The organism is Gilliamella sp. B3801, from assembly GCF_026536645.1.
In the GTDB taxonomy this organism is placed as follows: domain Bacteria; phylum Pseudomonadota; class Gammaproteobacteria; order Enterobacterales; family Orbaceae; genus Gilliamella; species Gilliamella apicola_I.
This window is the reverse complement of record NZ_JAFNNR010000006.1, coordinates 1-57,671: the sequence shown is the minus strand read 5'-3', so window position 1 is coordinate 57,671 and position 57,671 is coordinate 1. Positions and strand designations below refer to the sequence as shown.

Below are 57,671 nucleotides of genomic sequence, written 5' to 3'. Positions count from 1 at the left end.
AGTCAAAGTCGGCGATAAAGTTAAAACCGGTGTCGATATTATGGTATTTGATACCGAGAATGGCGCAGAATCTGCGCCAGTTCAAGCACAATCAACTCCGAAAGTCGATGTTGCCCCACAAGCGGCAGCAGTGAGCCAAACGGTAGATGTTAATGTGCCCGATATTGGCGGTGACGAAGTCGAAGTGACCGAAATTTTAGTGAAAGTCGGTGATACTATATCGGTAGATGATTCACTTATTACTGTTGAAGGCGATAAAGCCTCAATGGAAATACCTGCCTCTATCGCAGGTGTGGTTAAAACGATAACAGTTAAAGTTGGCGATAAAGTGAAGACAGGTTCCAAAATTATGGAATTTGAAACGGCATCCAGCAGTGCGCCAGCTAACGCTGCAACTGCAACGCCAGCGCCGACAGCACCAGAAAAATCAGCTTCAGTTGCTGCACCGGTGAGTAATGTTTCTACTCCTGCTGCAACGGCTTCTACAACGGCAAGTAATGATTTTGTTGAAAATGATGCATATGCACATGCAACACCTTCTGTTCGTCGTTTAGCGCGTGAATTTGGCGTGAATCTGGCTAAAGTATCACCAACAGGGCCTAAAAACCGAATCCTACGTGAAGATATTCAAGCTTACGTTAAAAATGCGGTGAAACAAGTTGAGAGTGGTACAGCAGGCGGAGCATTACCGGGATTATTACCATGGCCGAAAGTTGATTTTAGCAAATTTGGTGAAACTGAAACTTTACCATTAACTAAAATCCAAAAAGTGTCAGGTGCAAATTTACATCGTAACTGGGTCATGATTCCTCATGTTACTGAATTTGACGAAACCGATATTACGGATTTAGAAGCATTCCGTAAACAACAAAATGCCGAAGCAGAGAAGAAAAAACTTGATCTTAAGATCACGCCATTAGTGTTTATTATGAAAGCGGTGGCAAGTGCATTAACTGCTTATCCACGTTTTAATAGTTCATTATCGGAAGATGCGCAAACCTTGATTATCAAAAAATACATCAATATTGGTGTCGCAGTTGATACGCCAAACGGTTTAGTCGTACCGGTATTTAAAGATGTCAATAAAAAAGGCATCGTTGAGTTATCTCGTGAACTTGCCGAAATCTCGAAAAAAGCTCGTGAAGGTAAATTAACCGGTGCGGATATGCAGGGCGGATGTTTTACAATTTCAAGTTTAGGTGGTATTGGTACAACTTCATTTACCCCAATTGTGAATGCACCTGAAGTCGGTATTTTAGGGGTGTCACGCTCAAGTATGAAACCTGTATGGAATGGTAAAGAGTTTACGCCACGTTTAATGTTACCTTTATCTCTGTCATTTGATCATCGTGTGATTGATGGTGCAGACGGTGCACGCTTCTTAAGCCATATTGTTAACGTCTTATCTGACTTACGTCGATTAGTGATGTAGTTTAGGAGAATAAATTATGAGTCAAGAAGTTAAAACACAAGTGGTGGTTTTAGGTGCTGGTCCAGCAGGTTATTCTGCTGCGTTCCGTGCCGCCGATCTTGGATTAGACGTAACGTTAGTTGAACGCTATTCTACATTGGGTGGCGTATGCTTAAATGTGGGATGTATTCCTTCTAAAGCACTTTTGCATGTAGCTAAAGTCATGGACGAAGCCAAATCACTGACAGAACATGGAATTCATTTTGGTACACCTAAACTTGAACTGGATAAAGTTCGAGGTTGGAAAGAGAAGGTCATTAATCAGTTAACTAATGGATTAGCAGGTATGGCTAAAATGCGTAAAGTCAATGTTATTCAGGGCGAAGCGCAATTTACCGGTAGTCATACTATGGATGTGACTTCAGCAAAAGGTATTACTAAAATTACGTTTGATAATGCTATTATTGCAGCTGGGTCTCGACCAATTAAATTACCTTTTATTCCGCATGATGATCCTCGTATTTGGGATTCCACAGATGCGCTTGCTTTGACAACCATTCCTAAAAAATTATTATTAATGGGTGGGGGAATTATTGGGCTTGAAATGGGCACGGTTTATCATGCCTTAGGTTCAGAAGTCGATGTGGTTGAAATGTTTGATCAGGTCATTCCTGCTGCTGATAAAGATGTGATCAAAGTCTTTACTAAGCAAATTCAGGATAAATTCACCTTACGTCTTGAAACAAAAGTAACGACGGTTGAAGCAAAACATGATGCGATTTACGTCACTATGGAGAAAAAAGACGGAACCACTGAAACACACACTTATGATGCCGTATTAGTGGCAATTGGACGTTCGCCAAATGGAAAACTAATTAGTGCTGAAAAAGCCGGCGTGAACGTTACTGATCGTGGTTTTATTGAAGTCGATAAACAAATGCGCACCAATGTTCCACATATCTATGCTATAGGTGATATTGTTGGTCAACCAATGCTTGCGCACAAGGGCGTTCACGAAGGACATGTGGCTGCTGAAGTGATTGCGGGCAAAAAACACTATTTTGATCCAAAAACGATTCCTTCTATTGCTTATACTGAGCCAGAGGTTGCTTGGGTTGGTTTAACCGAAAAAGAAGCGAAAGAAAAGGGTATCGATTATGAAGTGTCTATCTTCCCATGGGCAGCATCTGGGCGAGCTATCGCATCGGATTGTTCACAAGGGATGACTAAGCTGATCTTCAATAAAGCAGATAATCGCCTTTTAGGTGGCGCAGTCGTTGGTGCTAATGGCGGTGAATTGCTTGGAGAGATTACCCTTGCGGTTGAAATGGGGTGTGATGCCGAAGATATAGCCTTAACTATTCATGCGCATCCAACACTTCATGAATCAATTGGACTTGCTGCTGAAATTTATGAAGGAACGGTAACTGATTTACCGAATCCGAAAGCAGTAAAAAAATAGTTTATATTCAGTCATTCTATCTATCTTAAAATTTATGCCGTCAATGATTGACGGCTTTTTTTTAATCACTCACTTTTGCAAAACATCCTTTCCCACTATAACTATAATATTTGGCATGATACGCAATAAACACCGATTCCCCTTTATTTAAAGTGAGTACTTCATGTTTTGTTGTTAATGTAATAGCACCATCTACACAAAATAGGATTTGAGGGCTGTTGACTTTTTCTTTTCTTAATTGAAGATCACTTTGAATGATTTCAAATTTAAAATCATTAACGGGAACAGGAAAATCAATTTTATTATGATTAATTAACGGATTAATTAGCAGTTCACTAGCATCAGTACTGCTAAAGTTCGTATTCGCTATTAATGCGTCAATATCAATAAACTTATGGGTTAAACCTGCTCTTAAAACATTATCTGAATTTGCCATCACTTCAAAACCGGTTCCCGATAAATAACAATGCGGTGTTTGGGCATGTAAAAACATCGCTTGAGATGGCTTGAGTTCAATCACATTTAAAATTAAAGGCATAAACAAACCAATATCGTTAGGATAATCTTTTACCAGTGTATGAATGGTTAAAAAAGGCTCTTGATTGAAACTTCTAGTACAGGCTAATAATTGATGAATAGCTTGTAATTTTTGGTCTGGTGAAAGATTCAACAAGAATTGAATAAAGTGTTTCAGTTGTTTTGGATAAGGATTATTTTGTAATTGTACTAATTCATGGTTAAAGATAGGGATAGTTAATTGCGAAAAAAATGATAATATTTGCTCAATCGGTCGAAACGAATTCATGGCTTTAAATGGCGTGAGTGCATACAATAATTCTGGTTTATGATTGGGATCTTTAAAATTTCGGTTTGGTGAATGAAGATCGATACCTAATTTATTTTCTTTTTCAAAACCTTTTTTTGCATCAGCTTTAGTCGGATGAACCTGAATTGAAAGGGGTTTATTTGCTGCGAGTACTTTGAATAAATAAGGAAGAGTACCGAAAAGTTGATAAGTATTTTTACCCAAAATCTGCAATGGGTTTTGATTGATAAGCGCATTAAGATTTATCTTTTCGCCATTTAAACCGATAATCTTTGAACAACCCAGAGGATGTATACCCATCCATATTTCAGCCATCGGCTTTTGGCTTGGGTTTTTAATACCAAATAAAGTCGTAATACTATCGATACTTCCCCAATCATAATCTTTAATACAATTTTCAAGTTTCCATATCGTTTGCTTCATATTATCAACCTGTAAAAGAGTGAATGTGATGCGAATATTGATATTTAAGCTTATTCCTTCTTAATAAACGTTATTTAACAGTAAAATCTGTGCCTTAAACCGATCATTTAACATATTTTTAGTTATCTTTTCCTGTATTCATAAAAAGCGTTGAATAAAGTAAAGACCTTTTAACAAAGTAATCAATCAACTGAATTATAGTAACGACTAAGCAAATTTTTGAAAAGATTAAAAAGTGATTTTTGTGAAATGAATAACACTTTTTGAATGTCTGTGTTTAAAATAAAATTCTGAGATATTTCACAGCATTATTAATAGTTGCAAGGATGAAAAAGTAGGGAAACTGTATTTTAAAGGCGATTAAGTATATAATGCCCCGCAAATTCATTTATTCACGATTAAAAATAGACTTTTATATGAAACCCTCAATTATCAGTAAGTTAGAAACTTTGCAAGAGCGCTACGAAGAGGTTCAAGCGTTATTGTCTGATGCCTCGGTGATTGCCGATCAAAATCGATTCCGTACTCTTTCTAAAGAATATGCGCAATTAACGGGTGTGGTGAAATGTTTTACAAGTTGGAAGCAGACTCAAGAAGATATTGAAACTGCTAAAATGATGCTTGCCGATCCTGAAATGAGTGAAATGGCTCAAGAAGAGTTAAATGAAGCGTTAAACCGTATCGAAGAGCAAGAAAAGCAGTTACAAGTTTTATTATTACCTAAAGATCCCAATGATGATTATAACTGCTTTGTTGAAGTTCGAGCTGGAACAGGTGGAGATGAAGCAGCAATATTCGCTGGCGATCTTGCAAGAATGTATACAAGATATGCAGAATCCCGTCATTGGCGAGTTGAAATTATGAGTGCCAATGAGGGTGAGCATGGTGGCTATAAAGAAGTCATTATGTTAGTCAGTGGCGACGGCGTTTATGGTAACTTAAAATTTGAATCGGGTGGTCATCGTGTGCAGCGTGTACCTGAAACAGAATCGCAAGGTCGTATTCATACATCTGCATGTACGGTAGCGGTGTTACCTGAAATTCCAGAAGCAGAAATGCCTGAAATTAATCCCGCTGACTTAAAAATTGACACTTATCGTTCGTCTGGGGCAGGGGGTCAGCACGTTAATACAACCGATTCAGCTATTCGTATTACGCATATTCCAACAGGAATTGTGGTTGAATGTCAGGATGAACGTTCTCAACATAAAAATAAAGCTAAAGCGATGTCGGTGTTAGCTGCACGAATCCAAGACGCTGAAACCCGAAAACGCCAACAAGAAGAGGCGTCGACCAGACGTAACCTTTTAGGTACAGGTGATCGTTCAGATCGTATTCGAACCTATAACTATCCACAAGGACGAGTAACAGATCATCGTATCAATTTGACGATTTATCGCTTAGATGAAGTTATGGAAGGCAAGTTAGAAATGTTGATTGATCCAATTGTACAAGAATATCAGGCAGACCAGCTTGCTGCATTATCGGAACAAGATGAATGACTTATTTAGAGTGGCTTAAATATGCATCTCAAACTTTAAGTGAAAGTGAAAGTCCCAAGCGTGATGCGGAAATACTATTAAGTTTTGTGACGCACAAAACACGAACATTTTTAATGGCGTTTAGTGAAACTTCATTATCAGACGATGAGTTAACGCGCCTCAATGCATATTTAGCTCGTCGGCAAGCGGGTGAACCGATTGCTTACATTACCGGTGAAAAAGAGTTTTGGTCTTTAAAATTTAATGTGTCGGACTGTACCTTGATTCCAAGACCAGATACCGAAAAATTAGTTGAGCTGGGATTAGAATACCTACCTAAAATTCCCTGTGAAGTTTTAGATCTTGGAACAGGTACAGGAGCCATAGCCATTGCTATGGCAACAGAGCGCCGAGACTGTCTTTTTACTGCTGTTGAAAAAAATCGAGATGCGCTAATATTAGCTCAACAAAATGCGACACAAATCGGTGTAAATAATGTTTATTTTTTACAAGGTGATTGGTATAAACCACTCAAAACCCGTAAATTTTCGATGATAACATCCAACCCGCCTTATATTGAGCCAACAGATATTCATCTATCTCAAGGTGATGTTCGTTATGAGCCAAGAACAGCACTTGTGTCAGACGACGATGGACTTGCGGATATAAAGTTAATTGTCAAAGGGGCTACCAAACATCTGAATCAATATGGTTGGTTACTGATCGAGCATGGTTGGAAGCAAGGCTCTGCAGTACAAACGATTTTCAAACAACATGGATTTCAATTAGTTGAAACCTTCACAGACTATAGTGGCAATGATCGAGTGACGCTTGGTCGTTGGTTCAAACCTTAACTAGGAAACAATTTATGATGAAGCAAAAACAAGTAAAAGTCAGGGATATTACGGTCGCAAATGATCTTCCATTTGTGTTATTTGGTGGTATGAATGTGCTTGAATCACGTGATTTGGCAATGAAAATTTGTGAGCACTTTGTGACGGTCACGGATAAACTCAACATCCCTTATATTTTCAAAGCTTCGTTTGATAAAGCGAATCGTTCTTCTGTTCATTCCTATCGTGGCCCTGGTTTGGAAGAAGGTATGAAAATTTTTCAAGAATTAAAACAACAATTTGACGTAAAAATCATTACTGATGTTCATACCGAACAACAGTGTCAACCCGTTGCCGATGTTGTTGACGTTATTCAATTACCGGCTTTTTTAGCCAGACAAACCGATCTCGTTGTGGCAATGGCGAAGACAGGTGCCGTCATTAACGTTAAAAAACCACAATTTGTTAGTCCCGGACAAATGGGCAATATAGTTGAAAAATTTGAGGAAGCAGGCAATGATCAAATCATTCTTTGTGATCGTGGTAGCTGCTTTGGTTATGATAATTTAGTGGTTGATATGCTTGGCTTTAATATCATGAAAAAAGCCAGCCATGGTTCACCGGTAATTTTTGATGTCACTCATGCCTTACAATGTCGTGATCCTATGGGAGCAGCATCTGGTGGACGTCGTGGACAAGTGACCGAACTTGCTCGTGCAGGCATGGCAGTGGGTATAGCAGGGCTATTTTTAGAATCACATCCTGATCCAAGCCATGCAAAATGTGATGGACCTTCAGCACTTCCATTAGCTAAACTTGAGCCATTTTTAAAACAGATGAAAGCTATTGATGAGCTAGTAAAAAGTTTTGATGAAATTAATACTGAAAATTAAAATTGATTGATGTGATTAAATCCCTATTAATAAATTAAATTTTATCAATAGGGTTTAATCTCAGTATTGGTAATAAGAATTTTTTGATTTTTCTTTTTTCCCCTCCCTATATTTTCATTTCTGACAAGCAAATTTATTTAAACATAGGATTTATAAATCTGAATGCGTTAAGCGATCGTATGGGTTAATTCAAAACTCTATTAATCTTTTCTTATTTTTTAATATAAAAAAAGTTGTGATATTTATCGAAAAATTAGAAAAAAAAAGGGGTGTTTTGGTGATTCGGATCACGATTTAACAACATTTAATTTGATAACCAAAATATGTTTATGCATTATAAAAACACCTTATTCACAGGAGTTTTAGATTAATTTAGTAAATTTAACCAATTGTTTGTACAGAAGATTGACATTAATTTTGTCGTATTTTATTGATTTTAGGTAGAAAATGATTTTTTGATCCATAAAGATAAGTTGTTAACGGACTAATCTGATCGTTGATTTAAAAAAGTCATTTCAAGGAAGCAGATATGAATTTTTATAACCCCCTATTAACCACTCGTTCACTCAGTCGTATCACTAAGCTCATTTTGTCTTGCTCCATTTTAATCAGTGCGTTGCCTGCACAAGCAGAATATACCCATCCCTTTGTTGAGGATGCTTCATTAACCGGTAATGTCTTTTTTTGGAATCGTGATCGGGAAAGAAAGAATGTCACTCAACATAAATATGAGAAAAACCTAAGGCATACTTCTTTCAATACCAATCTGGATTTTAAAACAGGTTATATAGCCGATATGTTTGCTTTAGAATTGGGCGGCTATGGTGCTTGGGAAGTCAGTAATGGTGGTAATGGTCATCCTAATGAAATCGGTTTTAGTGGTGCCAATAATCGTTGGGACGAAAATTGGAAAAAAGATATTAGTGGTCTTAGTTTCTATAAAGCCCAAATGAACTTCAAACTTGATGAACTATTTTGGCTCAAAGCGGGGTATATTCAACCGTCAGGACAAACGTTGCTTGCTCCACACTGGAGTTTATTACCAGGCACTTATCGAGGCGTTGAATTTGGTACAAAGCTTGATTTTGATTCTGCGGGGGTGTTATCTATGTCCTATATGTGGGCAGATAAATATAAAGCACCTTGGTATAAACGACTTTATGAATTTAGACAATGGCAAAAAGGAAGAAAGATCGATTACTTACATTCTGCTGGTTTAAAGTATGATTTTAAAAATAATGTCGTGCTAGAAGGCGCATTTGGTCAATCCCATAACTATATGAATCAGTTTTTTGGTAAAGCGTCTTATCAATTAGATATTTTGGATAACCCGTTAACAATGAGTTATCAATTTTATGGTGCGAAAGATCAGTCTCATAAGGGGGCTAAAGTATATGATGGTTTAGCATGGTTACAAGCTGCGACGTTAGGTTATCAAATGGGGCCAGTAGGGTTACGTCTTGAAGGTGTAGCAGTTAAAGCAGAAGGTGAACAAGGATTCTTTTTACAACGAATGACGCCTGATTATGCTTCCTCAAATGGTCGTTTAGATGTCTGGTGGAATTCACGTTCAGATTTTAATGCCAATGGTGAAAAAGCATTATTTGCAGAAGTTACCTATGATTTAAGTCATCTATCACACTATTTATCTGGTTGGAGAACTGGCGCTTCGTATGCTTATGGCTGGGATGCTAAACCAAGTACTAATAAAGATTTTGACCAAAAAAGACGGTTGATTGAATCAGCTTATAACTTCGATTTAGGTTATACCGTACCACAAGGTTTTGCTAAAAACACCTCTTTCCAGTTACATTATACCAAATATAATAACCACTCAAAAATACCAAGTTGGAGTGAAGGTTATGGCAATATTTTCCAAGATGAACGAGATATCAAATTTATTGTTACCGTTCCATTCACTATATTTAATGCAAAACAAAAATAGGTAATAAAATAATGAAAAAGCTTAAAACTGCAATACTTGCAACCTCGATAGCCTCTTTATTAAGTGTAGGCGTTACACAATCAGCTTATGCAAATCAAAAGACAGTTGATTTAATGAGTGCTCAACTTAATGTTAAATATACTGTTAATGATAATCAGGCAAATGATCATGGTATCAATTGTGCTACTTTAGGTGCGGATTGGGCTGCATGTAATAAAGTGACTATTTCGTTAACAAATAAAGGTTCAGCAATTAATGATAAAGATTGGGCAATTTATTTTAGTAGTATTCGTATGATTTTGTCCGTTGACAATGATCAGTTTAAAATTACACACCTAACAGGTGATCTTCATAAAATTGAGCCGACGGATAAATTTGTTGGTTTTCCTGCTAAAGGCACTATCGAAATTCCTATGATTGGTGAATATTGGATCTTGAGCGAAAGTGATATTATGCCTCGTTGGTATGTGACATCGACCAATGCAACCCCTAAAATTATAGCAAATACCAATACAGATTCTGATAATTTATCGGCATTTGTGTCGCCAATTAATCAACACTGGAAAAGAACGGCTGATGATCATAATATTTTAATGACACCCGTCAATCGTTTTCAATATAATGCCGATATTGAAAACTTATCGGCAGAAGCATTACGTGGGCAAATCTTGCCAACACCAAGTAAAATATCCATTGGAAATGAAGATATAACGCTCGATTCGCAAGGGGTAAATTTAGTTTTAAATGGATTAAATCAAGACAGTTTAACTGTTATACAGACTGAATTTAAAGCATTAAATATCCCGATTACTCAACAAGGCTTTAAAATACAAGCAACAATCGAACCTCAACAATTTTCCCAAAAGCAAGCAGGGGCTTATCAGTTAGTAATCAACAAAGACAAAGCAACCATAACAGCTTATGATGAGACTGGAATTTTTTATGCGATCCAATCCATTTTATCGACAATTTATGTCGATCATTCTCATACCATTCCAACACTTAATGTCATTGACTCGCCTCGATTTGAATATCGTGGTGTCATGCTTGATATTGGCCGTAATTTTAAATCTAAACAGGCCATTTTGCGTTTATTAGATCAAATGGCAAAATATAAAATGAATAAATTTCATTTTCATTTAAGTGATGATGAAGGTTGGCGAATTGAGATCCCAGGATTACCAGAACTCACCGAAATTGGTAGTAAACGTTGCCATGATCTTACTGAACAAACTTGTTTACTTCCTCAATTAGGATCTGGCCCTGATAGTAATACATCTGGCTCGGGATATTTAAGTCGTCAAGACTATATTGAAATTATTAAATACGCTAAAGCACGGTTTATTGAGGTCATCCCAGAGATTGATATGCCTGCTCATGCTAGAGCGGCGATTGTCTCTATGGAAGCACGTTATAACCGTTTAATGAAAGAAGGTAAAGAACAGCAAGCGAACGAATTCCGTTTAGTTGACCCAACGGATACTTCTAACACGACAACTGTTCAATTTTATAATCGATTAAGTTATTTAAACCCTTGTCTTGACTCGTCTAAACGGTTTGTAAATAAGATTATTGATGAAATAGCTAGCATGCACATCGAGGCAGGCCAACCTTTGACAACTTGGCATTTTGGTGGTGATGAAGCTAAAAATATCCATTTAGGATCTGGCTACCAAGATTTACAGCTTAAAGAAAAAGTTGCTTTTAAAGGTATTATCGATCAAAGCAATGAAGACCATCCATGGGCTAAATCACAAGCATGCCAAGCTTTTATATCTAAGGGTATTGTCAAACAAATTGAACATCTACCAAGTTATTTTGCTGAGCAGGTTAGTACTATCATTAAGGAACATGGTATTGACCATATGCAGGCTTGGCAAGACGGAATGAAACATGCCGACAGTGCTAAATCTTTTGCTGTTGATAAAGTCACGGTGAACTTTTGGGATACTCTTTATTGGGGGGGGGCTGACTCAGTCAATGAATGGGCAAATAAAGGCTATCAAGTCATTATTTCGAATCCGGATTATGTCTATTTAGATATGCCATACGAAGTCAATCCTAAAGAAAGCGGTTATTATTGGGCTACACGTTACAATGATGAACGTAAAATATTTACTTTTGCGCCTGATAACTTACCTCAAAATGCTGAAACGTCGTTAGACCGCGACGGCAATCCATTCACCGCTAAAGGTACACTTAATTGGTCGGGCGCTTACGGATTATCTGCGCAAATTTGGACAGAAGATATTCGTAGCGATAATAAAATGGAATATATGGCATTTCCTCGTTTGCTAGCGGTGGCAGAAAGAGCGTGGCACCAAGCCGATTGGGAACTTAGTTATCAAAAAGATCGTGAATTCATACAAGGGAAAACACAGTATGTGGATCAACAAAAATTACGGCAAGATTGGGTACGTTTTGCTAACTTAGTTGGTCAGCGAGAATTAGCGAAATTGGATTTAATGGGAATAGATTATCGATTACCTATCCCAGGGGCTAAAATTGAGAACAATCAGCTCAATGCTAATATTGTTTTTCCGGGATTAATTATAGAATATTCGATGGATAATGGTAAAAATTGGCATCGCTATACTGATCCCGTGACAATTAAAAAAGGTGATGTTGTATCAGTACGTAGTCTTTCAGCTGATCGAAAAAGAATAAGCCGTATTGAGCAAGTTAACGAGTAATCGAAACAGTTTACCATTTTTATCCAATCACCATTGGATAAGAATGGTAAATAATTAGTTCAATGTTTCTAGGCTATTAATGTAACGTTTCATTGTCAAAGACGCTATCATCTAAAATATCGTCACTTCCGTCTTCAAAATAAGTGCCCCAACCGTCATAATTCACATTAAATTGGTGCGCCAACGTCATAATTTGGGCAATTTGTGCATTGATTAAATCAGCACTGAGGGGGCTTTCAGCGATGATATCAAAACCAATAATAACGTTACCAGAATCATCGACATCTTCATCAGGATCTGTTGCTTCATAACCTAATTTATAGGCTTCTACTGCAACTTTTTCAAGTTTATCAAAGTTTTCTGAAGAAATATGATGTTCTATCAAATACAGCGCATGGGGATCACTCCCATCTTCTAAAAGTTCATCAATAATTGATTGAGTATCTTGTTGGGCAAGCAGAATTTGATCTTTCATAATATACCTTTTAGTGGTCACGCAAATTGTGTGGTATATTACACGTTTAAAAATAATTTTCGAGAAAAAAGTGATCGTAGATTTGCATTCTCATACTATAGCCTCTGATGGTGTTCTATCACCAAGCGAGCTGGTTAAACGTGCTGTCGATAACCAAATTGACATATTAGCGATAACGGATCACGATACCATAAAAGGAATTCCTGAAGCGCAAAAGTTGATCTTAACTGAAAATCTTCCGGTTAAACTGGTGAGTGGAGTTGAAATATCAACCGCTTGGAAAAATAATGAAATTCATATTGTTGGATTGAATATTGATATTGAAAATCAACAATTATTAACATTGCTTCAAGCTCAAGAACAAGGTCGGATTGATCGCGCAATGGCAATTAGCCATAAATTGGCTAAGTTACATATTGATAACGCTTATGAACAAGCAAAGACTTTTTCAAAGGGGGATATTGTGTCTCGTGCACACTTTGCTCGATTTCTTGTTGCTCAAGGTTTGGTCAAAGATGTGAAAACGGCATTTAAAAAATATCTGGGAAAAAGTGGATATGCTTATGTACCAGCAAAATGGTGTAGTATTGAAGAGGCAATAGCGGCGATTCATGTGGCAGGTGGACTTGCAGTATTAGCGCATCCGACTCGTTATGATTTAACTGGCACTAAATTAAAATTATTAATTAATGATTTCAAAACTTGGGGTGGTGATGCCATTGAAGTTTCGCAAAGCCGACAAACACAAGATGACTTACAGCGATTAGCTAAATTAGCCAACGAATTTGAACTGCTTGCTTCGCAAGGTTCGGATTTTCATGATCTGGTTAACTATTTAGATTTAGGAAAAACGCCTCCTTTGCCAGGCAGTGTCACACCGATTTGGCATAATTGGAAACTAAATTAATATGGACTAAAATTGCTTTAAGTTAACATGCTATCAACCTTCATGATAGCCAATCTGACATTGTAAAAAGTGTTTTAAATTTAATATTAATATAGAAGAACATTATGAGCCAAACTTTTTATATTCATCCGGACAATCCTCAAAATCGATTATTAGAACAAGTTGTTAAAATCTTAAAAGAGGGTGGCGTTATCGCTTTTCCTACTGATTCCGGTTATTCATTAGGTTGCTTGCTTGATAATAAAAATGGTGTTGAGCGTATTTGTAAAATACGACAGCTTGATAAATATCATAATTTTACGTTGATGTGTCGAGATTTATCGGAATTATCTTCCTATGCAATGGTCGATAATATTACGTTTCGACTGTTAAAAAATAATACGCCCGGTAAATACGTTTTTATTCTACCTGCAAGTAAAGAAGTACCACGTCGCTTGATGAATGACAAACGAAAAACCATAGGGTTGCGTATACCGGACAACAAAATTGATTTAGCGTTACTGGATCTATTAGGGCAACCATTGATGACCACAACGTTAATTTTACCAAATGAAGAGGAAGCGCAATCCGATCCGGATGAAATTGAGGATAGAATTGGACATCTACTTGATGCTGTTGTCCATGGTGGTTATATAGGTCAACAACCTACAACCGTTATTGATTTAACAAATGATTACCCTGATATTATTCGTCAAGGAAGTGGTGATATAAAACCTTTTGAATCGTGATCAAATATTTCAAGAGCTCACTATTAAAAGCATCTGGATTATTTAATCATGGTAGCTATTTATTATGTGTTTTTGAAATATTGAAGTTCAAATTATGGATAATCTAAAGATTTTGTTTGGTAAACACTATCCATTTTTAAGTTAGTCAAGCTGAGCACTATCGTATTAATTGTAATGCTAGTAAAGCAATATGAGTAAATCGTCGTTTTTCACAAAATGAACAAAGATATAGTTAATCTGATACCTGTGAAGGTAGCGAGGAAAATATGAAAAAAGTAAATGACAATACTGAAAAGTTGCAAAAAGTGTTAGCTAATTTAGGTAATGGCTCACGTCGTGAAATTGAGGCGATGATAGCCGCAGGAAAAATTAGCGTTGACGGAAAAATTGCAACATTAGGTGATAGGGTTGATGTAAATGCTAACCCTAAAATTCGAATTAATGGACACTTAGTTCAGCTAAGAAGTAAAGAAAAAACGGTTTGTCGTGTATTAGCCTATTACAAACCTGAAGGGGAAATCTGTTCGCGAAGCGATCCTCAAGGGCGAGCAACGGTTTTTGCTCGATTACCGCGTTTAAAAAATGCCCGTTGGATTAATATTGGACGATTGGATATTAATACTTCCGGTTTACTCCTTTTTACCACAGATGGTGAATTGGCTAATCGATTAATGCATCCTCGTCATGAAATAGAACGTGAATATGCGGTACGTGTATTTGGAAATGTGACTGATCAGCAAGTTAATCAATTACGCAAAGGGGTGCAACTTGAAGATGGCCCAGCTTCTTTTAAATCTGTAAAAGCGCAAGGTGGTGATGGTTTAAATCAGTGGTTTAATGTCGTCATAACTGAAGGGCGTAACCGTGAAGTGCGACGAATGTGGGAAGCGATTGATGTACAAGTAAGCCGTTTGCTGCGTATTCGTTATGGCAATATAACCTTGCCTAAAGGTTTATCACGAGGAACTTGGATGGAGTTAAGTATTGATTCGGTTAATTATCTACGTGATATTGTCGGATTAGCAAAAGAATCCAAATCATTCATTGACGCCAAAACGGATAAACGTAGTTTCAGACCAAAAAGAACTAAACTTAACAACTTGACAAAATCATCAAGACAAGCCACAGCCAAAAAACCAACACGAATCTAAAAACTAAATCACATCCTCAATAAAAAACATCAATTTATTGGGGATATGATGACATCTATCCAATTTTTCTTACATAGACAGTAAACCAAGTATCATTAACTACATTGATTAAGTTGATAAAGTTAATTTTAATTTATAAATTATTTGGTCACTCAATTGTGGTTTAGACCTTGTTATTGTTGTTGTAGATTTTTCAAATTTAGACTTAAATCACTTGAAATTAACAAATATAAATAAAGTAAAATGACTACGAAAAAATTAACCGTCAAATGTTCACAATGAAGGTGTATTAAGCATATTTCTCAAGCTATATACAACTACCTAAAAAATAAAACAATAAAAATCTTTTTCGTACATTCATAATTAAAAGCCGACATAACGTCGGCTTTTTTGTTTCAATTACTTAATGGCATTAGCAACAATTTGTTGTGCTTCTTCTTGAAGTAAAGCTAAATGCTGATTGCTGATAAAACTTTCCGCATAAATTTTATACGCATCTTCAGTGCCAGAAGGTCGGGCTGCAAACCAGCCATTTTCAGTGATAACTTTCAATCCACCAATTGGGGCATGATTAGCTGGCGCAGAGGTTAAACATTGGGTAATTTTTTCACCCGCAAGTTGATCGGTTGTCAGTTGGCTTGCATCAAGTTTGGCTAGTTTTTGTTTTTCAGCAAATGATGCGGGTGCCTGGATTCTGCCATAATAAGAAACGCCAAATTTATCCTCAAGTTGTTGATATTGTTCTTGAGGGTTTTTGCCTATTTTGGCAGTCATTTCTGCTGCCAGTAGACATAAAATAATCCCATCTTTATCGGTTGACCAAACTTTACCATTCGTTCGTAAAAATGATGCGCCTGCACTTTCTTCACCGGCAAAACCTAATTGACCATCATAAAGTCCTTGGGCATACCATTTAAAACCGACAGGGTATTCTAAAAATTTTCGGTTTAGACTGTTTGCAACGCGATCTATCATTGAACTTGTCACCACTGTTTTGCCAATGGCAACATCTTTATGCCACTCTGGACGGTGCTGAAATAAATAATTTACACAAGCTGAAAGATAAGCGTTTGGGTTCATTAATCCTTTTGGCGTAACGATCCCATGGCGATCAAAATCGGTGTCATTACCGAATGCTAGATCAAACTTGTCTTTTAAATTTAACAACCCATCCATTGCCCAGCGGCTGGAACAATCCATTCTGATCACTTCGTCGTGATCTAAATGCATAAAACTAAAGGTAGGATCAATTTTGTTATTTACAATATCAAGATTCAGACCATACTTTTCAGCAATTCGAGGCCAATAGGTAATACCTGCGCCACCTAATGGATCAACGCCTATTTTAAGCGATGAAGATTTAATCAATGCAAGATCAACAATGTTTTCCAGATCGTTAATATAATCAGTCTCATATTCTTTGGTATGAATAAATTGTGAATGAGTGGCTTTGTCTAATGAGACCCTTTTCACACCGTCTAATTGCTGTTTAAGGAGTTCATTTGCTCGATGTTCGATTTGTTTAGTGATGTCAGTATCAGCAGGGCCACCATTTGTTGGATTATATTTAATTCCACCATCTTCTGGGGGATTATGGGAAGGAGTAATGACAATACCATCAGCAAGCTGTGATTTTTTATCTTGATTATACGTTAAAATTGCATGTGAAATAACTGGAGTAGGGGTATATCCCCAATCATGTGCAATAACAACAGTCTGTTCGTTAGCAACGAACACTTCAAGCACTGATTTGAGCGCTAATTCAGATAAAGCATGCGTATCTTGACCAATAAAACAAGGACCAGTGATACCATGGGATTTACGGTATTCGGCAATAGCTTGAGCGATAGCGAGTATATGGGCTTCATTGAATGTGCCTTTATTTGAACTACCTCGATGTCCTGAAGTGCCGAAAATCACCAATTGGCTAATATTATCGGTATCGGGTTTAATTCGAAAATAGTTATCTTGTAAGGTTTCCACATTGATTAGATCAGAAGGTTTAGCTAATAATCCCGCTCGGCTATGGTTTGCCATTTTTCGCTCCTCTACATAATTTTTAATCATTTGATAATGGTTACAGCGCTTTTCTGATTAATATGTGACTACAGAAATTTTATTTCACTGATGTTGAAAACACATCTTTAATTTGGTTAATCGTATTTTCTGAAATCCCCATGTCGCTCATGATTGATTCAATGATATAAATTTTTCTTGCCGTATTGGTATTACTGATTACCCAATAAGGTGTGCCAATAATTTCACGAGGTTTAGTATTTTTACCCGAAATCTCTAAAGATTTTTTATCTTTGGCTAGATATTGGCGTTTACTACCATGAAGCGATGTCGCCGCAATGGCAAAAAGTGCTGGATTATAGTTATAAAGCGCAGCGAGTAATAATAAAAAACGACTGATAATCGATTTTTCATTCGTAAAGGTATCGCTGGTTAACAAATCATTGAACATCGAGTAATGACTTTCTAAATGAACTTTGGCGTTTGAGTTAACAGGATCCGCTTCTATTTTTAACAAACGTCGCAATATACTTGATGCATCTTCACCGATGTGTTTTGTTTGTCCTGCAATAAATTTATATAATTCGTCGTCAATTTCGATAGTTTTCATTATGTTAATTATGCCTATTAGATTATCTTACTGGACACCCTTGTACAGCAATATTGTCAATTTTATGTAAGTTTTGTGTTACGCTATTATTTAAACAATCATTATGAACCTCATCTTGCGGCTTAATGTTTGTTATTACGTCATTTTTTTGTTGTTGATATGAATTATGACAGGCCGATATCATAACTGATAATAATAATTGAAAAAATAACCGTTTCATATACTTATTGTATGTCATATAAACTATTAACTTGAGTATACTCCAACTTAAATGTAAATTGTATTATCTATTGATAAAATAATGAAAAAGATATTGTTGTTATTGTAAAAGAATATTATGCTTAATCTGACAAAAAAAGTATAACTTCAATAATATATATGGGGAATCAAATATGAAAAAAATTGTTTTAACAAGTATCATAGTTGCTATCCTTTCGGGATGTAGTAATAGTGATATCTATTCTGGCGATGTTTATACAACCGATCAAGCGAAACAAGTTCAACAAGTAAGTTATGGCACTGTTGTTTCAGTAAGACCAGTTAAAATTCAAACAAATGCATCTAATGGACGAAGTGAAAATGTGGTAGGTTCATTAGGTGGTGCTGTGATTGGTGGTGTACTTGGTAACACCATTGGTGATGGAGCCGGTAGAGCTTTAGCCGTTGCAACAGGTGCGATTGGTGGTGCGTTAATTGGTAACACAATCGAGGATAAAGCAAGCCAATCAAATGCGGTTGAATTAGAAATTAAGCAAGCAAATGGTGCAAATATTGTGATTGTGCAAAAAGGCACAACCAAAGAGTTTTATGTTGGTCAACAAGTTAGATTAGTGAGTAATGGAAGGCAGATAAGTGCTTCTCCTCGTTATACTACTTCAACACAATAGTTGTCATTAAAAGTTACTAACCCATTTATTATTAGTTTACATTCCAAGACTTTTGTTTATACCTTGTATAAATAAAAGTCTTTCTATCTATTTTATATGAAAGCGATTTCATACTCTACTTCATCTAAACTACTAAACGTTTTATCACTCGGTTGATAATGTTTTGCCTGCTATGACATCAAAAAAATTTGCGTCACTAAATATGAACATATAAACTCAATATTAATTTCACTAATAAAAAGGAATATTTTAGCAATGCGCATTTTACATACGATGATACGTGTAGGAGACTTACAACGTTCTATTGATTTTTATACTCAAGTTATGGGAATGAAAGTATTAAGAACAAGTGAAAATACAGAATACAAATATTCGTTAGCTTTCGTCGGTTATGATGATGAATCTGTCAGTTCCGTTATTGAGCTAACGTATAACTGGGGAACGCAAGAGTATGACCATGGTAATGCATTTGGTCATATTGCTATTGGTGTTGATGATGTAGCCAAAATGTGTGAAGACGTTAAACTTGCTGGTGGTAACGTAACCCGTGAAGCTGGTCCCGTGAAAGGTGGAACGACCATTATTGCCTTTGTTGAAGATCCCGACGGTTATAAGATAGAACTTATTCAGAATGATCAGGCTGATCAAGGACTAGGTAATTAACGCTAACGCTTTTATATATCGCCGATAACATCGGCGATATGTGTATTAAATAAGTATCAAATGATTAGTACTCAACTATATCAGCATGATTAATAATTATTGTGCGTTAAAAGTTTTGTGAAAAATGATTGATGAATGACTTCTTGTTTATCACGCTCTAAACTTGCTGCAATAATGATAGAATTAAGGGCGTTTAATGAAGTGTTAAAATCATCATTAATAATCACATAGTCATATTCATGATAATGTGAAATTTCAGCTTGTGCTTTTGCCATTCTTTTACGAATAACTTGTTCGGTATCTTGTCCTCGCTTAATAAGACGATGTTCAAGTTCTGCTAACGAGGGCGGTAAGATAAAAATACTTTTGGATTGTGGCATTTTTTCTCTAACTTGCTGTGCACCTTGCCAATCAATATCTAAAAATACGTTAACTCCTTGTAATAAGCTCTGCTCAATTTCTGCTTTCGAAGTACCATAATAGTGATCAAATACGTTTGCATATTCGACAAATGCCTGTTGACTAATCAATGACTCAAAATGGTCATGATCCACAAAATAATAATCTTCACCATGTTCTTCGCCTGGTCTTGGCGCTCGGGTGGTATGCGAAATTGAAACTTTTGCCGGATACTGATTTTTTTGCTCTAAATAAGCCCGAATCAAACTTGACTTTCCTGCTCCACTCGGAGCCGAAATAATAAAAAGTGTACCCGTATACTGGTTTGATATGTTATTTTTCATATAAAATCGATTTTGATTATCTTAAAAAACAATTTAAAGGATTATAACAAATTTACAGGCGGAGTGGTGCATAGTCGAACTATTTATCTTAATAATTACTATTAACCTGATCAAACTACATTACTGAGTGTAATTACGTTAATATGATCCTTGTTAAAATAAGTGAATATTTTGCCTAGACTGAAAACGCATAACAAACTGGTCAATCATTTCATTTAAAATAAATTTTAAGATTAATCATTTATTGTTTGACAGTACCGTGTTAATAATTATGATGAAGTTTTTATCAAGAGAATGCGTTATGTCACTCACATTTAAAGATGGTGTTTATGCTTGTATTCCAACGTTATTAGGCTACGTTGGTATAGGTATTGCTGCTGGCGTTGTAGGAAAATCGGCAAATTTAACGATTTTAGAAGTAACTCTACTTGCTGTGATTGTTTATGCTGGAGCGGCTCAATTTATCATAGCTGGGTTAATGTTAGTTGCTACACCCATTTCAGCCATTATTTTTACTGTTTTTCTGGTTAATTCCCGCCATTTTTTAATGAGCATGGCTACTGCGCCTTCTTTTCGCCGTTTTTCATTACTGGATAATATTGGTATTGGTAGTTTGCTCACAGATGAGAGTTTTGCAGTGGCCATGAATGCAATTGCCAATCATAAACCTGTCAACGCCGTATGGATGCATGGACTGAATGTCACCGCTTATATTGCTTGGATATTATCCTGCTTAATAGGTGCTTTAATCGGTGAGTGGTTACCCGATCCCACTATGTTTGGTCTGGATTATGCTTTAGTGGCTATGTTTATCGGTTTACTATATTTACAGTTGATAGGTGACAAAACAAAAAGTATGTATAACAAGATTCTTGTTATGCTCACTGTTTCAGTACTGCTGATCATCTTAATGCGATTTGTATCCCCTGAAATGGCAATATTAATTAGCACATTTGCTGGATGTTTTATGGGAATAGCGATGGAGCGTAAAGTATGACTACTTATAGTTTACTCATCATTATAGGATGTGGATTGGTAACATGGTTACCTCGAATTATTCCTTTTATACTTGTTAGAAAGTTACATTTGCCTGATATTGTGATTCGATTTTTATCGTATGTTCCACTTTGTATCTTAACGGCACTTTTTGTACAAAACCTATTTATTGCAAAACAAGGGCATTTTCCTGATTTTAAGATCGAATACTGTTTAGCTAGTCTTCCCACTATTTTAGTGGCTTTATTGACGAAAAATCTGATGTGCATTGTTGTGACAGGGATGTGCTTTATGGCGTTGATTCGATATTTTTTATAATACAAAATATTTTATACCTAAAAAAACAGGGCTTGTCGCCCTGTTTTTACGTTCTTTCTTGATCTTTAATTTTAGCCACTGATTCCAGCAATTTATCTGCTTCGACAGTTTGGCCAAGTTGTTTAAGGTAGTTAGCCATTGCTTTTTGATACGCAGTATTATTAAGTATTGCTTTTGGCTGTGATTTCCACCATTTAATTAATGCGAGCGGATCATTATCGGTTGATAACTGTTTGATTCGAGCAATATAAGCAGCTTGTTTAAACTGATCTAATTGAGAATCACTATATGTTTTTACTTTATACATAATAGGTAATAAATCAATAACAGCTTGATAATTACCCATTTCATAATAAAGTTGATCTGCAAGCCTTAATACTTCGGCATTACGTGGCTTTTCATTTAACAAACTTTCAATAATAGTATGAGCACTATCATATTCATGATTCTTAAGCTGTAAGCGAACTTGAACCAATTGGAAAGCAAATTTTTCGCTAGGTTGGCAAGTCGCAGCTGCTGCTTCGAGCATTTGGTTGGCTTGAATCAACTGATCATTATCAATATTCGCTTGTGCCGCTAATAAATAAGATAATGTTATATTGGTTGCCCCCTTAGCACTTTTCATGAAAAGTTTAGCAGCTTGTTGATAGTTACCTTCAAGTAATAAAAATTGTGCTTGTTCAATTAATTTTTTTGCTTTATGCGGCGATTTTAAACGAAGCCAATTACCGAAAGCTGTTTTAGAATTGAAGATTTTTTTAAATAATCGATCAATCAAATAAAGACAAAAAAGCGCCAACAATAATAAAATAACAAAAGAATTGAAGGACATGCTAATTTTATAATTGGCGATGATAAATACAGCTGAACCTTGATTGAATTGCAATAAAGGCCCTAAAAAGAATCCCCCAACTAATGCTAAGAAAATAACTACTATTTTAATCATTATTATTCTCCTATTTAGCCAACATAGAACGAACACGAGTTTGCATTAACTTCTCAAGTTCACTTAAGCTAGCTAATCTGTCAGGAACACTTTTATTACTAATTGTTTGATTTTGCAAATTATCAAGATCACTTAGGAAGGCTTTAACACTTGGCGAATTATTATCAAAATAGGCATTAACCCAAACAGCAACATCATTAAGCGAACGCTGATAAATCAACTCTTGATGTCGAGGTACAGCTTGTGCGGCTATTAACAGACGGAAACGAATATTTTCACGAAGATACAGTGATTGTTCTAAATTTAGTGGGGTACTTAAAATATGGCATCTAACGATCTGCTTTTCATCTTTTCCTGCTTGTGACAAACATGTCGCAAAGTTATTATCATTTTTATCCAATTTTTCAATGGTAATAAATTTTTGCATAAAAGAATCAATGTTTGCCCATAAATTATGCGACCAATCAGAAATTGACGAAGTGACCACATTGTCGGAACTTTTAGTTGGGTCAATTTTATTTTCTGAATCAGCATCTGAAGATGCGCTGTGAGAATCATCAACTGGCAAAGCATCATTATACTGCGTTAAGCCAAGATCAATATCATTATAATTCTCAACCAAAGGAAGATCGGTCAACGAATCCGAAAGACTAATTAAATTCAAAACAATACCGTCAGAATCGATAAAACTCAATTCAGAAAGCGAACTGATATCTTTATTAATGGCTTGTCTGGCAGGCAATAAACTGGGATCATTTGTTTGTGCTAAACTTTCATCTGCATTTCTTAACAACAAACGGGCAGTGGTATAATCTTGATCACTCCAGATTTTTCGAGCGGCTAAATGGACTAAATAGTTAGCTTGCGATATCAGCCAAACATTATTATCAGTGCTCGACATTGCTGATAATCGTTCGTTAAAGTTATGAAGATTTTGTTCATTTAACCTAATTGTGTCATTAATTTGATTGGTTAACTGTCGTTGTAACTTTTGTTGCTCATTTAACTGATTAGTAACACGCTCTTCAAGCGAAGAAAACTGCTGGTCTTGTTTGGTTACTGCATCATTAATATTACTTTCTAAATCCTTAACAATACTCTGCTTGGTAGTTTGTTTTAAATTGGCTATTTCCATTTCGAGCATTGAAATAGTGCTATTTTGTTTTTCAATTTGTTCATGGCCGTGATAAAAAACAAAGCCACCTAAGCCTAAAGTTAAAGCAATAGCTACAAGCGATAGTTTTGAAATGGGTGTTTTATTGACATTATTTTTGCTGGATGAAGAAGTCGATTTTTTTTCTGTTGTTAGACTTGAATTTGTCGTCATCGTATTTTTTTCTTCTTTCATAATATTGTTCACTTGTGTTAGTGCATCGGTTGTAAAAGGTTTACTAAATGAGGTGGTACTAATCGTTGAACTGGTTGCATTAGCTCCATAAAATCGAATCGGCATAAAAACCTCATTTAGATGATTTTATATAATTGATATTATTATGACATAGACTTATCATTGTTTTAAATAAAATTTGATTATTTGCGCTTTTGGCTAAAACAATATTTTGCCAGTTTAGGCGCTTAGCTTCCTCAAAAATTCTTAGACTGGTCACCACTAAACAAGCTTGTTTTTTATGTTCTGTTTGGCAATACAACTCAAGTTGATGTAAATGTTCTATACTGGTAATGATAACGAGCTGATGCTCAATGGAATTACTCAGTATGTCCAACGGATAGGATATAGCATGACGAGAATAACACTCTACCAGTTTGACTTGGGCTTGTTTGGCACTTAATGTATCGGCAATTAGCTGTCTTCCTGAATCACCGCGTAAAATTAAAACTCTTCGGTTTTTCACCATATCAGCATCAAAGAAGGCAAGTAATCCTTCACTATTTTCTTGTTTTGGAAAACTTACCGATTTATGGACTAATTGACGAATCAGTTCCGCCGTTTTATTTCCTATGGCAAAATACTGTAAATGTTTAGGAAAATTAAGATGCGGATTAAATGTGGTAATAACATTTGCGACTTGTGGCGACACTGCAATAACAATATCATTTGGTAACAACTGGTTTAAATTATATTGTAAATTCAGCAGATCCTTACCTGCTGAAATCCTAAATAAAGGAAGATGGGTAGCCTGTAAATTGGCTTGATTTAATAATTTAGTCAATGCTTCACCTTGCGGTGAAGGGCGGGTGACGAAAATCATTCGCTATTCAATTCCTCTAAAATTGCTTTAGCACCAAGCATTAACAATTTATTAGCGACATCTCGTCCTAACTGCTCTGCTTGAGTAATGCTACCGGACAAAGGGACTTTGATTATTGTAGAACCATCTGTTTTGCCAACTAAACCCTTTAAAAATAGCTTGTCATCCAAAATTTGGCTATAACAAGCAATAGGAACTTGGCAACCACCTTGCAATTGTTGATTCATTGCTCTTTCAGCTTGTATGCAAATTCGACTATGTTGGTCATCTAAAGGGGCCAGTAAAGCTAAAATTTGCTTATCATTAGCACGTGTTTCAATACCAATTGCCCCTTGACCGACAGCAGGTAAGATTACATCAGTATCAATATATTGTTTAATACGGTCTTGCAATGATAAACGTTTTAATCCTACAGCGGCTAAAATAATTGCATCATATTCTTGATTGTCTAATTTTGCTAAACGGGTACCAATGTTGCCTCGCAAATCTTTAATATGCAAATGTGGGTAAAGCGCACGTAATTGACATTGTCGTCGTAAACTTGAAGTACCAACCACTGCACCAGAAGGTAACTGTGATAAATTTTCGTAGCGATTTGAAATAAATGCATCTCGGACATCATCCCGTTTGCAGATTGTTGCAAGTGTGAGTCCATCGGGAAAATGCACGGGAATATCTTTTATAGAATGCACTGCAATATCAGCTTCATTATTTAAAATGGCTTCTTCCAATTGTTTAACAAATAATCCTTTGCCACCTATTTTTGATAATGGGCTATCAAGTAATATATCACCTTTTGTCACCATAGGGATAAGCTCTACAGACAAATCAGGGTGAATGGCTAATAGCTGCTGTTTAACATAGTTAGCTTGCCAAAGAGCTAAAGGGCTTTTCCTTGTTGCAATGCGGATTTTCAATGGATGTTCCTATAAATACTTTTAATGTTATTTTATTATTGATGTCTTAAAGGTGAATAAGAATAACCGTTTGTTATTTAATCACAAATTGACATCATTCAATCATGTATTGTGATTCAATATAATCTGAAACATTATTTAATGATGTTTCAGATTATTAACCAACAAAAGATAATCAAAGTTTATCAATAAACGTTGATGCGTAACCAATATAGTTGGCTGGTGTTAACTGTTTCAAACGTGATTTTTCATTTTCTGGTAAATCTAACGAATCAATAAACTGCTTCATTCCTTCGGCATCGACACGTTTTCCTCGCGTCAATTCTTTTAGTTTCTCGTAAGGCTTTTCAATACCATAACGTCGCATCACTGTTTGAATGGGTTCAGCTAAGACTTCCCAGTTACGATTGAGCTCATCCAACAAGTACTCTTGATTCACTTCAAGTTTGCTTAATCCTTTTAAGGTTGATTGATAAGCAATGATTGCATAACCAATACCTACACCAAGATTACGTAAAACGGTTGAATCTGTTAAATCACGTTGAAAACGGGAAATTGGCAATTTGCTACCTAAATGATTCATAATGGCATTAGCTATGCCAAGGTTGCCTTCAGAGTTTTCAAAATCGATTGGATTGACTTTGTGTGGCATGGTTGACGATCCGATTTCGCCAGCTACCGTTTTTTGTTTAAAGTGATTTAGTGAAATATAACCCCAAATATCACGATTAAAGTCGATCATAATGGTATTAAACCGAGCAACACAATCAAAAAACTCGGCAATATAATCATGCGGTTCGATTTGAGTTGTAAATGGATTCCATTGTAAACCCAAAGAACAGACAAACTCTTCACTAAATTGATGCCAGTCAATATGAGGATAAGCCACAATATGCGCATTATAGTTACCGGTAGCCCCATTGATTTTACCCAGTATTTCTACCGATTGTAGCTGTTTTAATTGACGCTGTAAGCGATAAGCAACATTAGCAAATTCTTTACCAATCGTTGATGGAGTAGCTGGTTGACCATGAGTTCTGGAAAGTAAAGGTAAATCACGATACGCTTTAGCCTGATCAGTAATTTTATCAATTACTTTTTTCCAATACGGGATTAAAACACTTTCTTTCGCCGTTTTTAACATTAAAGCATATGATAAATTATTGATATCTTCGGATGTACATGCAAAATGAATAAACTCATTGACGGCATGCAACTCTTCATTCGTTTTCACTTTTTCTTTAAGAAAATACTCAACCGCTTTAACATCGTGATTGGTTGTTTTTTCGATCGCTTTAATACGTTTAGCATCATCTTCGTTAAACTGTTCAACAATTTGATTAAGATGCGCCAAGGCTGATTGGCTGAGTGCAGGCACTTCAATAATTTCGGGGTGTGAAGCTAATTTTTGTAACCAACGAACTTCGACTTGTACACGGTATTTTAATAAACCATATTCGCTAAAAATAGTACGTAATTCTGTCGTTTTATCTCCATATCGACCATCAATAGGCGAAAGGGCGGTAAGTGCAGATAATTCCATCGGGATAACTCCGTTACGATGTTAAAATAGTAATAAAAAATTAAAGTGAATTTGCTTTTTCAATTTCTTGCAAAAGCGCCTGAGCCGTTTTTATTAAGCGTTTTCGTTGAAAAAATAGCTGTAAACGGCTTCCTCCTACTTGGTACCATAAAATAGCAGAACGAATACAACCCAACAACGACGTTCTCACCTTTGCTTGAACTAAAGAATTTTGTAAATACTCAATTTTACCCATCACTTTAATTTTAGTGGTTAATGGGCTAATAATATCGGAATAAATACCGGCTAACGAATAAGACAGATCATCTACATGTGAACTAATCGTTTCTTCATTCATGATAGGATACAATCCCGAAATACGCGTTAAACGCTGGTCAATATTATTTAATGCATCATTATTTTTTATTAATCTACTGGTAATACTTAATGTTCTTAACAGATAGCGAACAACATCCAGTTGTTCTTTTTGCCCTGATGAAAACAGATAAACTAATGTTTGTAAACCCGTTTTAATATTCTGAATACCACCATACACTTCTTCGGTAGTTTGTGGTGAGGTAATAAAAAGGCTATGTATAGTTTGCTCATAAAGTGTTGAGCTACAGACCCCAGTATTGGCTAACTGGGGAACTAAAACAGAACTTTGTATCACACCGGCAAGGGCAATAGTAGTATGGTAATACTTATTCGTCACTCGAACTCTCCTTACTTCGAATAATACGTTCCTCAATAATGCCGCCACCTAGACACACTTCGTCTTGATAAAACACAGCAGATTGTCCAGGAGTGACTGCCGCTACAGGGTTAGCAAAAATCACTTCGATTTTGTCTTCTGATATTGGATTGACCTGGCATTGAATATCTTGTTGACGATAACGCGTTTTCACCGTACAAGTAAAAGGTTTGGTCACAGCTTTTCTATCAACCCAATGTAGTTGTTGTGCAATCAGACCATCTGAAAATAGCGCAGGGTGATCATGACCTTGAGCAACAATAAGTTCATTATTTTTAATATCTTTATCCACAACATACCATGGGGTATCATCGGCTTGCTTTAATCCACCAATTCCCAGCCCTTTACGTTGTCCTAAAGTATGATACATAAGCCCCTGATGTTTACCGATAACCTGTCCGTCCACCGTACGAATTGCGCCAGCTTGAGCCGGTAAATATCGAGCTAAAAAGTCACTAAACTTTCGTTCGCCAATAAAGCAAATTCCTGTAGAGTCTTTTTTAGATGCAGTAGCTAATCCTAGCTGCTCAGCGATTTTACGAACTTGAGGTTTTTCAAGTTCCCCAACAGGGAACAGACTTTGTCTGACTTGGTCTTCGCTTAACGTATATAAAAAGTAACTTTGGTCTTTATTATTATCTACCCCTCGCAATAATTCGACTTTATCGCCAGTGGTACGTTTACGAACATAATGACCAGTTGCAATATAATCGGCACCAAGATCTTGCGCTGCATACTCTAAAAATGCTTTAAATTTGATTTCTTTATTACATAAAATATCGGGATTAGGGGTTCGCCCTGCTTTATATTCTGATAAAAAATGTTCAAATACGTTATCCCAATATTCGGCTGCAAAATTAATAGTATAAAGTTTAATATTGAGTTTATCACAAACAGCTTGAGCATCGGCTAAGTCAACAGCCGCTGAACAGTATTCATCTGTGTCGTCTTCTTCCCAGTTCTTCATAAATAAACCAACAACTTGATAACCTTGTTGCTGAAGTAAATATGCAGAAACAGAAGAATCAACGCCACCAGACATACCGACGACAACTTTTGGGGAAGTATTCATATTTGGCATAATAACTAACATTGTCTATAAAAAAATAATGGCTAATTTTAGCATAAATGACCCCAAAAGCATAAATTTATGCCAATAAGAATTCTGATTGAGAACATTTTTTTTACTGGAACATAGACGGATACTTAAACATTTTTACGTTTTTTTACTCAGTAATCTTTCTAAAATCTAAAGAAAAAAAACGAGTGCCTAAATTTCTTAATAAGTGGTTCTATCAACATTAATCAACAAAACCACATATTTTATATGCCATAAAAAAATACAATCAATACACAATATTGTTAATAAAGATCCTTTAACAGATAAACGACATGACCAATAATTTTAAAATCTTGAGGTTCATTTTTGTCTACAGTTATAGACGGATATTTTTGATTATCACAGAGCAAAGCAATGTTAGAACCCTGATTTTGGATGCGTTTAATACTTATCTGATCATCATATTGCACGGCATAAAGATATCCATCAATCGGTTTGCTATGTGCAGTATTTATAATCAAAATATCATGATTGGATATCGTCGGCTCCATGCTATCACCTTTAGCCCAAACCGCTCGCAAGTCATCATTATCAAAAAGTTGATGTTTAATCAATGTGATATCAAACGGTATTGCCTCGATTTGTAAAAGTGACTTATTATTACCGAATTCATTTAATTTATAAAAAGGGATATAGACAAAACCACGACGTTCAGTATCGGGAAGTAACCGACACTCACCTTTACCTGTTGCTAACCACTCAATAGGGATATCACATTTTTGTGCGATAATTGCTAATCTATTAAGAGAAGGGTAAGTTTTACCAGATAAATAGTCACGAATAACGGCTTCAGACATTCCCACTTTTTTGGCAAAGGCATTACCCGATAAACTCTCTAAAACTAAGGTAAGTCGATGCTTAAAATCGATAACACCTGTTTCCTTAAGGATTCGTGTTTTTTCTTGATCTTCAGTTGTTTTTATGTTGCTTTCTTTCATTTTTATAATCCATTTTGCGTTATTTTTTATTTTTCTTGTTTTAATTCGTTTTTTTATGTGTTATTCTTTTGCTTGGAATTTACACCATGCTAGTGTTGTATACCGATAATCTTTTGGATAGCAATAAAAATAAACTTATAGAGGATCTCATAATGAGCGAACAAGATCAAGACTGGACTCCATCAAGAGTAGTAGGCGAAATTAAAATTAGAGGTGGAAATTTAAGAGGTCTATCTCGTGCGAGTGGCTTGCAAGCTGATACTCTACGAAACGCACTTTATCGTCATTGTCCTAAGTATGAACATATTATTTCAGAATATTTAAAAGTTCCTGCTGAAAAAATTTGGCCTTCTCGATATAACTCAAAATCAAATAAAGTTAAATATAAATAAATTATTTAAGTTTCTATTGAAAGACGCCAATCTGGCGTCTTTTATCTTATTGTTAAGTTTTAAAAAAATTAATTCTTTGCTTTTTCCGCTGCTTTAATAATAGCTGCAAATGCATCTGCTTTTAATGATGCGCCACCCACTAATGCACCATCAATATCTGGTTGAGTAAATAACTCAGCGGCATTTTTATCATTGACCGAACCACCGTATTGAATAATGACTTGTTCAGCTACTTTTGCATCTTGTTTTGCAATATGGTCACGAATAAATTTATGAACAGCTTGAGCTTGTGCAGGCGTCGCTGATTTGCCTGTACCAATTGCCCATACAGGTTCATAAGCAATAACTGCGCCATTGAAAGCTTGGACACCTAATGCATTAATCACCGCATCAATCTGACGAGCACAAACAGTTTGAGTTTGACCCGCTTCGTTTTCGGCTTCGGTTTCACCAATACAAAGTACAGGAACTAAACCTGCTTCTTTAATGACTCCAAATTTTTTAGCGATAAATTCATCTGATTCTTTATGATAAGTACGACGTTCAGAATGACCAATAATAATATGCGTGACCCCAACTTCTTTTAGCATGTTGACAGATACTTCACCAGTATAAGCGCCAGATAAATTAATTCCGACATCTTGAGCGCCTAAAAGAATATTTGATCCACCTAATTGGTGTTTAACAAAATCTAAATAAACGACTGGTGGAGCGATCGCAACATCACATTCGACATCCGTAGATAGCTCATTTCTTAGTTCGGCAACTAAGTTTTTAGCCATTTCAATACTACCATTGAGTTTCCAGTTACCCATCACGAGAGGTTTACGCATAATTTTCTCCAACTTAAATTTTAAAAAGGTGTTGATTTTAGAATGAATTCGTTATAATAGTAGACATTATACACCAAGTAAATAAAGTCTGAGGAAAAATATGTCATTAGAAATATTGAATCAATTGGAAAATAAAATCCAACATACTGTGAATACTATCAGTACATTACAACAAGAGATTGCAACGTTAAAACAAGGAAATCAAGAATTAGAACAGTTGATTAATGACAGTTCAGACGAAATGAAAGCACTACGTGATGAAAACGAAAAATTAAAACAAGATCAACAAGTTTGGCAACAACGTATTCAAACTTTATTAAGTAAAATTGGTGAAATAGCACAGTAATATATTTAACTTACACAACGCGACTTAAGTCGCGTTTCTTTTATGCTTCATTAATCTCATTTTAAGATAAGTATAATGCGAGAAAAGTTAAAATCTTTATGGCTTGCTGAAACGATACGCTTGATTGAAAATGAATCAGGTCGATATGCCGATCAAGACATCAATCGAAAGGCAAGGGCTACACAATCATCATTATCCGATCGAATTATCCTACGAGCGGTGATGTTGTCTAAGCAAAATGGACTTTATACTGCACAAACGCTATTACTGCATGCGATAAAAATTTCTTTTGTTCTGCTCCTGTTACTTTCCGTTTTTTTAGGCGTGACATTAGCGTTTAGCGCACTCAATCAAAACCCTGTTAATTTATACTGGGCACTTTTCAGCTTATTAGGCGTTCACCTCATCACCTTTTTAATCTGGGTTTGTTCCTTTTTTTTCTTTTCCAATATGGGCGGAAGTATTCTTATCCATTGTTGGTTATGGTTAGCTAAAAAGCTATCTCAAAAAAAGACCATACAAGAACTGATTCCTGCTTTTGTACAACTGTTTGGGGGTAAAATCCGCTGGCTAATTGGGTTTGTCCTTAATCTTTTTTGGACAATCATATTAAGTTTTGCTCTTGTTGTACTGGTGGTTTTGTTTTCGACACAACATTACAGTTTTGAATGGAAATCAACCCTACTAAACCCCGATGCAATTATACAACTGACCCATTATCTAGGGTTGTTACCTTCAATATTTGGGTTTTCAATTCCGCAAGATGAGATTATTCGATACAGTGAACGCGCACTTAATGCTAGCGAAGTTCGATCTGCGTGGGCGATTTGGTTACTTGGCGTGTTTATTGTTTACGGATTAGCAGTACGTTTTATTTGCATGATCATTTGCGGTATTAACTGGATAGTCAGTTGCCGTAAAGTAAAATTGAATTTAAATTTACCTGAATATCAAATTTTGGCTAATGATTTACAACCGATTTCAATCCACGTTGTAGATGAAGATACGCATAAACAAGATCTTAATATTGATTTAACCAAACATTTTATAAACAATGGCGAAGGAATTTTTTTAGTTGCGGTAGATATTCCTGAAAGCTGGACACCGCCAGCATCTGTTACCTTTTTAGGTTTTGTAAATACGCGTGAACAGCGCAAACAAATTTTAGATTATCTTCAAATAAACCCAGCTAAAAAATTATTAATCGCTATTGATACCGACCGATCACCCGATCGAGGAGTATTAAATTTACTTAGTCAATTAACTGAAAAATCGCAACAAAACCGTATTTGGTTCATCAATCAAGGTCACCAACTTAACAACTGGCAATCTTTACCGTTTGAGTTTGCTCAACCGTCATGGTTAAAAGAGGAACTGTAAAATGTTAACAACATTAAAATTAGCCGTTGTTGGTCATGCTAATGTTGGTAAAACCTCATTATTACGGACATTAATTCGCAATAGTCATTTTGGTGAGGTTTCGAATAAACCTGGCACAACAAGGCATGTCGAATCTATAAAAATAAAACTAGGCAATCAAAAATCGATTATTTTTTATGATACACCTGGTTTAGAAGATAGCTTGGATCTATACGACTATATTAATCAACTTTTGCCTACCAATCATAAACTTGACGGCATTGATAAATTAACGATTTTTTTACAAAGCCCAGAAGCAGAAAACCAATTCAACCAAGAAGCAAAAGTTATAAAACAACTCCTAAATAGTGATGCAGCTATCTATGTTATTGATGTGAGAGAGCCTATACTACCTAAATTTCATGATGAATTAGCTATCTTAGCCAATAGTGATAAACCTATTTTAGCGGTGTTAAATTTTACTGCACAACAAAATCAGAATGAAAAAGAATGGAAAATGTTACTTTCACGAGTCGGGATACATGCTATCATAAGGTTCGACGCGATCGTGCCACCATTGGACGGTGAAGAAAGATTGTACAAAAGCCTTGCGCTTATGATTGAGCCAGCTAAAGCTATTTTAGATGAATGGCTAAATAAGATAACCGAATTACGAGACTCTCGCAACCAAAGCGCTAACTTAATTATAGCAGAAACACTGGTTGATGTGACTGCATTTTATCAAATGGCTAAAACAGATGATAAACAAGCCATAGTTGATATGCAAAATAAAGTAAGAAAGCGAGAACAAAAAGCAATTGATGAATTATTATCGCTTTATCAATTTGATGCTGAGCACGAAAGCGAACAAGGTTTACCCTTAATTAAAGGGCGCTACAAAGCGGATCTTTTTAATATTGATGCGTTAAAAAGCATGGGCGTTCATTTAACCAAAGGTTTTGTATCGGGAGCCACTATCGGTGCAAGCATCGACTTAGCAACTGGAGGATTGACCTTCGGATCTGCTGCGTTAATTGGTGGTGCTGTAGGTACGCTAATGCAAACGGCCAAACATTACGGATCTAGAATGCGCTACCAGCTATCTGGATACAGTAAATTAAGTGTTGACGATGCAATTATCTGTTTTCTTTCATTGCGATTAATTCGTCTTAAAGAAAATTTGAATAATCGTAGTCATGCAAATACCGACCCGATTCAATTGTCTAATTTGGATAATAGCGAATGGGAAAAGGGTGTATTACCCAAAAGTCTAAAAGTTGCAAGACGTTATTCACAATGGTCAAACTTAAACAAGGGAACCAAAAGATATGACAAAAAAAGGCAATCAACGATACGTGACGTTGCTAAGCAGTTGTTTTAGTCTAAGGAAACGTTGTTTTATTCTCACGTTAATTTTATCTATGTTTATGCTATTTGGCTGTAGCAGTAGTCGGGGACAAGTGACCTCAAATACGCTAAGATCAGAAACGGCTATGTTAGCTAAAATAGAATCCCATTACAAAAAATGGCAAGGTACGCCATACCGTTATGGTGGAACAACCCTAGCCGGGAGCGATTGTTCAGCTTTAGTCATGAACTTCTTTAAAAATAAACTAGCTAAACGATTGCCAAGAAGTGCAGCTGAACAAGCTAAACTAGGTTACAAAGTGACGAAACCCAAAGCGGGGGATTTAGTCTTTTTCAAAACCGGTGGACGGGGTAGTGGATTACATGTCGGCATCTATTACACGGATGGAAAATTTTTACATGCCTCGACGTCGAAAGGTGTCATCTATTCCAATTTAAACGAGTCTTATTGGAAACAGCGCTATTGGATGGCAAGACGAATAAATGATATTTAAAAACGACTAAAATGCTCACTCATCACATCATGACAAGTGAGCATGATACTATCAGCACAATCAGTAATTTCAACTTAAATCAAAGACTGACTTTTCAAATTTCGCATAACATTTGCAACATAAAGCATTTCACTTGGTGTCCCTAATGATATTCGACACCAATTTGTGGCAGGCTCAAAATCTCGACCTATTAAAATAAAATTTTGTTTCATGAGTTCTCGATATTTTTTTAAATCAATGGGACTTTTATGAAACAAAAAGTTCGTTTCAGATTTAAGATAATGTAAACCTAAATCTGACAAAGTCTTTTCCATAATCGTCCGTGACACATCAACTGCTTTTTTAGAATAAGTTAAAAACTGGACATCATCCATTGACGCTAAAGCCGCACAGACACCGCAATAATTTAACTTTTCGCCTGCAACATACTGAGCAATATGACGAATATTATCTGCTGAACTCACCACATAACCGACACGTAAACCAGCCATAGCATGAATTTTTGAAAACGTTTTCAGTAAAACGATATTATCAAACCCCTTCGATATTAAGTAATCAACCGACTTAAAAGCTGGATCATTGACGAATTCGGCATAGGCTTCATCGACAATAAATACCGTATTTTTGGGTTTACTTGTTAACCATGATTCTATTTCGCTGTTGGCAAAAACAGTCGAAGTAGGATTATTAGGGTTGACTAAATAAACGATTGAAGAGCCTTGATAATCCTCAACCGCTTTTTGTAAGCCTTTAATATCAATTTGCCAATCGGCTAAGCAGGGCACTTTGGTTACCTTTAATTTAAAGATTTTAGCAAAATGTTCGCCGTCACTATAAGTTAATTCTGGTATCACTAACTGTGTATCCGGTTTCACATAAGCTGCTAATGAACTTCGAATACCTTCAGATGATCCTGCCGTTAGCAAAATGTGATCATCGCTTACATGATGATATTGAGCCAATCGTCTATTTAACAGGGGCATTTCAGCTTTAGCATAACGGTTTGCTTTAGGAATCGCATCAATGGCTGCTTGTTTAGCTGCGCCTGACATACCAAGCGCATTTTCATTAAAGTTCAGTCTAACGGGATTGTTAAGGTTAGGTATCACAACGTTATCTTGTATGGGTAACGAATATGACACTGTTTTTTGTTGTTCTAGCGCATGTGCTTTAGCCAGTAATTGATTAACCGTCAAACCTGCAATTGCAGCGGAAGACAACGTTAATAGTTTTCTACGGTTGATATTCAAATTTGCGACCATTTTTCACCTCTCGATTAATGATTTCTTTACAGGCTAATTAAACAGTGCAAAAAACATACCAAATATAATGATAATCATTAAAAGCGTATTGATACCCTAATTAGGGTCAATAATGGTCAATTTTGAAGATGATAACGATTAACTTGGTTAAAAAAACGCACTTAACTGGTGCTAGTTTGCACTAAAGCGCATCACGAATAAAAAGCCATTGCGTATGCTGCATAACATACGCAATGGTCTTAATTAAGATGATATGATTCTAATCACAACAGCGATTGATTAGCTGTCTGCGGGCGTTTCGATATCAGAATACGTCGATAACATTTGCAAGAACTTAAATTTAGCGTTTACCATTTTGGTTGAACGTTCATGCAAGGTATTGGCAATCACCGGTTCTAACGTTTCTAAACGTCTAAAACGCTGCTCTTTCAGTAAAATACTAGATAATAATTCACTATTTGGTGATTTAGAATCAAGCACCAGACCAGGTTTACCTTCTGCCGTACGTCGTGGATCATAACGATATAGCGGCCAGAATCCTGATTTAACTAAATCTTTCATTTGTTCATGCGATTTTGCTAAATCATAACCATGCTCTTCGCAAGGGCTATAAGCAATCACTAAAGATGGGCCGTTATAGGCTTCGGCTTCTTGCAGGGCTTTTAACGTTTGATTTAGCTGTGCACCTAATGCAATTTGCGCAACATAAACATGCCCATACATCATCACACTCACGCCTAAATCTTTGCGTGCTTTATGTTTACCTAAATCGGCAAATTTAGACACGGCTCCCATTGGCGTTGCTTTAGATTGCTGACCACCAGTATTAGAATAGCATTGCGTATCTAATACCAAAATATTAACGTTATCGGTCAAACTCATTACATGATCCAGTCCACCAAAACCAATATCATATGCCCAACCGTCCCCACCAATTGCCCAAACTGACTTATCGATTAAATAATCCGCATCTTGAATTAACTCTTTTGCTTCAGGCGAGTCCAAATGAGCCAGTTGATCACGCAATAAAGCAACCTGCTTGCGTTTATCATCAATAGTAGAATCAAGGGACTGTAACGCAATGACAATTTCGGGCGAAATCTCACCCGCTACATGTTCAAGCAAACGTAACGCCCGTTTTTTATGTTGGTCATAAGTGATCCGATAACCTAAAGCAAACTCGGCATTATCTTCAAATAACGAATTTGCCCAAGCAGGGCCACGACCGTAACGATCGGTAGTATAAGGGGTTGAAGGTAAATTACCGCCATAAATTGAAGAACAACCGGTTGCATTAGCTATGGCAAGATGATCACCATAAAGTTGCGTTAACAATTTAATGTAAGGGGTTTCACCACAGCCGGCACAAGCGCCCGAATACTCAAACAATGGTGTTAATAACTGCGATGTGCGGACATCAATACGTTCAAGTGATTTAATATCACGATCAGGCAACTCATTAAAGAACGCAAAATTGGCGCGTTGCGTTTCTAAATTATCAATGCGTGATTGCATATTAATCGCTTTAATATCAAAATTATTACGATCCCGAGACGGACACACCTCAACACACAAATTACAACCCGTACAATCTTCCGGCGCAACTTGTAAAACGTAGCGTTGACCTCGCATATCGCGGGCTTTTACCTCGAGCGAACTCAATGAATCGGGTGCGTTTGCCAAATCGTCAGGTAATACCACTTTAGCTCGAATTGCCGCATGTGGACACGCAACCGCACAATGATTACATTGGGTACAAAGGTCGGGTTGCCAAATTGGAATCGCTTCGGCAATGTTTCGTTTTTCCCATTTTGTGGTGCCCGTTGGCCAAGTGCCGTCGGGTGGAAAGGCAGATACTGGCAAGTTATCGCCTAAACCGGCAAGCATTGATGCCGTCACTACTTTCACAAAGTCAGGCGCATTACTTGGTACTATAGAAGAGCGTGATGCGCTACTTTGATCGACACAACTTAACGGAATTTGCTCTAAAGAAGCAATCGCTAAATCAAGGGCTTTCCAGTTATTTTCGACTAATTCTTGACCTTTGCTACTGTAACTTTTGGCTATCACTTCTTTAAGCTGTGTGATACTAAAATCATTTTTAAATATTTCAGAAAGATGAAAGAAAGCCGCTTGCATAACGGTATTAATACGGGCTCCTAAATTACATTCTCGGGCAATTTTAGCGGCATTAATAATATAAAAGTGTGCTCTTTTCTGGATTAATTGTACTTGAACTTCTTTCGGTAAACGATGCCAAACTTCGTCTTTACTATAAGGTGTATTAAGTAAAAAGATCCCGTCATCTTTTAGTTTTTCAACAATCTGGTATTTATCGATAAATTGATCTTGATGACAGCCAATAAAATGTGCGCTAGTGATTAAATAAGGAGAATCAATAGGCTCCAAACTTACTCGTAAATGCGAAGTCGTTAAGCCACCAGCCTTTTTAGAGTCATAAACAAAATAGCCCTGCACATAAAAAGGTGAGCTATCACCAATAATTTTAATATTATTTTTAGTCGCCGAAACCGTACCGTCACTACCCAAACCATAAAATAATGCTTCAAGCGCAGATTTTTGTGGAATAGATTGTTCGGGTAATTTCAATGACAATCCAGTTACATCATCATAAATCCCAACGGTAAAGCGTGGTTTTGGTTTTTCTGCTAACAGCTCGTTAAAGATAGCCAAGACACAGCGAGGATCAAACTCTTTCGATGACAAACCATAACGTCCACCAACAATGGTTGGTAAACAATGGCGTTCACCTTGGCTAAAGCTTTCGGCAAAAGCAGTCATAACATCTAAGTACAAAGGTTCGGCTTGGGCACCGGGTTCTTTTGTTCTATCTAAAACCGCAATTTTTTTAACAGAATCCGGAATGACCGCTAACAAATGTTTTGCAGAAAAAGGGCGGAATAATCTAACAATCACCACACCGACTTTTTCATGATTATCAATCAGATAATCGATAACTTCTTTACAAGTACTCACGCCTGAGCCCATTATGACAATCACACGTTCGGCATCACTTGCCCCATAATATTCAAACGGTTGGTATTGTCTGCCTGTCTCTTTTTCAAATGCTTGCATCGCATCGACAACATGCTGATAAGTCTGATCATAATAAGAATTTACTGCTTCACGACATTGAAAATAGGTATCAGGATTAGCCGACGTGCCACGAATAACAGGATTATCGGGCGTCAAAGCACGGCTACGATAAGCTTTTATAGCATCATGCGGTAACAGGTCATGAATTTGTTCATCGCTTAAAGGATGAATTTTATTCACTTCATGGGACGTTCGAAAACCATCAAAAAAGTGGACAAAAGGCACACGACTATTTAATGTTGCCATTTGCGCAATTAACGCAAAATCTTGGGCTTCTTGGACTGAACTTGAACACAGCATAGCAAAGCCCGTTTGTCTGATTGACATTACATCAGAATGATCACCAAAAATTGACAGCGCATGGGTGGCAACCGTACGAGCAGCGACATGTAAAACAAAAGGCGTTAATTCACCGGCTATCTTATATAACGAAGGGATCATTAACAACAAGCCTTGCGATGATGTAAACGACGTCGCTAATGCGCCCGTCATTAAAGAACCATGCACAGTTGAAATAGCACCCGCTTCGGACTGCATTTCAACTACTTTTGGAATATCGCCAAAGACATTAGGCTTATTAAATTCAGCCCAAGTGCTTGCTTGCTCAGCCATGGTTGAGCTTGGCGTAATAGGATAAATTGCTATGACTTCATTGGCACGATAAGCAACGGATGACACCGCACTATTAGCATCAGATATGATCATTAAAAAACCTTGTGTTTTATAGTGTTACGACATTACTTCATTATTATAAATTTTGACTATTGTATCAGAAACTAAGATAGCTTTGAGTTATTTTTGAATTAAAATTTTTTTGACTTGAAATTAGTGTTCAATAATTGGATTAGGATTAACTAAATAAACCCAACCTTTTTTAAACATGACTGATGACTTTGTAGATATTAAAAAAGAATTGCATAGTTTCATTTATATAATATGTACTCAATAATGAACAAATGAAATGGTTTTGGCATTATTCATTGAATAGATTGTTACTATACAATTTATCTAAATTATATAGTAACAGATGTCTATTTTACTGAATAATGACTTGTTCATCCGATGTTGACTGTTTTATTTCACCCATTAACCACGCTTTTTCACCATGGTTATTGAGTAACGTTAAGGCGTCATTAACACAATGTTGGGGTAAGACAATAATTAAACCTACACCGCAGTTAAAAGTCCGGTACATTTCGTGCCGACTGACATGACCTGCTTTTTGTAGCCAATTAAATAGTGGTGGCCATTGCCAACTGCTTTCGTTAATGATTGCTTGCATATTGTCGGGTAGCACTCGTGGAATGTTTTCCCAGAATCCACCGCCTGTAATGTGCGCTATGGCATGTACATTGACATGTTCAATTAAATCAAGAATCGATTTGACGTAGATTTTGGTCGGTGCAAGCAGGTGATCAGCAAGAGGCATACCATTTAATTGTTCAGTTGCCGGATTTACCCCACTGACTTCAATAATTTTTCGAATTAATGAGTAGCCATTAGAGTGCGCCCCACTGGATGCTAACGCAATGATGGCATCACCGTCTTGTACTTGACTGCCGTCAATCATTTTTGATTTTTCAACGACACCCACACAGAATCCAGCTAGATCGTAATCATTATCCTGATACATGCCTGGCATTTCGGCCGTTTCGCCACCGACTAGTGCACAACCAGCTTGTTTACAACCTTGTGCTATTCCTGTCACTACCGTTGCTGCAATGTCAACATTGAGTTTTCCTGTTGCATAATAATCAAGAAAGAATAGGGGTTCAGCACCTTGAACAATAAGATCATTTACACACATGGCGACTAAATCAATGCCGATAGAGTCATGGCGTTGTAAGTCCATTGCTAACCGTAATTTAGTCCCGACACCATCTGTACCCGACACTAGAATCGGTTCGTGATATTTTTGTGGGATTGCGCATAGTGCGCCAAATCCACCTAATCCGCCCATGACTTCAGGACGTTTGGTTTCTTTGACAACTGATTTAATACGATTAACCAGTGCATTACCGGCATCGATATCGACACCGGCATCTTTATAGCTAAGAGGCGTTTTATTTGACACGAGAAGCAGTCCTTAAATAAAAAAACTGCTGATTATTTTAGCAAGTATGTAAATGATTAGCGATGAATTATTTGTAAAATAAATAAAAGGTTAAAATAGTTAATGGTTTTCAAACCAACTTTCTAAAATAATAATTGCCGAAGTAGCATCAATATGACCTTTTTCAAGTGCACGGTAACCACGTGACGCAAAGATGTGCGATTTAGCTTCGACCGTCGATAATCGTTCATCCTGTAAATGGACTTGATAACCAAACATGCCATGTAAACGGTTAGCAAATTTTCGTGCTCTGGCTGTCAGTGGTTGTTCGCTACCGTCCATGTTAAGGGGTAACCCAACCACTAAGTAATCAGGTTTCCACTCTTTAAGTACCTTTTCAATAGTTTGCCAATTAGGAATGCCGTCTCGTGCTTTGAACGAACAAAGTGGATTGGCTGTTTTGGTGATGTCTTGCCCAATCGCCGCTCCAATACTTGAGGTTCCAAAATCAAATGCAATAATGGTTGCCATTGTTTATGCATTTCCCATTTGATGTGATATGCGATTGATATCAATCCCTAGCGATTCGGCGGCTTTTTGCCAGCGTTCTTCAATGGCAACATTAAAAATAATATTGGGATCGGCTTCTGCCACTAACCAATCGTTGCGGGCAACTTCTGATTCAAGTTGCAGTGATTGCCAACTTGAATAACCCAATGCAAGAAAAAGATCTTTCGGTTGTTCAGGTGTCCCAATCGATTTTAATGCATCAAGTGATGTGGTTATCATCACGTCATCAGATATTTGAATGCTCGATGAAAAGCCCGATTGTGGGGTATGTAAAATAAATCCTTGTTCATCCGCTAAAGGGCCACCACAAAATACAGGGTATTCTAGTTCAGCACAGTTTTTTGGTGCCATAATTTCAAGACGAGTCAATACGGTGGCAACATTGAGTTCAACAAGAGGTTTGTTAATGATGATACCCATTGCTCCATCTCGATTATGTTCACAAATATATACCACCGATCGGCTAAACAAGGTTTCGGATACGTTTGGCATTGCAATGATAAAATAATTTTTTAGATTCATATGCTCACATTTTAGTTTTATTTAAATTGCACACTTGCCGATTTTTACGTTGTGTTCAACTAAGCAACGCATCAATAATTCGGGTTCATTGGTTTCTTCATTGATGGATTCAGAAACAATTTCAAAATTTTGTGAAAGATAAAAATTAATAGCTGTACTATTTTGTTTGTAGACATGAACAAGTAATTCGTTGTAACGCTGTTTCGCTTTATTAACCAGTGCTTTTCCTGTCCCTTGTCGGCGGAATTCTTCGTCAACAAATAAACCAGAAATATAGTTTTCGGTTAAGCCAATAAATCCTTTTACGCCATTAAGATCTTGCACGTAAATGGTTGACATTGGAATGAGCATTTTAACAAATTCATAATTTTGTTTGAAAAATTCAGGATCAATAAAATTATGGGCTTGTATATTTCCTTCAAGCCATAGTTGCATAATTTTATCGAGATCCGTTTTTTTATATTCTCTAATCATGTTTAGCTCTTTTTATTTAATCGTTTTTCAATGGCATCCATTAACATGCCTGTAATAGATATGTCTGGGTTTGCCGCTTCAATTTCACGTACACAAGTCGGGCTGGTGACGTTTATTTCAGTTAATTTATCACCAATAATATCTAAACCAACAAACAATAGTCCTTTTTCTTTTAAGGTTGGTGCTACGCTTTTAGCTATTTGCCAATCACTGTCACTGAGTGGTCTTACTTCGCCATATCCCCCAGCTGCCAGATTTCCACGAGTTTCCCCTTTTTGAGGGATTCTAGCAAGACAATAAGGCACTGGTTGACCGTCAACAACCAAAACACGTTTGTCGCCGTCTTTAATTGCAGGAATAAATGCTTGAGCCATGCAATATCGGGTATTCATTTCGGTTAGGGTTTCGATAATAACGGATATATTGGGATCATCTTGTTTTATTCTAAAAATTGACGATCCGCCCATGCCGTCAAGTGGTTTTAAGATGATATCTTGGTGTTCTTGATGAAATGCTCGTATTAATTGAGTTTGACGAGTCACAAGGGTTTCTGGCGTAAATTGGGCAAACCATGCTGTAAATAGTTTTTCGTTACAATCACGTAAGCTTTGTGGTTTATTTACCACAAGTACACCATTTGCTTCTGCTCGTTCTAAAATATAAGTTGAATAGATAAATTCAGTATCAAAAGGGGGATCTTTACGCATTAGTATGACATCAAGATCATTTAATGGTAGTGTTTGTTCTTCATTCATATCAAACCAATGATTGAGATCGTGATGAACGGTTAACTTTCGTGTTGTTGCATAAGGTTGACCATTACGTAAAAACAGATCGTTCATTTCCATGTAAAAAAGTTGATAACCCCGTTTTTGTGCTTCAAGCAACATTGCAAAACTGGTGTCTTTTTTTATCTTGATATGACTGATTGGATCCATAACAATACCAAGCTTAATCATGGTAACTCCTTTTGTATTGTTCAATAAAATATGAATTGTGACAGATAGTGTTTTTATCACTATGTAAAAGCTTTGGCAACTATCATACTCGTAACAGATTAAGATGCAATGTAAACATGATGAATTATGATTTTTTACAGTTAATTATCCTAAATCACCAAATTGAACTTGTAGTGCTGTTAAGGCTGTAAGCGCTGCTGTTTCGGTACGTAGTACTCGTGGCCCTAGTAAAATATCGGTAAATTGATACTGATGTGTCATGTTGATTTCGTCATCAGATAATCCCCCTTCAGGCCCGATTAGTAAACTGATATCCGTTTGTCCGGTAGGAAGGTGTTTTACTCCATGTGTTGCTTTAGGGTGTAAGTTTAATCGTAAACCGCTGTTTAAGTTGGCACACCAATTTTCTAGTTTCATGACGGGATGAATCACCGGAATGATATTACGACCACATTGTTCACAAGCTGAAATCACAATTTTTTGCCACTGATTCACTTTTTTGTCTAATCGTTCTGCATCGAGTTTTACTCCACAACGTTCAGAAAGTAGGGGCGTAATACTGGTTACCCCTAATTCGACAGATTTTTGTATGGTAAACTCCATTTTTTCACCGCGTGATATGACTTGTCCAAGATGAATTTTTAAAGGGGATTCACGGTTGTCTAATAGGGTGGTCGCCGTTTTGACGGTTACCGATTTTTTATTGATTTCATGTATTGTTGCTGGTGTGATGTGATTAGTACCATCAAAAAGGATAATATTTTCACCTGTTTTCATTCGTAAAACCCGAATAAGGTGATTAAATGCATTATCATCTAATGTCATGATGCTATTTTCAATAATCGAAACAGGTTGATATATACGGGTCATAAGTGCTATGGTTAATTTCATTACAATTTAAAATAAATTATAGCGTAATTTGTTGAGATTCGGTAATCTTCTGTTTAAAGTAGATAAACTTAATCTGTTTTTAGGGTGAAATATGCGCATAAATAATCATGATCGTGTTTTGATTGAAGGTTTAACTATTTTTACAACCATTGGGGTCTATAGTTGGGAAAAAAACATTAAGCAAAAGCTTATCTTGGATTTAGAGATGGCTTGGAATAATCAACCGGCAGGCAAAAATGACGATGTTTCGCTCTGTTTAGACTATTTTTTGGTTAGTCAGTCTGTTACTTTGTTTGTTGAAAGTCAGCAATTTGAATTAATTGAAACCGTTGCTGAACAGGTTGCTGAGCATGTTATGCAAAAATTTTCAGTTGGTCATATTAAAATTAAAGTCTCTAAACCCGATGCTATTGCTAATGCTAGTAATGTCGCTGTGTTAATTGAGCGATACGCAAATTAATAAGGGTCGTTTTAATGAGTTATGAACAGAAAAATATCGTTGATCAATCCCACCATAACGGTAAAAAATTTAAAAATCAGGAGCCGTTTAAGCTTACTTTAAGTGATACTTGTCGTTGGTATTTTAATCGGAATGTTTTGCCCCCACAAGCAGGTTATCTTGGTTTTAATCATCAATGGTGTCAATCGATTGATATGACTTTAGATGATGATAGAATTTGGTGGATAGGGCATTCAACCACGTTGATTCGTCTTAACGGTAAAATGATTTTAACCGATCCTGTTTTTTCTGATCGTGCTTCACCTTTTCAGTTTTTAGGCCCTAAACGCCGTACACCACCCGCACTGAGTATTGAAGAACTTCCTAACATTGATTTTATTGTGATTTCACATAATCATTATGATCATCTTGATTATCATAGCATTCGACATTTAGTAAGTCGTTTTGCAAATGTTGTTATTTTAGTGCCATTAGGTTTAAAAAATAAACTTCATAAGTGGGGGGCTAAGACGGTTATTGAGCTGGATTGGTGGGGATCGGCGGATATAGATAATCTTACTTTTACTGCAACACCTGCCAAACATTGGAGTAAACGTGGTTTATTTGATGTGAATAAGGTATTGTGGTGTGGTTGGGTGATTCAATCAAATGTGGCTAATGCTAATCAAACAAAAACACTCTATTTTATGGGCGATACCGCTTATTCATCAGTTTTAAAGCATATTGGTGAATATTTTACACATATTGATTTGGCACTTATTCCAATTGGTGCTTATGCGCCTCGTTGGTTTATGCAGTCACAACATATCGATCCTGAGCAAGCAGTACAACTTTATGATGAGTTACATTGCCATGCTGCAATGGCAATACATTGGGGAGCGTTTGAGTTAGCCGATGAACCTTTAGATGAACCGCCAACTTTATTATCTCAATACCGTGAAGCTCGAGCCTTTCATTTGTTAAAAATAGGTGGTAGTCTATCTATTCATCAAACAGATTCTAAAATAGAATAACAGTTATTAATCTATATAGCTTAAGTAATCATTTCTACATTAACATCGGAGAAAACCATGAAAACAGTACTGATTACATTGTCTTGTGTGATACTGAGTTTAAGCTTAATTGCTTGTGGTGGTAAGAATGATCACGGTAAACAATATCGTTGGTCAAAAGCGCACGGTGTGTTAGAAGGTTGTGATGGTGTGATGAGTAATTCACAACAATGCCAAAAAAATTCAAATAACCAGCAATATATGATTCAAATAGACAGGAATTAAAAATGAGTGCTTGGCTTATTTATGCCTTGTTGTCTGCCATTTCTGCGGCTTTCGTGGCAATTTTGGGCAAAATTGGTTTACAGCATCTTGATGCAAATACGGCAACCGCAATTCGAGCTATTGTTATGGCGATATTTTTGGTTGGCGTGGTGGCAGTTCAGGGTAAATTAAACTTAATTAATACGTTTTTTAATGATAAAAAAGCATTACTGATTATTGCATTAAGTGGTATTGCCGGTGCGTTGTCATGGCTGTTTTATTTTATGGCAATCAAAGACGGTAAAGTGTCGCAAGTTGCCCCTATTGATAAGCTAAGCGTGGTGTTTGCAGTGGTATTTGCCGCGGTTTTATTTGGTGAAAAAATTTCATTTTTATCAGGCGTAGGGGTTGTGATGATTGCCGCTGGAGCCATTTTAGTGGCACTATTTTAATAAGTCATTAAACAGCGTAACGGTGACATATTCTCCTTTACTGACGTTTCCGCGTTCTTGTTCTAATATTATAAAACAGTTAGCTTTATTGAGCGATTGGGTAATATGTGAACCTTGTTGACCCGTTGATTTAACTTCTAACTCGCCTTGGTCATTTGGTTCCACTCTACCACGTTGAAAATCTATGCGCCCAACACTTTTTTTAAGATCGGTTGCTGTTTTAACTTGAAAAGTTAAATCCGCTGATAGCGTTTGTTGTCCTGCAAGCGCTGAAATTAAAGGTTGAACGAGTTGATAAAATGTCACTACTGTTGAAACAGGATTACCGGGTAAACCACAAAATAGCGCTTTGCCAATTTGTCCAAAGGCAAATGGTTTACCGGGTTTCATCGCTATCTTCCAAAAATTAATTTGTCCTAACTCTTCTAAAGCCGTTTTGGTGTAGTCAGCATCGCCTACCGATACCCCACCACTGGTAATGATTAAATCAGCTTGGGTTGAGGCTGTCATTAAAGCTTGTTTAATTTGGTTAGGATCATCAAGAATAATACCTAGGTCGATCACTTGGCAATTCAGTTTTGTTAATAGCTGTTTTAATGTGAAACCATTACTGTCATAAATAGCACCATTGTCGGTTAAAGGTTGACCAATTGGCGTTAGTTCGTTGCCGGTTGAAAAGATAGCAACGTTTAATGTTTTATACACGCAAACTTGATGAATGCCAAGCGTTGCTAATGTCGATAAAGTAGGAATTGATAAGCGTTGACCTTTGGCAACTGTGATTGCATCTTTTTTGATATCTTCACCGATTCGGCGAATATTATCCCCAGCTTTAATATCTTTAAGAAAAGTAATGTGTTGACCTTTTACTTGTGTATGTTCTTGCATAACAACCGCATCAGCATCATTAGGAACAGGCGCACCTGTCATAATTCGTAAACAACTGCCAATTGCCCAGTTAAGATCACCGATATCATCACCTGCATAAACAGTCTTAGAAACCGGTAAGGTTCTTGATTTTTCAATATCTTCTAATCTGACAGCATAACCATCCATTGCCGAATTATCAAAATGAGGGACGTTAATGGGGGATATAATGGGTACAGCGGTAATTCGGTCGAGTGCATCATTTAATGATACTGTTTCGTGTTCAAGTGATTTTACGGTGGTGCAAGCTTGCAATATTTTTTGTTTTGCTTGGTCGAAAGTCAGTAACATAGTTTTTCCTTACCTAGTTGATGCATCCATTTTATCGATAGTGTTAATGTTTATTAACATGGTTATTTGCGTTTCAATGGATCGACTCGATATGTTTTGATTATTGTTTAATGATTTAGGCTTTGGTTATCGTGTTTTTTATCGTTAAACGTTAACGCCACCTTGTGGTGACGTTAATGTATTTCATCATACGTGTTACTATTAGACATTAAATAAAAAGTTCATAATGTCGCCGTCTTGGACGATGTAGTCTTTACCTTCAGAACGCATTTTACCTGCTTCTTTTGCCCCTTGTTCACCCCCGTATTTGATAAAGTCATCAAATGCGATAGTTTGCGCTCGGATAAAGCCTTTTTCAAAATCAGTGTGGATTTTTCCAGCCGCTTGCGGTGCGGTATCACCAACGGATATTGTCCATGCCCGTACTTCTTTCACACCTGCGGTAAAATAGGTTTGTAAATTAAGTAATTTATAACCTGCACGTATGACACGATTTAACCCCGGTTCAGTTAATCCTAGGTCTTGCATAAATTCATCTCGGTCGGCATCATCTAGTTCTGAAAGTTCCGCTTCAATGGCAGCACAGACAGGAACAACAACCGCTTTTTCTGCTTCTGCAATGGCTTTAACTTTATCTAAATAAGGATTATTTTCAAAACCGTCTTCGTTGACATTAGCAATATACATGGTTGGTTTTAAGGTTAAGAAGCTAAGATACTTTATTGCGTTTAGTTCTTCTTTGCTTAAATCCAATAGTAATAATTTTTTACCTTGTTCTAAGTGGGGTAGACATTTTTCTAAAATTTCAAGTTCAAACTTGGCATCCTTGTCACCGCCTTTTGCTCGTTTTTGTAGTCGAGTCATAGCACGTTCACAAGCTTCAAGGTCTGCTAACGCTAGCTCGGTGTTAATAATTTCAATATCTTCGGCAGGGTCAATTTTACCTGCTACGTGAATGATGTTTTCATTTTCAAAGCATCGTACGACATGACCAATTGCTTCGGTTTCACGGATATTGGCTAAAAACTGGTTTCCAAGCCCTTCACCTTTTGATGCACCTTTCACTAATCCAGCAATATCCACAAATTCCATTGTGGTTGGTAAAGTGCGTTGTGGTTTGACAATTTCAGCAAGCTGATCGAGACGAGGATCGGGCATTGGCACTACACCAGTGTTTGGCTCGATTGTACAAAACGGAAAGTTAGCCGCCTCAATGCCTGCTTTAGTTAGTGCGTTAAAAAGTGTTGACTTACCAACATTTGGTAGTCCGACGATCCCACATTTGAATCCCATACTGTTTGTTACCTTTTATCATTAAATTACTTAAAAATAGTGGCTAATTATATACTAAATCGCACTATTTGTGCCAATGTTCTTATCGATGTTTTACTGTCTAATCTTATTCGAGGTTAACGCTTTCTTACTATTTAGCTAGTAAGTTTGTTTTAGCTCAATAGCTATTAAATGTTAGTTGGTTGATGCTTTCATTATTCCAAACTCAATCCAATTTGATAAAGTTGGTTCTTTTTAAGTCCGTATATTTCGGCGGTGATTGCAGCCGCTTTTTTTAATGGAAGCTCGTTGGTTAATAACTTTAATGTGTGAATGACATTGGGATCGATATCCGTGTCAGTTTTAGTATGACCTTCAACAATTAAAACAAACTCCCCTTTTTGACGGGCAATATCTTCATTTAGCCAATTAATTAATTGAGTCATCGGATAGCTGACAATCGTTTCCCATGTTTTTGTTAGCTCTTTGGCTAATACGATTTGTTTGTCTGTGCCAAATGCAGTTTGCATATCATACAAGGTATCAAGTAAACGATGTGTTGATTCATAAAATATCATTGTTCGTGTTTCATTCACCAGTGTCATTAAGTAGTCCAGACGAGCTTTACTTTTAGCGGGTAAAAAACCTTCATAACTGAATTTATCTGACGGTAGTCCTGCAACCGATAAGGCTGCAATCGCTGCGCAAGCACCAGGAATAGGAACAACGTTAATCTCATTTTCACGGCAAGCTTTCACTAAATGATAGCCTGGATCATTTATTAAGGGGGTTCCTGCATCAGAAATTAATGCTATCGATACGCCAGACTTGAGCTTTTCGATTAATAGCTGAGATTTTTCTTGCTCGTTGTGATCGTGCAGTGCAAAAAGTTTGGCTTTGATTCCCAAATGTTGCAACAATAATCCACTGTGGCGAGTGTCTTCGGCAGCAACTATATCAACCTTTTTGAGGATCTCAATTGCGCGAAGCGTGATATCATTTAAGTTTCCAATTGGGGTGGCTACAATATATAAAGTCATTAGATTTGGTCACATTTTAATTTTGAAAAAAATACCACAAATATACTATACGAAAACCTATTTTATTGTATATACTCATTGCGTTCAAAACAATTTCAGTTTTTATCATTTTATACCCATTGTAAAAATGCATTTTGAATATTTAATCTTAGTTGATAAGCAAGTTTGCTTGTTGATTCACTAATGGTATAGTGGTGTTAAATTTCTTGTCAGAAAGGGCATCCATTTTTATACAGCTTATTGGATTTATGGCGTGAGTTTGTCTTTAATTAAGTACTCCTCATCATTCTTCGACCATGATCAAATTAGCATGAATATTTTAAAGATAATAGCTTTTTACGGTAAAAACGTTAAAATGTATAATCATGGGCAATTTCTACCAAAATAAGATTAACGAATGAAAGGTATTAAAGTGAAAAAAATTCTCACATTAAGTAGTTTAAGTTTGCTGATTGCTGCGTGTACTCAAACAAACCCTGCTACAATTGTAGATATTTCAGATTCTTCCGGGAGTTCAAATCCGTCTGTTTATAGCAGACCACCGACAAATATTTCGACGGGTAACCGAATATCGAACTCTACTTATCCTAAATCGTCATCAAGCTCAAGTTCAACTGTGCAATCTTCCAGCTCGTCTGGTCAAAGCGTTGCAACAACGAATGAACGTATTGTGTATAATCGTAATTATGATGATATTCCTAAAGGTGGCTATAAGGGGGATACTTATACTGTTAAACGTGGAGATACCTTATTTTATATTGCTTGGGTAACGGGTAATGATTATCGATCATTAGCCGCAAAAAATAATATTAAAGAACCTTTCGCCGTTAATGTAGGTCAAGTTTTGGATGTCAGTTTTGGAACAACGGTTGTTGAAACTAAAAATAATGTTACCCAAAAAGTTGTGACGATCAAAGATAATTCAAATGGTACTTCATCAAGCCGTTCATCTGATCAAGGCAGCACCATTCAATCTGTTCAAAGTAATACTATTACATCTGTTCCAAGTAGTTCTAATTCATCGGATCAAAGTCGTTCCAATTTAGGAGGCGCAACAGCCATGGTTGCTAATATTTCTTGGCAATGGCCAGCTAATGGTAAGATTATTGAAAAGTTTTCTAACGCAAGTAAAGGGATTGATATTTCAGGATCGTTAGGTGATAAAGTTGTCGCTGCGGCTGATGGTCGAGTGGTTTATTCTGGTAATGCGTTACCGGGATACGGTAATTTAATTATTGTTAAACATAATGATGATTATTTAACAGCTTATGCGCATAATCAGTCAATCTTAGTTAAGGAACAACAAACAGTTCGAGCCGGTGAGCAAATTGCAACAATGGGCTCAACAGGAACTTCATCAGTTAGACTACATTTTGAGATTCGTTATAAAGCGCAATCCGTTGATCCTGCAAAATATTTACCAAAATAATGTGTATAGTTTAAAAACGTTTATTGAAATACAACAGGAATACATGATTAAAATCATGTATTCCTGTTGATAACAAGATACATCAAATTTATTTTACGTAACAAAGGAGTTATATTCATGGCAGTAAAAAAATTAGTTCTTATTCGACATGGAGAAAGTGTTTGGAATCAAGAAAACCGTTTTTGTGGTTGGACTGATGTTGATTTATCTGATAAAGGTAATAAAGAAGCAGCAGAAGCAGGTCAATTACTTAAAAAAGAAGGTTTCGAATTTGATTATGCGTATACCTCAGTGTTAAAACGTGCTATTCATACATTATGGCATGTTTTAGATGAAGTGGATCAAGCATGGTTGCCTGTTGAAAAAAGTTGGAAATTAAATGAGCGTCACTATGGTGCACTTCAAGGTTTAAATAAAGCGGAAACTGCTGCAAAATATGGTGATGAGCAAGTAAAATTGTGGCGTCGTGGTTTTGCTATTACCCCACCTGCATTAGAAAAATCAGATGAGCGTTTTCCGGGACATGATTCACGTTACAGCAAATTGCCTGAATCAGAATTACCATTAACTGAAAGCTTAGCATTAACAATCAAACGTGTTCTGCCTTACTGGGAATCAACGATTGCACCACGTGTAGCAAGAGGCGAGCGTGTTATTATTGCTGCTCATGGTAACTCTTTACGTGCTTTAGTTAAACATTTAGATAATATCAGTGATGATGATATTATCGATCTTAACATCCCAACGGGTGTGCCTTTAGTATATGAATTTGATGATAATATGAAAGTGATCAAACATTACTATTTAGGTAATGCTGATGAAATTGCCGCCAAACAAGCAGCTGTTGCAAATCAAGGCAAAGCAAAATAGTTTTTATTTCATTATAATGATAAAAGGTAGGTTTGATAACTTACCTTTTTTATTTTCTAAATTATTCTGTATCTTTATTAATTTTATTTTGAGGCCTTATTTTGTCAAAAATTTATTATATTTATGCCGTCATGAATGCGGGTAAATCAACTGAATTATTACAAATCGACCATAATTATTTAAGTAATAATATGCAAACATTGCTACTTAAATCGTCTGTCGATACGCGTGATTCTGCCGTAGAAATTGTATCACGTTTAGGATTACGCAAAAAAGCGTTACAGCTTGATGATAATAGTGTTGATGAGATAATTGAATTAATTAAACAAAATGATTATGCCTGTATACTGATCGACGAAAGTCAGTTTTTATCCCGAAATACAATCTGGAAATTATCTGATGTTTGTGATGAGTATGGAGTACCAATGATGTTTTTTGGATTAAAAACAGATTATATGGGACATCTTTTTGAAGGCTCAAAAACATTACTTGAAATCGCAGATAATTTTAGAGAGCTTAAAACCGTTTGTTGGTGTGGAAAAAAAGCAACGATGAATTTGCTAGAAGGTAAAGATGGTAAGATTGTTAAGTTTGGTAACTCTATACATTTAGGTGATAGCGAGTTTCATTCTGTTTGCCGTAAACATTGGAAAGCAGGGCAGGTTAGACCCAATCGTTAATTGTGGTTAAATAAAATCATTTCATTATAACTCATAAGATTATTGATATTTTTTCTGTTTAAAAAGTGTGAATAATCTCTCATTTTTGATATTTTCTTTTTGTTGATTTATCTCGTTTTATGCCATATTGACTGAAGCGATTCAGTTTAGTTGTTTTAATAAATTATGAGGAATTAACATGAAAGTTAAAATCATTTCACTTGCAGTATTAGCATGTTTTACAACCATGACGGCTAATGCTAAAGAATTTGTGCTAATTGATACCGAGAAAGATGTAGCAAAAGGAAATTGGTCTATCTCCAATAAAGATTTAGGGATAAACGCCGAAAAATTTTTTATTGCAAATACTGTCCTTAAAGGTGGAAAACAAGAAGGAAGCGAGTTATTAACAATCAACAGTAATGATTTTACCATAAAATTAAGTCCGACTCGTGGACTGGGAATTATTTCAGTTGTTGGTGACGGTATTCGAATGGGGTGGGATTCACCAGTTGACGAAATTGTTCACCCGAAATTTATAAATCTTGAAAGCCGTGCAGGGCTGGGTTGGTTAGATGGTTTTAACGAAATGATGGTGCGTTGTGGTTTTGAATGGACAGGTCATGCAGTGCAAGCAGACGGAATGATGTATACATTGCATGGGCGAGCTCAAAACACTCCGGTTTCAAAATTAGTCGTCGAAGTTTTAGATAAAGCACCTTACACAATCACGGTTAAAGGTTTAATAAAAGAAAACACATTCAAAAAGAGCAATCTTGAAACGTGGGCATCAATAAGTTACGTACCAGGTAGTAAAGAGTTTACGGTACATGATGTTGTGACCAATAAAGGTGATTACACGAAAGATTTCCAAATCATTTATCATAGCAATTACGGTACGCCAATTTTGGAAGAGGGTGCTCAATTTGTTGCACCAGTCCGAGAAATCTCGCCATTTAACGATTATGCTAAAGATGGGTTAAAAACATGGCAAACTTATCTAGGGCCAACCAAAGGTTTTGACGAAATGGTATTTAACGTTTATCCGTATGCCGATGCTAATGGTAAAACGCAAGTTATGTTAACGAATAAAGCAGGGGATAAAGGCACGGGTATTGCTTTTAATACCAAAGAACTTCCTGTTCTTTCTTTGTGGAAAAATACCGATACACTTAAGCAAGGTTATGTTACTGGTTTAGAACCGGGAACCAGTTTTGCCTATCCTGTGACTATTGAACGTGAACAAAAACGGGTACGCCAGTTAGAGCCGGGACAAAGTACCGAATTTACCTTAACTTATAGTCTGTTATCCGGTAAAGATGCTGTCGCCAAATATGCTCAACAAATCCAAGCAATTCAAGGTAATCAAGAAACCAAAGTGGTTGAACAGCCAATGGCTAAGGAATAACTGAAACTATACTACGCCTAAGCCTATTAAATTAGGCGTAGTTAGCGCATTTTATCTTAATTCATCACATTTCATCCTGTAATGTTGTATTTGTGTCGCTGATATCCAAATCCTTAAACTTAATGTAATATCGTTTTATTAAAAAGATTAATTTTATTAAATAAATTTATTCTTTTTTGTTCTCAATTTTTATATAAGCTTTCCCTTACTTGAAAGCTAAATTCGATATAGGTATGATGTGTTGTGATAAATCTATCATAATCGATCTTTTTAACTTGACAGCTTTTTTGTTCAATGAGCTATCAATGATAAGTGATAAGATTTACTCATGCATAACATCTCAGTTTATCGAATGAAAAAATTGGAGTCATCTTATTTTGAACATATCAATGTCAACCGATGTTGTTTGTATTCAAAATACTATAGGAATTAACATGACAGCAAAGCGTATCATTATAGGAATCAGTGGTGCAACGGGGTTTGCTTATGGCATAAAAGCGTTAACGCTTTTAAAACCATTGGATATTGAAACTCATTTGGTAATCTCTAAAGCTGCCCACATGACCTGTTCTTACGAAGTTCCCAATATGAGCATCAAACAGATAGAGGCGCTTGCCGACAAGGTTTATTCTATTAATAATATCGGGGCAGCTATAGCAAGTGGTTCTTATAAAACAATGGGCATGTTAGTTGCACCGTGCTCAATGCGTAGTTTGTCTGCAATTGCTAACAGTTTATCGGATAATTTGCTAACTCGGGCTGCCGATGTAGTTTTAAAAGAACGTCGCCGTTTAGTTTTAATGGTACGTGAAGCACCTTTACATTTAGGACATATTAAAAATATGGAGGCTGTCACTTTAATGGGTGGGGTGATATTTCCACCTGTGCCGGCACTGTATCAACGTATTGATAGTATTGATGATATAATAACTCATAGTGTAGCCAGAGCGTTAGACCTGTTTGATATCGATATTGCTGCATTACCTCGTTGGGGGGAAGATATGCATTTAAATAACATACTATCTTAATCGAGTTTAACTTTCATTAAATATGCAGCCCAATAAAAAAATCCTTGAATTCATTAACAAACACCATGTGTTATCACTCAGTATGATTCTGCCTGATCATCAACTTTGGGCGTGTAATGCTTTTTATGTTTTTAATGAAGATTCCATGTGTCTTTATATCCTTTCTGACGTGAAAACAATTCATGGTAATGCGATGTTAACCCATTCACACGTGGCGGGTACAATAAGCATAGCACCAAAGACCGTTGCAAAAATCCAAGGTATTCAATTTCAAGCCATCGCATCGCGATTAGCGGATCACGATGCCACCCAAGCTTACTCACACTATTATCGAAAATTTCCTTTTGCCAGAATGATTAAAGCGCCAATTTGGTCACTTAAATTACAACGAATTAAAATGACCAATAATTTAATGGGATTTGCACATAAAACCCATTGGGATAGGGCAGAGGAATAAATAATGAGTGAGTTTTTTAGTAAAATCCGCTTAGTCCAATAGAGCTAATTAACATAACGATCTGTTATGCAATGATCCAAAATAGCGTCGGTACATAAGCGAATGGCAAGTATAAATATTGCACAAATTTCTTTACTAATATTGCTTAATAAATTGATAATATTATAAATTTTGTCAAACCCCATCAGAATCTCAATCGCTTAAAAAAACAGCAAAAAAGTTGGTAGAATTTTACACCCTTCTATTTTAATTAATAAATAATAGGTTATAATTAGAGTGTTCCCTGTATACACAGGGATAAACCGTTAAACCTGTATTTGTAGGTAATTCTTTTCTTGTGTTCCCTGTATACACAGGGATAAACCAGCCAGTAAAGATCTAAATCAAATACTAAATTATGTGTTCCCTGTATACACAGGGATAAACCTGCGACTGACTAACGCTTCTTTTTCTGAGCGTTTGTGTTCCCTGTATACACAGGGATAAACCGAATTATTAAACCTAACTAAAAATGTGATGCGTGTGTTCCCTGTATACACAGGGATAAACCGAACTACGATACATTTTATGTCGACTTTTCAGGGTGTTCCCTGTATACACAGGGATAAACCGGGTCAGCCACAACTTCGGTTAGTAGATTTTTAGTGTTCCCTGTATACACAGGGATAAACCGGTAGGGCTTCTTGGGAGCATGATCCCTAAACTGTGTTCCCTGTATACACAGGGATAAACCGTCGATTAGAGCCTGATCGCATTCGACTTTATGGTGTTCCCTGTATACACAGGGATAAACCGCCAAAACGAGAGTTGCCAGATAATTTTAAACCGTGTTCCCTGTATACACAGGGATAAACCGCGTTCCCATGAGGGGGTACTCAAATCTAACATGTGTTCCCTGTATACACAGGGATAAACCGGTCCTTTGAGGGATCGAGCGCAGGCAAGGTCAGTGTTCCCTGTATACACAGGGATAAACCGAATGTACAGATTCTTAGTTCTCTTGGTTCTACGTGTTCCCTATACACATAGGGATAAACCTCGATACAGCTAATACCAGTAGGTGATCTAAACTATATTCCTTATATACTGTTCGCATGCGAACAAAATGGATTACAGGAAGCGTTTGCAGGGATTTCGTAAAATAAAGCTACTTGATCGGGCGTAGACATCAACAAAATAATGCCACCTGTACCAATCATGAACCCATTTGCATAAGTTTTTATCTCACCATTTAAAATATCTTCAGTATTGATTGTTACTTGAGTACCTTTACCTGCTTGTTGTTGAATTAATTCAGGAGGTGTAGAAGAAGGTTCAAAGTTATTAAGATAATCTCCAGCTTCACTTCCTGTATGCGTCGTCCTCGTTTCAGCAACATTATTCCAATTATCCTCATCTAATTCAACCTCTACCGCTTCAATTTTATGATGTACCTTGGTTCTGACTTCAGTGCCGGTTATTTTAATTCGGGCGTATTTTAATAAGCGTAGTGAACGGGTTAAGGGTTCGGCTAAGCCGCCTACTAACAATCCTTCTAAGCTGTTTTTTAATCGTCCTTCTGCAAAACTATCGTCTGGTTTGGCTTGTAAATATTCGGTTATTGGGTTAGCCAGT

Annotated in this window: 54 protein-coding genes, 1 pseudogene and 1 CRISPR repeat array (1 of these 56 running past the window's edge); of the genes and pseudogenes, 29 read left to right on the top strand and 26 right to left on the bottom strand. The window is 36.4% G+C overall.

The features are described from left to right. Both aceF and lpdA read left to right on the top strand, forming a co-directional pair. Window positions 1-1,432 carry the 3' portion of a pyruvate dehydrogenase complex dihydrolipoyllysine-residue acetyltransferase gene (gene aceF, locus J3U14_RS06775; RefSeq protein ID WP_416380174.1) on the top strand. The gene continues 173 nt to the left of window position 1, outside the view, so 1,432 of the gene's 1,605 nt are visible here — the last part of the coding sequence; its start codon lies off the left edge, out of view; it ends in the stop codon at window positions 1,430-1,432. Window positions 1,433-1,448: 16 nt separating this feature from the next. Next, on the top strand, window positions 1,449-2,873 hold the full coding sequence (gene lpdA, locus J3U14_RS06770) for a dihydrolipoyl dehydrogenase (protein ID WP_065559371.1): 1,425 nt from the start codon (window positions 1,449-1,451) through the stop codon (window positions 2,871-2,873). A gap of 61 nt (window positions 2,874-2,934) precedes the next feature. Here lpdA and manA read toward each other — a convergent pair whose 3' ends face one another. Then, window positions 2,935-4,122, bottom strand: coding sequence for a mannose-6-phosphate isomerase, class I (gene manA / locus J3U14_RS06765; protein ID WP_267352539.1), 1,188 nt, complete (start codon window positions 4,120-4,122; stop codon window positions 2,935-2,937). Window positions 4,123-4,538: 416 nt separating this feature from the next. Between manA and prfA the strand changes: the two genes are divergently transcribed. The 5 genes from prfA (at window position 4,539) to J3U14_RS06740 (ending at window position 11,967) form a co-directional block, all read left to right on the top strand. Then, window positions 4,539-5,624: a peptide chain release factor 1 gene (gene prfA / locus J3U14_RS06760; protein WP_267352540.1), complete on the top strand. Its 1,086-nt coding sequence runs from the start codon at window positions 4,539-4,541 to the stop codon at window positions 5,622-5,624. Further along, window positions 5,621-6,457: a peptide chain release factor N(5)-glutamine methyltransferase gene (gene prmC / locus J3U14_RS06755; protein WP_267352541.1), complete on the top strand. Its 837-nt coding sequence runs from the start codon at window positions 5,621-5,623 to the stop codon at window positions 6,455-6,457. The genes prfA and prmC overlap by 4 nt, the downstream gene beginning before the upstream one ends. 17 nt (window positions 6,458-6,474) lie before the next feature. Beyond that, entirely contained in the window at window positions 6,475-7,329 is an 855-nt protein-coding gene (kdsA, locus tag J3U14_RS06750; protein ID WP_324100868.1) for a 3-deoxy-8-phosphooctulonate synthase, read from the top strand. A 529-nt stretch (window positions 7,330-7,858) separates the two neighbouring features. Further along, window positions 7,859-9,274, top strand: coding sequence for an OprD family outer membrane porin (locus J3U14_RS06745; RefSeq protein ID WP_267352543.1), 1,416 nt, complete (start codon window positions 7,859-7,861; stop codon window positions 9,272-9,274). Window positions 9,275-9,285: 11 nt separating this feature from the next. Next, complete coding sequence (locus J3U14_RS06740; protein WP_267352544.1) at window positions 9,286-11,967, top strand: beta-N-acetylhexosaminidase; 2,682 nt, start codon at window positions 9,286-9,288, stop codon at window positions 11,965-11,967. A gap of 76 nt (window positions 11,968-12,043) precedes the next feature. Here the strand turns inward: J3U14_RS06740 and rraB are convergent, their stop codons facing one another. After that, on the bottom strand, window positions 12,044-12,442 hold the full coding sequence (rraB, locus tag J3U14_RS06735; RefSeq protein ID WP_267352545.1) for a ribonuclease E inhibitor RraB: 399 nt from the start codon (window positions 12,440-12,442) through the stop codon (window positions 12,044-12,046). 70 nt (window positions 12,443-12,512) lie between these two features. On the opposite strand from rraB, the gene rnm reads away from it, so the two are divergent. The 3 genes from rnm (at window position 12,513) to rluB (ending at window position 15,228) form a co-directional block, all read left to right on the top strand. Further along, a complete protein-coding gene (gene rnm, locus J3U14_RS06730) occupies window positions 12,513-13,349 on the top strand; it encodes an RNase RNM (RefSeq protein WP_267352546.1) in 837 nt (278 codons plus the stop codon). Between the two features lie 104 nt (window positions 13,350-13,453). Continuing rightward, window positions 13,454-14,077 (top strand): L-threonylcarbamoyladenylate synthase, encoded by a 624-nt coding sequence (locus J3U14_RS06725; RefSeq protein ID WP_267352547.1) that lies wholly within the window; start codon window positions 13,454-13,456, stop codon window positions 14,075-14,077. A gap of 266 nt (window positions 14,078-14,343) precedes the next feature. Continuing rightward, window positions 14,344-15,228 carry a 23S rRNA pseudouridine(2605) synthase RluB gene (gene rluB, locus J3U14_RS06720; RefSeq protein ID WP_267352548.1) on the top strand — a complete coding sequence of 295 codons (885 nt, stop codon included), beginning with the start codon at window positions 14,344-14,346 and terminating at the stop codon, window positions 15,226-15,228. Window positions 15,229-15,627: 399 nt separating this feature from the next. Here the strand turns inward: rluB and pgm are convergent, their stop codons facing one another. Together pgm and J3U14_RS06710 are read right to left on the bottom strand one after the other, a co-directional pair. Then, window positions 15,628-17,265, bottom strand: a complete 1,638-nt coding sequence (gene pgm / locus J3U14_RS06715) for a phosphoglucomutase (alpha-D-glucose-1,6-bisphosphate-dependent) (RefSeq protein WP_267352549.1) — start codon at window positions 17,263-17,265, stop codon at window positions 15,628-15,630. Window positions 17,266-17,344: 79 nt separating this feature from the next. Beyond that, window positions 17,345-17,854 (bottom strand): hypothetical protein, encoded by a 510-nt coding sequence (locus J3U14_RS06710; protein WP_065559380.1) that lies wholly within the window; start codon window positions 17,852-17,854, stop codon window positions 17,345-17,347. A 392-nt stretch (window positions 17,855-18,246) separates the two neighbouring features. Between J3U14_RS06710 and J3U14_RS06705 the strand changes: the two genes are divergently transcribed. Next, window positions 18,247-18,741, top strand: a complete 495-nt coding sequence (locus J3U14_RS06705) for a glycine zipper 2TM domain-containing protein (RefSeq protein ID WP_267352550.1) — start codon at window positions 18,247-18,249, stop codon at window positions 18,739-18,741. Between the two features lie 255 nt (window positions 18,742-18,996). After that, window positions 18,997-19,404 (top strand): lactoylglutathione lyase, encoded by a 408-nt coding sequence (gloA, locus tag J3U14_RS06700; protein ID WP_267352551.1) that lies wholly within the window; start codon window positions 18,997-18,999, stop codon window positions 19,402-19,404. An 89-nt stretch (window positions 19,405-19,493) separates the two neighbouring features. Here gloA and gmk read toward each other — a convergent pair whose 3' ends face one another. After that, a complete protein-coding gene (gene gmk / locus J3U14_RS06695) occupies window positions 19,494-20,147 on the bottom strand; it encodes a guanylate kinase (protein WP_267352552.1) in 654 nt (217 codons plus the stop codon). A 301-nt stretch (window positions 20,148-20,448) separates the two neighbouring features. Here gmk and J3U14_RS06690 point away from each other — a divergent pair, with 301 nt between their 5' ends. Both J3U14_RS06690 and J3U14_RS06685 read left to right on the top strand, forming a co-directional pair. Continuing rightward, entirely contained in the window at window positions 20,449-21,144 is a 696-nt protein-coding gene (locus tag J3U14_RS06690) for an AzlC family ABC transporter permease (protein WP_267352553.1), read from the top strand. Beyond that, complete coding sequence (locus J3U14_RS06685; RefSeq protein ID WP_267352554.1) at window positions 21,141-21,461, top strand: AzlD domain-containing protein; 321 nt, start codon at window positions 21,141-21,143, stop codon at window positions 21,459-21,461. The genes J3U14_RS06690 and J3U14_RS06685 overlap by 4 nt, the downstream gene beginning before the upstream one ends. Before the next feature lie 46 nt (window positions 21,462-21,507). Here the strand turns inward: J3U14_RS06685 and J3U14_RS06680 are convergent, their stop codons facing one another. From J3U14_RS06680 to J3U14_RS06645, 8 genes are all read right to left on the bottom strand, one after another. Further along, window positions 21,508-22,407 carry a heme biosynthesis HemY N-terminal domain-containing protein gene (locus J3U14_RS06680; RefSeq protein ID WP_267352555.1) on the bottom strand — a complete coding sequence of 300 codons (900 nt, stop codon included), beginning with the start codon at window positions 22,405-22,407 and terminating at the stop codon, window positions 21,508-21,510. A gap of 10 nt (window positions 22,408-22,417) precedes the next feature. Continuing rightward, on the bottom strand, window positions 22,418-23,860 hold the full coding sequence (locus tag J3U14_RS06675) for a uroporphyrinogen-III C-methyltransferase (protein WP_267352556.1): 1,443 nt from the start codon (window positions 23,858-23,860) through the stop codon (window positions 22,418-22,420). Window positions 23,861-23,867: 7 nt separating this feature from the next. Then, the gene (locus tag J3U14_RS06670; protein ID WP_267352557.1) at window positions 23,868-24,617 is read right to left on the bottom strand and encodes a uroporphyrinogen-III synthase; all 750 of its coding nucleotides are present in this window, start codon (window positions 24,615-24,617) and stop codon (window positions 23,868-23,870) included. Beyond that, window positions 24,614-25,534 carry a hydroxymethylbilane synthase gene (hemC, locus tag J3U14_RS06665; RefSeq protein WP_267352558.1) on the bottom strand — a complete coding sequence of 307 codons (921 nt, stop codon included), beginning with the start codon at window positions 25,532-25,534 and terminating at the stop codon, window positions 24,614-24,616. Before hemC ends, J3U14_RS06670 begins: the two co-directional genes overlap by 4 nt. Window positions 25,535-25,709: 175 nt before the next feature. Beyond that, complete coding sequence (purB, locus tag J3U14_RS06660; RefSeq protein WP_267352559.1) at window positions 25,710-27,077, bottom strand: adenylosuccinate lyase; 1,368 nt, start codon at window positions 27,075-27,077, stop codon at window positions 25,710-25,712. Between the two features lie 40 nt (window positions 27,078-27,117). Next, window positions 27,118-27,771, bottom strand: a complete 654-nt coding sequence (hflD, locus tag J3U14_RS06655) for a high frequency lysogenization protein HflD (RefSeq protein WP_267352560.1) — start codon at window positions 27,769-27,771, stop codon at window positions 27,118-27,120. Further along, window positions 27,761-28,882 (bottom strand): tRNA 2-thiouridine(34) synthase MnmA, encoded by a 1,122-nt coding sequence (mnmA, locus tag J3U14_RS06650; RefSeq protein ID WP_267352561.1) that lies wholly within the window; start codon window positions 28,880-28,882, stop codon window positions 27,761-27,763. The genes hflD and mnmA overlap by 11 nt, the downstream gene beginning before the upstream one ends. Before the next feature lie 290 nt (window positions 28,883-29,172). Then, a complete protein-coding gene (locus J3U14_RS06645) occupies window positions 29,173-29,868 on the bottom strand; it encodes a LexA family transcriptional regulator (RefSeq protein WP_267352562.1) in 696 nt (231 codons plus the stop codon). 152 nt (window positions 29,869-30,020) lie between these two features. Here J3U14_RS06645 and J3U14_RS06640 point away from each other — a divergent pair, with 152 nt between their 5' ends. Next, a complete protein-coding gene (locus tag J3U14_RS06640; protein ID WP_267352563.1) occupies window positions 30,021-30,260 on the top strand; it encodes a helix-turn-helix domain-containing protein in 240 nt (79 codons plus the stop codon). 68 nt (window positions 30,261-30,328) lie between these two features. Here the strand turns inward: J3U14_RS06640 and tpiA are convergent, their stop codons facing one another. Then, the gene (gene tpiA / locus J3U14_RS06635; protein ID WP_267352564.1) at window positions 30,329-31,093 is read right to left on the bottom strand and encodes a triose-phosphate isomerase; all 765 of its coding nucleotides are present in this window, start codon (window positions 31,091-31,093) and stop codon (window positions 30,329-30,331) included. A gap of 100 nt (window positions 31,094-31,193) precedes the next feature. Here tpiA and zapB point away from each other — a divergent pair, with 100 nt between their 5' ends. From zapB to J3U14_RS06615, 4 genes are all read left to right on the top strand, one after another. Next, window positions 31,194-31,439, top strand: a complete 246-nt coding sequence (zapB, locus tag J3U14_RS06630) for a cell division protein ZapB (RefSeq protein WP_267352565.1) — start codon at window positions 31,194-31,196, stop codon at window positions 31,437-31,439. A 75-nt stretch (window positions 31,440-31,514) separates the two neighbouring features. After that, complete coding sequence (locus tag J3U14_RS06625; protein WP_267352566.1) at window positions 31,515-32,819, top strand: DUF2868 domain-containing protein; 1,305 nt, start codon at window positions 31,515-31,517, stop codon at window positions 32,817-32,819. Window position 32,820: 1 nt separating this feature from the next. Beyond that, the gene (locus tag J3U14_RS06620) at window positions 32,821-34,179 is read left to right on the top strand and encodes a GTPase/DUF3482 domain-containing protein (RefSeq protein WP_267352567.1); all 1,359 of its coding nucleotides are present in this window, start codon (window positions 32,821-32,823) and stop codon (window positions 34,177-34,179) included. Continuing rightward, window positions 34,127-34,660, top strand: coding sequence for a C40 family peptidase (locus J3U14_RS06615; protein ID WP_081299181.1), 534 nt, complete (start codon window positions 34,127-34,129; stop codon window positions 34,658-34,660). The genes J3U14_RS06620 and J3U14_RS06615 overlap by 53 nt, the downstream gene beginning before the upstream one ends. Before the next feature lie 74 nt (window positions 34,661-34,734). On the opposite strand, the gene J3U14_RS06610 is transcribed toward J3U14_RS06615, so the two are convergent. From J3U14_RS06610 to rsmE, 8 genes are all read right to left on the bottom strand, one after another. After that, on the bottom strand, window positions 34,735-35,922 hold the full coding sequence (locus tag J3U14_RS06610) for a pyridoxal phosphate-dependent aminotransferase (protein ID WP_267352568.1): 1,188 nt from the start codon (window positions 35,920-35,922) through the stop codon (window positions 34,735-34,737). Between the two features lie 279 nt (window positions 35,923-36,201). After that, a complete protein-coding gene (gene nifJ / locus J3U14_RS06605) occupies window positions 36,202-39,744 on the bottom strand; it encodes a pyruvate:ferredoxin (flavodoxin) oxidoreductase (protein WP_267352569.1) in 3,543 nt (1,180 codons plus the stop codon). 331 nt (window positions 39,745-40,075) lie between these two features. Next, window positions 40,076-41,113: a phosphoribosylformylglycinamidine cyclo-ligase gene (purM, locus tag J3U14_RS06600; protein ID WP_267352570.1), complete on the bottom strand. Its 1,038-nt coding sequence runs from the start codon at window positions 41,111-41,113 to the stop codon at window positions 40,076-40,078. Between the two features lie 99 nt (window positions 41,114-41,212). Next, window positions 41,213-41,623: a Holliday junction resolvase RuvX gene (gene ruvX / locus J3U14_RS06595; RefSeq protein WP_267352571.1), complete on the bottom strand. Its 411-nt coding sequence runs from the start codon at window positions 41,621-41,623 to the stop codon at window positions 41,213-41,215. Window positions 41,624-41,626: 3 nt separating this feature from the next. Next, window positions 41,627-42,184 carry a YqgE/AlgH family protein gene (locus tag J3U14_RS06590; RefSeq protein WP_267352572.1) on the bottom strand — a complete coding sequence of 186 codons (558 nt, stop codon included), beginning with the start codon at window positions 42,182-42,184 and terminating at the stop codon, window positions 41,627-41,629. A 21-nt stretch (window positions 42,185-42,205) separates the two neighbouring features. Beyond that, entirely contained in the window at window positions 42,206-42,658 is a 453-nt protein-coding gene (locus J3U14_RS06585; RefSeq protein ID WP_267352573.1) for a GNAT family N-acetyltransferase, read from the bottom strand. A 2-nt stretch (window positions 42,659-42,660) separates the two neighbouring features. Continuing rightward, on the bottom strand, window positions 42,661-43,617 hold the full coding sequence (gene gshB, locus J3U14_RS06580; protein WP_267352574.1) for a glutathione synthase: 957 nt from the start codon (window positions 43,615-43,617) through the stop codon (window positions 42,661-42,663). Between the two features lie 144 nt (window positions 43,618-43,761). Further along, window positions 43,762-44,508, bottom strand: a complete 747-nt coding sequence (gene rsmE / locus J3U14_RS06575; RefSeq protein ID WP_267352575.1) for a 16S rRNA (uracil(1498)-N(3))-methyltransferase — start codon at window positions 44,506-44,508, stop codon at window positions 43,762-43,764. Window positions 44,509-44,599: 91 nt separating this feature from the next. On the opposite strand from rsmE, the gene folB reads away from it, so the two are divergent. Genes folB through J3U14_RS06555 form a run of 4 tightly spaced genes read left to right on the top strand, consistent with a single transcriptional unit; the run spans window position 44,600 to window position 46,676 of the window. Beyond that, window positions 44,600-44,968, top strand: coding sequence for a dihydroneopterin aldolase (gene folB / locus J3U14_RS06570; protein WP_267352576.1), 369 nt, complete (start codon window positions 44,600-44,602; stop codon window positions 44,966-44,968). 14 nt (window positions 44,969-44,982) lie between these two features. Next, entirely contained in the window at window positions 44,983-45,981 is a 999-nt protein-coding gene (locus J3U14_RS06565) for an MBL fold metallo-hydrolase (protein ID WP_267352577.1), read from the top strand. 57 nt (window positions 45,982-46,038) lie between these two features. After that, window positions 46,039-46,245, top strand: coding sequence for a hypothetical protein (locus tag J3U14_RS06560; RefSeq protein ID WP_267352578.1), 207 nt, complete (start codon window positions 46,039-46,041; stop codon window positions 46,243-46,245). A gap of 2 nt (window positions 46,246-46,247) precedes the next feature. Then, the gene (locus J3U14_RS06555) at window positions 46,248-46,676 is read left to right on the top strand and encodes an EamA family transporter (protein WP_267352579.1); all 429 of its coding nucleotides are present in this window, start codon (window positions 46,248-46,250) and stop codon (window positions 46,674-46,676) included. Here J3U14_RS06555 and moeA read toward each other — a convergent pair. The 3 genes from moeA to rsmI form a co-directional block, all read right to left on the bottom strand. Continuing rightward, entirely contained in the window at window positions 46,668-47,894 is a 1,227-nt protein-coding gene (gene moeA, locus J3U14_RS06550) for a molybdopterin molybdotransferase MoeA (protein ID WP_267352580.1), read from the bottom strand. The two genes, J3U14_RS06555 and moeA, sit on opposite strands and share 9 nt — an antisense overlap. A 201-nt stretch (window positions 47,895-48,095) precedes the next feature. Continuing rightward, window positions 48,096-49,187 (bottom strand): redox-regulated ATPase YchF, encoded by a 1,092-nt coding sequence (gene ychF, locus J3U14_RS06545; protein ID WP_065559414.1) that lies wholly within the window; start codon window positions 49,185-49,187, stop codon window positions 48,096-48,098. 194 nt (window positions 49,188-49,381) lie between these two features. Further along, window positions 49,382-50,206: a 16S rRNA (cytidine(1402)-2'-O)-methyltransferase gene (gene rsmI, locus J3U14_RS06540; protein WP_267352581.1), complete on the bottom strand. Its 825-nt coding sequence runs from the start codon at window positions 50,204-50,206 to the stop codon at window positions 49,382-49,384. A 397-nt stretch (window positions 50,207-50,603) separates the two neighbouring features. On the opposite strand from rsmI, the gene J3U14_RS06535 reads away from it, so the two are divergent. The 6 genes from J3U14_RS06535 (at window position 50,604) to J3U14_RS06510 (ending at window position 56,057) form a co-directional block, all read left to right on the top strand. Next, a complete protein-coding gene (locus J3U14_RS06535) occupies window positions 50,604-51,635 on the top strand; it encodes a peptidoglycan DD-metalloendopeptidase family protein (RefSeq protein WP_416380175.1) in 1,032 nt (343 codons plus the stop codon). A 117-nt stretch (window positions 51,636-51,752) separates the two neighbouring features. Next, window positions 51,753-52,505 carry a 2,3-diphosphoglycerate-dependent phosphoglycerate mutase gene (gene gpmA / locus J3U14_RS06530; RefSeq protein ID WP_065559417.1) on the top strand — a complete coding sequence of 251 codons (753 nt, stop codon included), beginning with the start codon at window positions 51,753-51,755 and terminating at the stop codon, window positions 52,503-52,505. A gap of 101 nt (window positions 52,506-52,606) precedes the next feature. Further along, window positions 52,607-53,185: a thymidine kinase gene (locus J3U14_RS06525; protein WP_065559418.1), complete on the top strand. Its 579-nt coding sequence runs from the start codon at window positions 52,607-52,609 to the stop codon at window positions 53,183-53,185. 178 nt (window positions 53,186-53,363) lie between these two features. Further along, window positions 53,364-54,572: an aldose 1-epimerase family protein gene (locus tag J3U14_RS06520; protein ID WP_267352583.1), complete on the top strand. Its 1,209-nt coding sequence runs from the start codon at window positions 53,364-53,366 to the stop codon at window positions 54,570-54,572. Between the two features lie 434 nt (window positions 54,573-55,006). Then, window positions 55,007-55,600, top strand: a complete 594-nt coding sequence (locus J3U14_RS06515) for a UbiX family flavin prenyltransferase (protein WP_267352584.1) — start codon at window positions 55,007-55,009, stop codon at window positions 55,598-55,600. Window positions 55,601-55,667: 67 nt separating this feature from the next. Further along, window positions 55,668-56,057: a hypothetical protein gene (locus J3U14_RS06510; RefSeq protein WP_267369601.1), complete on the top strand. Its 390-nt coding sequence runs from the start codon at window positions 55,668-55,670 to the stop codon at window positions 56,055-56,057. Between the two features lie 276 nt (window positions 56,058-56,333). Next, window positions 56,334-57,096: a CRISPR direct-repeat array (repeat unit 29 nt; unit sequence GTGTTCCCTGTATACACAGGGATAAACCG). A 40-nt stretch (window positions 57,097-57,136) separates the two neighbouring features. On the opposite strand, the pseudogene J3U14_RS06505 reads toward J3U14_RS06510, so the two are convergent. After that, window positions 57,137-57,671: pseudogene (locus J3U14_RS06505) on the bottom strand (hypothetical protein); the annotation flags it as partial.

Excerpts from the sequence above, each read along its gene's own strand:
- pgm (WP_267352549.1), bottom strand. The coding sequence starts at position 17,265 with ATGGCAAACCATAGCCGAGCGGGATTATTAGCTAAACCTTCTGATCTA.
- ruvX (WP_267352571.1), bottom strand. The coding sequence starts at position 41,623 with ATGGCAACCATTATTGCATTTGATTTTGGAACCTCAAGTATTGGAGCG.
- J3U14_RS06725 (WP_267352547.1), top strand. The coding sequence starts at position 13,454 with ATGAGCCAAACTTTTTATATTCATCCGGACAATCCTCAAAATCGATTA.
- rraB (WP_267352545.1), bottom strand. The coding sequence starts at position 12,442 with ATGAAAGATCAAATTCTGCTTGCCCAACAAGATACTCAATCAATTATT.
- J3U14_RS06520 (WP_267352583.1), top strand. The coding sequence starts at position 53,364 with ATGAAAGTTAAAATCATTTCACTTGCAGTATTAGCATGTTTTACAACC.
- J3U14_RS06740 (WP_267352544.1), top strand. The coding sequence starts at position 9,286 with ATGAAAAAGCTTAAAACTGCAATACTTGCAACCTCGATAGCCTCTTTA.
- J3U14_RS06560 (WP_267352578.1), top strand. The coding sequence starts at position 46,039 with ATGAAAACAGTACTGATTACATTGTCTTGTGTGATACTGAGTTTAAGC.
- zapB (WP_267352565.1), top strand. The coding sequence starts at position 31,194 with ATGTCATTAGAAATATTGAATCAATTGGAAAATAAAATCCAACATACT.
- J3U14_RS06685 (WP_267352554.1), top strand. The coding sequence starts at position 21,141 with ATGACTACTTATAGTTTACTCATCATTATAGGATGTGGATTGGTAACA.
- J3U14_RS06620 (WP_267352567.1), top strand. The coding sequence starts at position 32,821 with ATGTTAACAACATTAAAATTAGCCGTTGTTGGTCATGCTAATGTTGGT.
- prmC (WP_267352541.1), top strand. The coding sequence starts at position 5,621 with ATGACTTATTTAGAGTGGCTTAAATATGCATCTCAAACTTTAAGTGAA.
- gshB (WP_267352574.1), bottom strand. The coding sequence starts at position 43,617 with ATGATTAAGCTTGGTATTGTTATGGATCCAATCAGTCATATCAAGATA.
- tpiA (WP_267352564.1), bottom strand. The coding sequence starts at position 31,093 with ATGCGTAAACCTCTCGTGATGGGTAACTGGAAACTCAATGGTAGTATT.
- J3U14_RS06675 (WP_267352556.1), bottom strand. The coding sequence starts at position 23,860 with ATGCCGATTCGATTTTATGGAGCTAATGCAACCAGTTCAACGATTAGT.
- J3U14_RS06625 (WP_267352566.1), top strand. The coding sequence starts at position 31,515 with ATGCGAGAAAAGTTAAAATCTTTATGGCTTGCTGAAACGATACGCTTG.
- ychF (WP_065559414.1), bottom strand. The coding sequence starts at position 49,187 with ATGGGATTCAAATGTGGGATCGTCGGACTACCAAATGTTGGTAAGTCA.
- J3U14_RS06585 (WP_267352573.1), bottom strand. The coding sequence starts at position 42,658 with ATGATTAGAGAATATAAAAAAACGGATCTCGATAAAATTATGCAACTA.
- purB (WP_267352559.1), bottom strand. The coding sequence starts at position 27,077 with ATGGAATTATCTGCACTTACCGCCCTTTCGCCTATTGATGGTCGATAT.
- J3U14_RS06680 (WP_267352555.1), bottom strand. The coding sequence starts at position 22,407 with ATGATTAAAATAGTAGTTATTTTCTTAGCATTAGTTGGGGGATTCTTT.
- prfA (WP_267352540.1), top strand. The coding sequence starts at position 4,539 with ATGAAACCCTCAATTATCAGTAAGTTAGAAACTTTGCAAGAGCGCTAC.
- folB (WP_267352576.1), top strand. The coding sequence starts at position 44,600 with ATGCGCATAAATAATCATGATCGTGTTTTGATTGAAGGTTTAACTATT.
- J3U14_RS06555 (WP_267352579.1), top strand. The coding sequence starts at position 46,248 with ATGAGTGCTTGGCTTATTTATGCCTTGTTGTCTGCCATTTCTGCGGCT.
- J3U14_RS06615 (WP_081299181.1), top strand. The coding sequence starts at position 34,127 with ATGACAAAAAAAGGCAATCAACGATACGTGACGTTGCTAAGCAGTTGT.
- gloA (WP_267352551.1), top strand. The coding sequence starts at position 18,997 with ATGCGCATTTTACATACGATGATACGTGTAGGAGACTTACAACGTTCT.
- manA (WP_267352539.1), bottom strand. The coding sequence starts at position 4,122 with ATGAAGCAAACGATATGGAAACTTGAAAATTGTATTAAAGATTATGAT.
- J3U14_RS06610 (WP_267352568.1), bottom strand. The coding sequence starts at position 35,922 with ATGGTCGCAAATTTGAATATCAACCGTAGAAAACTATTAACGTTGTCT.
- J3U14_RS06565 (WP_267352577.1), top strand. The coding sequence starts at position 44,983 with ATGAGTTATGAACAGAAAAATATCGTTGATCAATCCCACCATAACGGT.
- lpdA (WP_065559371.1), top strand. The coding sequence starts at position 1,449 with ATGAGTCAAGAAGTTAAAACACAAGTGGTGGTTTTAGGTGCTGGTCCA.
- mnmA (WP_267352561.1), bottom strand. The coding sequence starts at position 28,882 with ATGAATACTTCCCCAAAAGTTGTCGTCGGTATGTCTGGTGGCGTTGAT.
- J3U14_RS06745 (WP_267352543.1), top strand. The coding sequence starts at position 7,859 with ATGAATTTTTATAACCCCCTATTAACCACTCGTTCACTCAGTCGTATC.
- moeA (WP_267352580.1), bottom strand. The coding sequence starts at position 47,894 with ATGTTACTGACTTTCGACCAAGCAAAACAAAAAATATTGCAAGCTTGC.
- J3U14_RS06515 (WP_267352584.1), top strand. The coding sequence starts at position 55,007 with ATGACAGCAAAGCGTATCATTATAGGAATCAGTGGTGCAACGGGGTTT.
- J3U14_RS06590 (WP_267352572.1), bottom strand. The coding sequence starts at position 42,184 with ATGAATCTAAAAAATTATTTTATCATTGCAATGCCAAACGTATCCGAA.
- J3U14_RS06710 (WP_065559380.1), bottom strand. The coding sequence starts at position 17,854 with ATGAAAACTATCGAAATTGACGACGAATTATATAAATTTATTGCAGGA.
- J3U14_RS06705 (WP_267352550.1), top strand. The coding sequence starts at position 18,247 with ATGAAAAAAATTGTTTTAACAAGTATCATAGTTGCTATCCTTTCGGGA.
- J3U14_RS06670 (WP_267352557.1), bottom strand. The coding sequence starts at position 24,617 with ATGATTTTCGTCACCCGCCCTTCACCGCAAGGTGAAGCATTGACTAAA.
- gmk (WP_267352552.1), bottom strand. The coding sequence starts at position 20,147 with ATGAAAAATAACATATCAAACCAGTATACGGGTACACTTTTTATTATT.
- rluB (WP_267352548.1), top strand. The coding sequence starts at position 14,344 with ATGAAAAAAGTAAATGACAATACTGAAAAGTTGCAAAAAGTGTTAGCT.
- gpmA (WP_065559417.1), top strand. The coding sequence starts at position 51,753 with ATGGCAGTAAAAAAATTAGTTCTTATTCGACATGGAGAAAGTGTTTGG.
- J3U14_RS06640 (WP_267352563.1), top strand. The coding sequence starts at position 30,021 with ATGAGCGAACAAGATCAAGACTGGACTCCATCAAGAGTAGTAGGCGAA.
- rsmE (WP_267352575.1), bottom strand. The coding sequence starts at position 44,508 with ATGAAATTAACCATAGCACTTATGACCCGTATATATCAACCTGTTTCG.
- nifJ (WP_267352569.1), bottom strand. The coding sequence starts at position 39,744 with ATGATCATATCTGATGCTAATAGTGCGGTGTCATCCGTTGCTTATCGT.
- J3U14_RS06645 (WP_267352562.1), bottom strand. The coding sequence starts at position 29,868 with ATGAAAGAAAGCAACATAAAAACAACTGAAGATCAAGAAAAAACACGA.
- kdsA (WP_324100868.1), top strand. The coding sequence starts at position 6,475 with ATGAAGCAAAAACAAGTAAAAGTCAGGGATATTACGGTCGCAAATGAT.
- J3U14_RS06690 (WP_267352553.1), top strand. The coding sequence starts at position 20,449 with ATGTCACTCACATTTAAAGATGGTGTTTATGCTTGTATTCCAACGTTA.
- rsmI (WP_267352581.1), bottom strand. The coding sequence starts at position 50,206 with ATGACTTTATATATTGTAGCCACCCCAATTGGAAACTTAAATGATATC.
- J3U14_RS06535 (WP_416380175.1), top strand. The coding sequence starts at position 50,604 with ATGAAAGGTATTAAAGTGAAAAAAATTCTCACATTAAGTAGTTTAAGT.